The sequence below is a fragment of the Hydrobacter penzbergensis genome, assembly GCF_900106985.1.
GTDB lineage: Bacteria > Bacteroidota > Bacteroidia > Chitinophagales > Chitinophagaceae > Sediminibacterium > Sediminibacterium magnilacihabitans.
Genome location: NZ_FNNO01000021.1, coordinates 1 through 53,274, shown reverse-complemented (window position 1 = coordinate 53,274; position 53,274 = coordinate 1). Strand labels below are relative to the sequence as shown.

Below are 53,274 nucleotides of genomic sequence, written 5' to 3'. Positions count from 1 at the left end.
CAGGTACTTCTCAGAAAATCTAATCCCAGCTTTAAATGCCCGCTCTCCTCTCAAAATGAAAAGCCGCCTCAATTATTGTATTGAGACGGCCTCTTCATAAATATTAGCTCGTATTATCCGGTTAGAACGGCAGGTCATCGATCGGCTCGGTGATATCGCTGGCTGAAGGCGGCGCCGGTTGATTATAAGCTGGTGTATAAGCAGGCGCACCAGGCGATGCTCCTCCTTCATTTGAACGGCTGCCGAGTAACTGTACGCTCAACACACGCATGGTTAATGAAGCACCGTTGCGGCCATCCTGGGTAGTATAGGTTCTTACATCCGGTGTTCCTTCTACATATACCTGTGTTCCTTTTTTCAAATAGGGAGAGATACCGGTCCTGTCGGTCCAGTAAGCACAATCCACCCAGGTAGTCCTGTCTTTCTGATTACCCTGTGCATCTTTGAAACGTTCTGTATGCGCTACCGTAAAATTGATCACATTTTTCCCATTCACATTGTTCAGAACCGCATCCTTACCCAGGTTACCAATCACTTGAAGTTTTATCATAATAGATCTGTTTTAGTAAATATCGTGAAAAGGCGCCAACAACCCGTCAGGTAGATATCGCAAATCTTTTCCGCTATTCGAAACCCGCTGTGTATCAGCAGATAGCATCCTTAACACCCCTTTCGGTTTAGTTTTTTTAATTTTGCACGAAATTAATCAATTCATCATGAGCCGTAAAGGAAAGGTTTTAGTGGCAATGAGTGGCGGTATCGACAGTACCGTTACGGCTCTCATGTTGCATCATGAGGGATACGAAGTCGTGGGCATTACCATGAAAACATGGGATTATGCCAGCAGTGGCAGCAGTTCAAAAGAAACAGGCTGCTGTAATATCGATTCTTTTAACGACGCGCGACAGGCGGCCGTGCACCATGGTTTTCCGCATTTCATTTTAGATATCCGCGAAGAGTTCGGTGATTTCGTGATCGAAAATTTCGTGGAAGAATACCTGGCGGGCCGCACGCCCAACCCCTGTGTGATGTGCAACACCCATATCAAATGGCGGGCATTGCTGAAACGTGCCAATGCACTCGACTGCGATTTCATTGCAACCGGTCACTATGCAGAGATACGCAAGCATACCAATGATCGCTATGTGATCAGCAAAGGGAAAGACGATACCAAAGACCAGAGTTATGTGTTATGGGGGCTCGACCAGGAATTGCTGAGTCGCACCATCATGCCCCTGGGCAAATACCATAAAACAGAGATCCGCCAGATGGCCATGGATATGGGCTACCCGGAGCTCGCTAAAAAAAGCGAGAGCTACGAGATATGCTTTGTGCCGGATAACGATTACCGCGGTTTTTTGAAAAGACGGGTAGATGGACTGGAAGACCAGGTAGCAGGCGGATGGTTTGTGGACAAAGACGGAAAAAAATTAGGGCAACACAAAGGCTATCCTTTCTATACCATCGGACAACGCAAAGGATTGGATATTGCATTGGGAAAACCCATTTATGTAACGGCCATCCATCCCGACAGCAATACCGTAGTACTGGGCGACGAAGCCGACCTGGAACAAAACGATATGATCGTTGGCAAACTCAACTGGATCAAATACGATGGCATCACCGATGGCATGGAAGCCATGACGCGCATCCGTTACAAAGACAAAGGCACATTGAGCAATTTGTATAATGACGACAAAGGCATCCGTGCACGTTTTTATGAAAACGTAAAAAGCATTGCACCCGGACAAAGCGCCGTATTCTACGAAGGCAACGACGTAATTGGCGGTGGTATCATCCAGCGGGGTGAGCTCGTTTTTTAAACAGTGCCGTAAACAGTGAATCTGCTCTCCGGTCGTATCCTTTTAATAGTTCCATACTTAGCAACTCCAAAGGAAAATTTTGTTGAATGAAGGACACTTGTTCTTCATTCTCTTTTTTAAATACCGAGCAGGTAATGTACAAAAGGTATCCGTTTTCTTCCAGGTGATGTTGTGCTGTGCGAACGATCTTTTGTTGCAATGATGCATAATGATCGATCCGTTCCTGTTCAAAATAATACAATTGTTCAGGCGTTCTGCTCCAGGTACCGCTGCCACTACAAGGAACATCACAAATGATAAGACTGTATTTTTTTGCAGTTGCAACGGATTTGCCCGATGCCAGGTCTGCCACAAAAGCCTGGTACTCTTGAATCCCCGCACGTATGAATCGTTGTTTCAGGTTCTGCAGGATGGAAAGCCGGATATCGGATACGGTAAGATCGATCTTCTTCAATATATCTTTTGCCAGGATAGATTTGCCGCCGCTTGCCGCACAGCAATCCCATACAGTAGATACGTTTGCCGGAAGTTTTTCCCCCACCCTTTGTGAATTGTAATCCTGTACAACAGCTTCCTGGTCGATGGCAATAAGGGTATCGATCTTGCTGGCATTCGCAAGCCCGATGCAGTGTTCGTTCAAAGATTGAAACGCAATGGCTGCATCTTTGAGTTTTTGCGGAACAATCTTTTCATACCCGGGTCTTATTCGTAAAAAAAGAAGCGGTTGTATAAAATGAGAACACGCAAATCCATTTGCATCAATGGTCAGGCTCAATGCCTCCTGCCAGGGAAATACACTGCCTATCGAAAAAGAGGGTTCTACCGATTGCAGGTATTGGATACGGGCCGGTAATGCATCGCTCCAGTGCTCCAGCCACGGCGTTTCAAACAGATCGCTCCACACACCGGGTGAAGGTTCGCAAAGGAATAAAGCCATTTGTATCCGTTTACTTACCGGCAGGTGCAGGCTGGCATGCCCCATGCGGTAATAGCAATAACAAAGGTGACTGATGAATCTGCGATCACGGGAACCGAATTTTTTCTGAATGGCAAAATGCTGTTTCAGAAAAACAGCGAGTGGTACTGTACCATCATACAGACCAATGATCGTTTCGGCCGATCGCATATATTGATGCGCATATTTCATCCGGTTGTAAAAATAATGCCGCTGCGGGTAACAGCGGCATCAATACTGTAACAAAGCAGGGAAAATCCTATTTGTAATAATATTTGATGGAACTATTGCCTATCAACGAACTCACCACATCTCCCGATGCCGGTTTATTATTCGCATTATACTGATACGTAATCGTACTAACCTGGCTGGGATAAGAAGTTAATACAGCATTGGCATCAATAGCCATCCGGGTAATATTGTTCCTGCCGGTACTTTGTCCGTCTCCACCTTCTATCAATCCTTCATTACCCATTTGCAATGGGTTGATCTTATCATCGGCCGTGAAAGTAAATGTGAGCAAGGAGGTCATGGCACCCGAGCCCGAAGGGTCGGGCATATAGGTTTTCATTTGCGTGATGTTCCCATTGGTATCGTAACTGTAGGTTTTTTTGGCGGTGAGCACATTCATCACGCCATTCAATGATAAATAGGTGTCCATTTCAGTGATCCGGTCATTGGTATATGTGTAGGCACTGCTGTCGGCTGAAGTAACGCCTTGTACGCTAAGACTCGAAAAGGTATAATCGAACTGTGTACTGGTAGCCGAAGGATAATGCATGTAGATGATGGTACTGTCGGGGCCGTTCAAGGTAGTGCCGCTGCCCTGGCTTCCCCATTTAAAATTGGCTACTATTTTTACGATCCTGCCAAGGCTGTCGCGCACCATGCGTCGTACCTGCGTGCCGCCGTCGGGCTCTGCATTGTCGACCTTTATGTTGATGAGCCGGCCATTTGCATCGTAGTCATAATGCCGGGTAGTGATGCCCTTTCTTCCGGTAACGTCTACCTTCATCAGAGCACCGGTAGTATTTTGGTTTCCGGATGCGGAATCGGCGCCCTTGGCCATCTTCAGCTCAAATTGCTTTTCGCAGGAGCTGAGTATTGTGCACAGGAGCAAGCCGTAGGTGAGTAACGGTAGCTTCATAGAATAGGATTTATGTACTGCAATTTATATCGTTATTAATAAAATATTTGTAGGTGAATAACTACAACAAAAGGGGCTCCTTGCGGAGCCCCTTTCAAACTATCGTATTGATTATCTTATCCTTATACTTCCAGTAATGTCTTAACGGGGTCTTTGCCGAACAATAACAATTCAGGATTTTCCAGCAGTTCTTTTACGCGAACCAGGAAGCTAACGCTCTCACGTCCGTCAACGATGCGGTGGTCATAACTCAGCGCAATGTACATCATGGGACGTATCACTACCTGCCCGTTGATGGCCATGGGCCTGTCCTGTATCTTGTGCATGCCCAGGATGGCACTTTGTGGTATGTTGATGATGGGTGTGCTCATAAGGCTTCCGAATACACCGCCATTGGTAATGGTGAAAGTACCACCCTGCAAGTCCTCGGCAGTCAGTTTACTGTCTCTAGCTTTACCAGCAAGCTCTACCACTTTTCTTTCGATCTCTGCCATACCCAGGCTTTCCACGCTGCGGATCACAGGTACTGTTAATCCGCGCGGTGTACTTACTGCAATACTGATATCGGCATAATCATGGTAGATCAACTGATCACCATCGATATAAGCATTCACAGAAGGCCATTCACCCAACGCAATGGCACAGGCTTTGGCAAAGAAGCTCATGAAGCCCAGGTTCACACCATGCACTTCTTTGAACTTGTCTTTGTATTGTTTGCGCACTTCCATGACCCTGGCCATATCCACTTCATTGAAAGTGGTGAGCATTGCCGTCGTATTCTTGGCTTCCACCAGCCTGCGGCTGATGGTCTTGCGTAAATTGCTCATTTTCTCCTGGCGTACATTGCGGGAGAACAATGCATCGCCGTCGAATGATTTGCGGCCGGGATTGTTCAATGCTTCCAGCACATCGTGCTTCATGATCTTTCCGCCAACACCGGAGGGTGTAATGGCGGAAGGATTTACTTTTTTATCTGCTATGATCGCCGATGCTACCGGTGTAGCTTTCACTTCGGATGCTCTGGCTGCAGGAGCCGGTTCAGCGCTTACTGCTTTAGCAGGCGCAGCAGCAGGTTTCTCTGCAACGGGAGCAGCCGCTGTTGCAGGCTTGGCAGCTGTTTCGTCGATCTCAGCCAGCACATCCCCAATGTTCAGCGTTTCGCCTTCTTTCCATTTTGTAGTAAGCACACCCGCTTTCTCAGCATTCACTTCAAAAGTAGCTTTCTCACTTTCCAGTTCCGCGATCACTTCATCGCGCTCCACCCACTCACCGTCCTTCTTCGTCCACTTTAAAAGCGTCACTTCACTGATTGATTCTCCTACCGTTGGAACTTTTATTTCGATCATATATCTGTTTTATTATCTGTGGTTTGATGGTCTGCGGTTGATCTTATTATCAGATGCCGAATGCCGTATCGATGATCTCCGATTGCTCCTGGGCATGCACTTTAGCATATCCTGTTGCAGTGGCTGCGCTGGCATTGCGACTGATCACACCAAAATTGATGTTCTTCAGGTTCATCTGCAGGAAACTGGCGGCTCCCATATTCAGCGGTTCTTCCTGTACCCAGAACCAGGTGGCTTTGCTGTACTTCTTGTACAGCGCATCAATCTGGCGGTAAGGCAGCGGGTACAACTGTTCCAGTCTTACAATAGCGATATCGTTCCTGTTGTCTTTCTGTTGCTTGTCGGCCAGTTCAAAATAAAGTTTGCCGGAGCACAACAATACTTTCTTCACCTGTGTAGCATCTTTTACAAATGCATCATCGATCAGTTCCCTGAATCCGCCGGTGGTAAATTCGCTGACGGGACTATAAGTGCCCGGATTACGCAGGTTGGCTTTGGGTGAGAAATTGATCAGCGGCTTGCGGAATGGCCAGGTAAGCTGGCGCCTGAATGCATGGAAAAGATTGGAAGAGCTCGTGATATTGGTTACCACCAAATTCAGTTCGGCGCACATTTGCAGGAAACGTTCCATGCGCGCACTGCTGTGCTCAGGGCCTTGTCCTTCGTATCCATGCGGCAACAACATCACCACACCGTTCTGCCGCTGCCATTTTTGTTCGCCTGCTGCAATGAACTGGTCGATCAGGGTTTGTGCACCATTGCAAAAATCTCCGAACTGCGCTTCCCATATCACTAATGCATTGGGATTGGCCATGGCATAACCATATTCAAAACCCAATACCCCATATTCGCTCAGCAAAGAATTATAGATGCGGAATGCCGCCTGCTTTTCCTGGAGATGGTCGAGCCGGTTGTATTCAGCATTGGTGTTTTCATCGCGCAATACTGCATGCCGGTGACTGAAAGTGCCGCGCTTCACATCCTGTCCGCTCATGCGCACAATATTTCCTTCGCAGAGAATGGATCCATAAGCCATCAGTTCGGCCGTAGCCCAGTCGATCTTTTGTTCTGTTTCCAGCAGCTTGATCTTATCCTGCAATAATTTTTCTACTTTTTTCAATGGCTGAAAATCAGACGGCCATTTCATGAGGCCGTTGAAAAGCGAGCGCACTTCTTCTTCACTGATACTGGTAGCGGGTGAAGCAACAAAATCTTCTTCTGTTGCTTTGCGAAGGCTTTTCCATACCAGTTCGGGCTGTTGGTATTTGTAAGGCAGCGGATGCTGTTTCACTTCATCCAGTCTTTCCTGGAGATCGGCCCAGAATTTCTTTTCCATTTCCTTAGCCAGTTGCTGTGCATCGGCTTCGCCATTCTCCATGAGGTATTGCGTATAGATCTCCCGTGGGTTCGGGTGTTTGTCGATCAATGCATAGAGCTGTGGCTGCGTATATTTAGGGTCGTCTCCTTCGTTGTGTCCGTGTTTGCGATAGCAAACCATATCGATGAAAATATCGCTGTTGAATTCCTGGCGATAGCGTGTGGCGATCTCTGCACATTTAACAGCTGCTTCCGCATCATCGCCATTCACGTGCAATACCGGCGCCTGTATCATGGCCGCTGCAGAAGTACAATAATCGGCACTCCTTGCATCATCAAAATCTGTGGTGAAACCGATCTGGTTATTGATCACGAAGTGAATGGTACCGCCTGTATAATAACCGGCCAGGTTGCTCATCTGCAACACTTCGTACACAATGCCCTGTCCGGCTACAGATGCATCTCCATGCACCAGTATGGGTAATATCCTGTCGAAATCGCTTCCGTACAATACATCTGCTTTCGCCCTTGCAAAACCCACCACCACCGGATCTACGGCTTCGAGGTGCGAAGGGTTGGGCATCAGTTTGAGGTGAATATGTTTGTCATCTGCTGTTTGCACTTCACTGCCATACCCCATGTGGTATTTCACATCGCCGCTACCCATGGTCTGGTCGATATCAGCCGTTCCTTCAAATTCACTGAATATCTGCTCATAAGTTTTACCCATCACATTGGCCAATACGTTGAGGCGGCCGCGGTGTGCCATGCCAATGACCACTTCCTGCACATCATTGTTACCGGCTACATTGATGATGGCATCCAGTGCAGCAATGGTGGTTTCTCCTCCTTCCAGTGAAAAACGTTTCTGGCCAATGTATTTGGTGTGAAGGAATTTTTCGAACATCACACCCTGGTTTAGTTTTTCCAGTATGCGTTTCTTTTGTGTGATGGGAACGGGCGTATTGAATTTACGCTCCATCTCGTTGGTGAGCCAGTCGATCTTTTTCTGATCGCTGATGTATTTGAACTCAATACCTACTTTATCGGCATAACATTTCTGCAAATGATCGAGGATATTGCGCAGGCTGGTGGCGCCGAGGCCAATGAGATTGCCTGCCTGGTAAACCGTATCCAGATCGGCATCGGAAAGTCCGAAGAAAGACAGTTCCAGGTTGGCGCCGCGGTCTTTACGCGGACGTATGGGGTTGGTCTTGGCCAGCAGGTGGCCTTTATTGCGGTAGCCCAGGATCAGGCGGTATACCCTGATTTCCTTCATCCAGTCGATCGCCGCCGTTGCAGCAACAGCGGTTTGTCCGTTTACCGCTGCGCCCGCATGATTGGCAACAGCAAAATCAAACCCTTCAAAAAATTTACGCAGATCCTGATCAATCCCTGCCGGGTTCTTCACAAATTCCTGGTACAAACTTTCGATAAAGGCCGGATGGGAATTGGTGATATACGAAAAATCCTTCATTTGACTAGATTATTCAGCTTTTTGTTGAAATTGAGGGCAAATATCGGTCATTAGCCGCATAAAATACGGCTAATTTTCACCATTTTAGATGGCTTTTATGCCATCTCGGTGAAAATGGATTTTTCAGTTTTTTTGCCGAAAATTTCCCTGTTTGATTCCTATACCTTACCTTTGCCGTCCTGAAAAAAACAGAACATGGCAAATCATTCAGCTACCAAGAAAGATGTGAGACAAGCTGCTAAGCGTCGCGATCGTAACCGTTACTATGGCAAAACTACCCGTAATGCCATCCGCGGTCTGAAAGCGAACACCGACCAAAAGGCCTATACCGAGCAGTTGCCTGACGTTGTTTCTATGATCGACAAGTTGGCTAAGCGTGGTATCATCCACAAAAATAAAGCTGCCAACCTGAAGAGCAAACTGGCTAAAAAGGCAAATAAAGCTACAGCGTAAGCTTTATCTATAGCTTTCCGATAAATCATTGCAAGCCAACCGGTAGCCGGTTGGCTTTTATATTATGTAATGATGATCCTCCACTTTGGGTAAGCGCACGGTAAAACGGTTCGTATCATCGTACAGGGCCGTATAAGTGATGGTTCCATGATGCACGGTAAGGATACGTTGCACAATGGAAAGTCCCAATCCAAAACCCTTGGTCATCGCAGCATTCTCACCACGGAAAAACGGTCCCATGATCTTTTCTGCCTCTTCGGGCGAGAGGTGCACGCCCCTATTATCGAAATACACTTCCACATGACGATGGTGTATGTCGATGCCAATATTTATTTTTTTGTCGAATGAATAGTTGTAAGCATTCTTGAGCAGGTTAGCGAAAACCGATGTCAACAGGGAATCGTTACCCGCTACCAGGCAATCATGGTCCGATTCCGGTTGTTTCACAAAGAATACGGTTACCGCTATGTCGGGATATATTTTTTTCATGCTGCTGATGGATTCATACAGCAACTCATCTATGCGCAGCCAGGGCCAGTCGGACTGAAAATTCAGCTGCCCGTATTGTGAAAGCAATAAGAGTGAATTCGTCAACTCTATCAGGCATTGTTCGTCTTCTTTAAGCGAATACAGCACTTCCCTGTATTCTTCTTCCCCCAGGTTTTTCCTGAGGGCCAACTCTGTTTGAGCGAGCATGGAAGCCAAGGGAGTGCGTAATTCGTGAGAAGCCTGTTGTACAAAATTCTTCTGCACTGCAAATGCTTTGTGTAATCTTTCCAACATCTCATTGAAATTGCGGGCGATCTCGTTGATCTCTTCATACCTGCCATCTTCGGATACCCTTTCAGTCAGGTTCTGTTCGCTGATGAAAGCCATTTGGTTACTCAACATAGTGAGTGGCTTCACTGCTTCTCCTACATACGCGAAAGAAAAAACAGAAGTAAGTAACAAGGCCCCAATGCAAACCGATGCCAGTATGATCTTCAGGTTGTTCAACTTGCTCAGTCCCGGCAGATCATATCCCGATGACAAAACATAATAATGCGTCTCAGGTATATACAACCAAACCTTTTGCACATTTTCGTTTTCCTGCCTCCACTCTTTCAGGTTTTTTATGTTCTTCATCATGCCATTGTCCATCAATTCATGCACGGTATCCGGCAGTTTGTTCAATACACCACCCGTTGAATCATATATAACCAGTTTTTCATCATAGGAAGTATTGCTGTGCAATGCTTTCTTCAGCATCACAATGGCAGCTTCACCGGGCGCCTTGATCTCAGCAACTATATCATGGAACTCCAGGCCGTCTTTTTTTAATCGCTCAAAAAAATCTTCCCGCCGGTAGCCCGAATCCAAGATGAAAATGGCCGTAGATGTAATGATCAGAACGATGGCAACAAAAAAAGTGAGCAGCAGTGCAAACCGTAACTTGAGGTTCATGCTCCGGGTTTATTTGATGTAATATCCGAACCCTGGCTTGGTATAGATCAGTTTCTGTTCAAAAGGCTTGTCAATCTTATTCCGTAAAAAGCTGATGTAGACTTCAATGGTATTAGTACCGGTGTCAAAACTCATGTCCCATACTTTCGAAAGAATCTCCTGTTTGGAAATCACTTTTTCTTTATTAGATGCCAGCAAAACCAACAGAGTAAATTCTTTCGCCGTGAGGGAAATATCGGTGCCGTTTCTTTTCACCGATTTGTCCCAAAGGTCTATCACCAGGTCATGCACAACTATTTTTTCTGCTTTCCGGGGTTTTTCAGAACGTTTGAGAAATACTTTGATGCGTGCAAACAGTTCATCGAAATGAAAAGGCTTTACAATATAATCATCTGCACCCAATTCAAAAGCCGTTACCTTATCACTGATCTGACCTGCTGCAGTGAGCATCACAATCGGCACTTTCTGGTTGTGTTTCCTGAATTCCCTGCAAAGGGCAAATCCATCTTTATAGGGCAGGTTGATGTCGAGCAACACCAAAGAAAAAGCCTGTTTTTTAAACATTTTTTCAGCTTCTTTCCCATTGGTGGCCACCTCTACCTCATATCCCTGCCGAACTAGTTCATCCTGAATGGCTTTGCCTAATTTGATCTCATCCTCAACCAGTAAAATGCTGTGCACGTTTTCCATTACTTTCAGTGAATTTTCAACCTAAAATAATGAAAAAATAATGGTTTAGTCAATTTTATGTACGCTGCCCGTGCCAGAAATGCTTTGTGTAATAGAAGCTGCTCCTTTATAATATACCGATCCGATACCCGATACATGTATATCCAGGTCTTTATCGGCAAAAACCTTTGCATTGCCTGCTCCTGATATCCGCACTTTCACAGATTCAGCCTTCAGGTCTTCACCTTTGTAACTGCCGATGCCACTGATCCGGACCTGCTCATTCCTGGTTTCGCCCGACAAGGTAACAGAGCCACTGCCGCTGATCTCGGCTTCTACCTCGGGGGTATTCACGTCGAGGTTCATGTTGCCGATACCCGATACTTTCACTTTTAGTTTATCGGCCCCGGTGAACTTACCCTTTCCTGTAATATTGCCGCTTCCGGATAAACGCAGTTCTTCCAACCGGTCGGTAGTGATATATACCTTGATGCCCGCTGAGTGGCCAATATATATATGGTCTCTCAATTCCAAGAGCAGGAACCCATCTTCCATGCGGGTGACCACATAAGGCAGTATGTTATCGTCTGCCTCCACTTTTACAGAAGTAGTGGGACCTTTGGTGATTTCCACATCGAATATCGATCCCAGTCTTATTTTTTCTGCATGCTCAATGGGACGCGTTTCCGTTACCCTGTTCCCGCTTCCTTCGATGCGTTTGAAATGTATCCAGTTACAGGCGCTGAAACACAAGGCCGTCACCAACATCAATATAGGTATAATATATTTCATATTATTTGTTTGAAATTAAAGATAGCCAAAAGAAAAGACCCTGTCCTACCGTTCCTGTGCATTTGTGACCATTGATCAGTTAAGGCCCGTGAAATTTCAATACCTTCGCAGCCATGACGGAAAAGATACTCATCCTCGACTTCGGAAGTCAGTATACCCAGTTAATAGCCCGCGCGGTAAGAGAAGCCAATGTTTATTGTGAGATCATACCTTATCACCAGTCTTTTACATTTGAAGACGGGTTAAAAGGCATTATCCTCAGCGGCTCTCCTTTCAGTGTGAACGAAGAAAAAGCGCCTGCGGTAGATATTGCCGCTTTTATACAGCGCCTGCCGGTACTGGGTATTTGCTATGGCGCCCAGCTAACGGCGAAGTGTTTTGGCGGAAGGGTTGACAAATCGAACAAACGGGAATACGGCCGCGCCAGGCTGCAACGCCAGAAAGACGATGTGTTGCTGAAAGACATCAGCGACGGTTCCCAGGTATGGATGAGTCACAGCGATTCCATTGTAGCGCTTCCGGAAGGTTTTGAAATACTGGCTACAACGGAAAGCATTCCTGTTGCCGCTTTCCGCAAAACCGGCAACGATACCCATCCGCTCTACGGCATTCAGTTTCACCCCGAAGTATATCATTCCACAGAAGGCAAGAAGGTATTGAAGAATTTCCTGGTACAGATCTGCGGTTGTAAGCAGGATTGGACACCCGCTTCTTTCGTGACTGAAACCGTAGCCCATCTCAAACAACAGATCGGCGATCATCAGGTGATCATGGCGCTCAGCGGCGGGGTTGACAGTACCGTAGCTGCCACCCTGATACACAAAGCCATTGGCGACAGGTTGCACGGCATTTTCGTTGACAACGGTGTATTACGCAAAGATGAGTTTGAAAAAGTGCTGCATACTTATCGCCAGTTGGGTTTGAATGTAAAAGGCGTTGACGCCAAAGGATTGTTTTATGGCGAGTTGAAGGGTAAAACCGATCCCGAAGCCAAGCGCAAAGTGATCGGAAAATTGTTCATCGATGTATTCCAGGAAGAATCTCAACAGATAGCAGGGGTGAAATTCCTGGGGCAAGGCACTATTTATCCCGATGTTATTGAAAGTGTAAGTGTGCATGGCCCTTCGCAAACCATCAAATCGCACCACAATGTAGGAGGCTTACCTGATACCATGCACCTTGAACTGGTAGAGCCGTTGCGTTTCCTGTTCAAGGATGAGGTAAGGAAAGTGGGATTGGAACTGGGTATACCTGCCGATATGATCAACCGCCATCCTTTCCCCGGACCGGGTCTTGCAATCCGCATCCTGGGTGAAGTAACCGAAGAGAAAGTGCAACTTCTGCAAGCCGCAGATGATATTTATATACAGGAACTGAAAAAGCACAACCTTTATAGTACCGTATGGCAGGCCGGCACTATTTTATTACCTGTGAAAAGTGTGGGTGTGATGGGTGATGAAAGAACCTATGAATATACTGTTGCACTTCGCGCCGTTACTTCAGTGGATGGCATGACGGCCGACTGGGCACACCTCCCTTATGAATTCCTGGCCCATATTTCGAATGAGATCATCAACAATGTAAGGGGTATCAACCGGGTAGTATACGATATCAGCAGTAAGCCGCCGGCTACAATTGAATGGGAATAGTTTTTTTAGTACATTGAAGCAAATATGACGGTATGCACTATTGGAAAAAGTATGCTTGTCTGTTTACCTGTTACTGTTGTTTTCTTTTTTCGGCGATTGCCCAGGATACTGCTATACGGCAGCCTTTGAAGATTGCTGTGTTCGCCCCCGTGTACCTCGATTCTGCTTTCAAAGGCAACGACTACAAACTGAGCAATACCAACAGCCTCCCGCGCTATATGTTGCCAGGCCTCGATTTTTACAATGGTGTGTTATTGGCCATAGATTCCCTGCAAGCCGAACACGCGCAACTGGAAGTATTATTTTACGACAGCAAAAGCTTAACCCAACCGTTGCCACAAGTGCTGCTAAAACCGGAGCTGAACGGGGTATCGCTGCTCATCGCTTCTTTCAATACACGCAACGAGATCAAGCTCCTGGCCGATTTTGCGCTCAATAAAAACATCCCGCTTATTTCCGCCACCTATCCCAACGATGGTGGCATTACTGCCAATCCATTCTTTGTACTGGTAAATCCCACACTGCCTACACACTGTGCCGGCCTGTATCATTACCTGCAAAGAATATATCCTACCAACAGCATGGTCATGTTCAGGAGAAAGGGCCTGTTTGAAGACATGATCCAGTCCGAGTTCAACACTGCAAGCCAGCAAACAGCCGGTGTTCCGCTCAGGATCAAAACTGTTGAACTGCCCGATACTTTTAACGTGAAACAGGTGACGGGTTATCTCGACAGTACAAAGCAAAACATTGTGATCTGCGGTACCCTGAATGAAGCATTCGGTGTTAACCTGGTAAGGGCATTGGATGAATCGAAAAACTTCCCTTCTGTAGCCATCGGGATGCCTACCTGGGATGCATTAAAAGAATTGGACCGGATGAATACCGAGATCGTATACTCTACTCCTTTCACTTATAATTACCTGCGTAAGGACAAAACAGGACAGCAATTGGTTACCAAATACAGGGCGAGATTCCAGGCAAGGCCCAGCGATATGGCTTTCAAAGGCTTTGAAGCCCTTTATCATTTTGGTAAATTATTGCTCAGGCACAACAATGGTCTGATCAATCATCTTTCCGATAAAGATTTTCATTTATTCAACGACTTCGACTTTCAACCCATTCGTTTGAGCAAAGAACATCTGTTACCCGATTACCTGGAAAACAAGAAATTGTATTTTATCCGCAAGGCAGGCGGACAGCTAAAATCGTTGAACTGATCGATGTTGTACATTGCCTATGCTCCTTTGTATGCACATCCCTTACCTGAGGGGCATCGTTTTCCTATGCTTAAATACGAACTCATTCCCGCGCAATTATTGCATGAAGGAGTGATCGCAAAGGAAAACCTCTTCGAACCATTTGCCTGTAACGAAGACACCGTGTTGCTGACACACCAGAAAGCGTACTTGGAAAAACTGTTGCATCAAACACTCTCCGCTTCAGAGCAAAGAAAGATCGGCTTCCCTCAATCGCCTGCCCTTACGCAACGGGAGTTGATCATAGCACAGGGCACCATTGATTGTTGCCGTTATGCCAGGCAGTATGGTGTTGCATTGAATGTGGCCGGCGGAACGCACCACGCTTTCGCCGACCGGAGTGAAGGTTTTTGTTTACTGAATGATATGGCTATTGCTGCTAATTATTTGCTGCATCACCAACTGGCCAGTCAAATATTGATCATCGATCTCGATGTACACCAGGGTAATGGAACAGCTAAATTATTTGAGAAAGAACCTCGTGTATTTACTTTCAGCATGCATGGCCAGCACAATTATCCTTTCCACAAAGAACAATCAGACCTCGACATTCCTTTAAAAGACGGTACCGGTGAACAGGAATACCTGCAAATATTGTCTCATACCCTGCCTGTACTGCTGGAAAAAGTGCAACCCGATTTCGCTTTCTTTTTATCGGGCGTAGACATACTGGACACAGACAAATTCGGTAAACTGAAAGTAAGTATCGATGGCTGTAAGAAGCGGGACGAACTGGTATTCACCGAACTCAAAAAAAGAAATATCCCTGTAACCGTAGCCATGGGTGGTGGCTATTCCCCCGATATCAAAGCTATTGTAACAGCGCATTGCAATACTTTCAAAGCTGCAAAAGACATCTTCAATCTCTGAAGAATCTCCTCTGCATTAAGCCATTGCGTATTGAACCATCGAGCTATTCAATCAGTTGAGCTTTCGTTTGAGCGTACTCACCTGCTCCTGGAGATTATTAACCATACCGGCCAGTTGATTCACATCCCAACGCGGCGTGGTATTGGCTTTTTGCATGATGTACACCGCTTTCCAAACTTCCAGCACATCTTCCGTACTCACGTTGTAAGGTTCGTATTGCGGATTATCGCTGATGAGGGTAAGCTTGTTCCGGAGGCGGTTATTCTTCATGATGCGCTTATACACCACGCCATCATTTTTTGAAAGCACTACATAAGTATTACTGTTCTTCACTTCTTCCAGGTCATCCACCTTCTCTCCTACAATTACGCTACCACTGGGGGTGGGCAACATACTGTCTCCAATGATTTCAAAAGCACGATACTGTCCGGGAGCCAGCATAGGCAGGGTAAATGTATTCAGCTCATCTAAAAATTCCGGATCAGCATAACCGGTCATATAGCCCGCCGCCGCCTTCACCGGCACAAAGCTGATCTGGGTAACTTCTGAAACCATCTTAAGCTGCCTTCTCTTCTCCAAATAGCTGGCACCCTGCGGCTCGGCCAGGTCTTTGAATAAAAGGTCTTCCAAACCCAGCTTGAAAATATTGCAGACCACTTCCATTACTTCCAGGCGCGGCTCAGCACGTTCTTCTTCATAAGCGCCTACCAGCGATCTTTTGATCTTGAGTTTATTGGCAAACTCTTCCTGTGTCCAGCCACGCAGCTTGCGCAGGTAGCGTAAATTCTTTCCGGCGTTTGACATAGCTAACTGATTTAGTGCAAAATACTAATATTTTTAGCTTTGCCAAAATTTTCTGCGACTTTTTTTTAAAATTTAAAATGTGGACAGGCTGTTCCCCTACTTTCTTTTTTGCAGCGCCAACAGTTCTCATAAGGTAAGTAAAAGTGACCAGCAAATCTTTGGGTATACCAACCACAATGCTTCCATTATAAATGTAGTTGATATTGCTCTTGCTTATCTTTACAGCATGGTTAAAAAAACGCGTTCGAAGTCATCCCTTCCCATCATATTGGTTACCAACGACGATGGCATTGCGGCACCCGGTATCCGGGCATTGGTAGAATCTGTAGTAGGATTAGGTAAAGTAGTAGTAGTGGCTCCTGATAAGCCGCAGAGTGGTATGGGGCACGCCATCACCATTGGTCATCCGCTGCGCCTGCAGAAAGTGAACCAGTTCGGAGATATAGAAGCTTATAGTTGCAGCGGCACACCGGTTGACTGTGTAAAGCTGGCAGTTGATAAAATTATACACCGCAAACCCGATCTCTGTATCAGCGGCATCAACCACGGCGCCAATCATTCCATCAACGTGATCTATTCTGGTACCATGTCTGCCGCACTGGAAGCAGCCATTGAAAGCATCCCCAGTATTGGCTTCAGCCTGCTCGATTACAGCATCGAAGCCGATTTTTCGGCATCCCAGCGATACGCCCGTATGATCGTTGAAAAAGTATTGAACGGTAAACAGCACGATAAACACCTTTGCCTCAACGTTAATTTCCCCGCCGTTACTGAAAAACTGATCAAAGGAGTAAAAGTGTGCCGGCAGGCTTACGCCAAATACGAAGAGGAATTCGATGAGCGCAAAGACCCGCACGGTAAAAAATATTACTGGCTCACCGGTGAATTCCTCAACTTCGACAAAGGCAAAGACACCGATGTATGGGCGCTCAAGAATAATTATGTGAGTGTGGTTCCCGTACAGTTCGATCTCACCCACTATGAACTCAAAAAGAAACTGGAAACAAACTGGAAATTCTGATGCTCAAGAAAGACAACTTAAAATTAGGCCTGGCGCTCGGATTCATTGCTCCTGTTGCGGGACTTTTTGGTTATTACCTGGTGCGGTTCCGGCTTTTTTCTCTTAAAGATTTCTTTGAAGTATTAATGGCGCAGAAATCACTGCTCACGGCCATCATCAGCATTTCACTGATGGCAAACGCAGTGGTCTTTACATTCTATATCAACCGGCGGAAAGACAAAACAGCGAAAGGAGTGTTTGTTGCTACTTGCATTTACGCACTTATTTCGCTGTTTATTAAATGGTTCGCTTAATCGTCATCCTGAGCGAGCGAAGCGAGTCGAAGGACCTCATAAAATCTTTAGCAGATCCCTCGACTCGCTTCGCTCGCTCGGGATGACGAAGTGTTTTAATTGAAAGCTTCGCGTACCCTGTCAAAAAAACTTTTATCGCTCTTGCCGGGCTGCGGTTTGAAGTTCTCGCTCCTGCCGAGCTTCTCCAGCATTGCTTTTTCTTCATCGGTAAGTTGTTGCGGAGTCCATACATTTACTTGTATCAACTGATCACCGCGACTGTATCCCTGCACTTCCGGAAATCCTTTTCCTTTCAACCGGAATATTTTTCCGCTCTGTGTACCTGCCGGTATCTTTATTTTAGCCCTGCCGTCAATGGTAGGCACTTCCAACTGGGTACCAAATGCCGCATCCGAGAATGAAATATGCAGGTCGTATGCCACGTTGAGTCCGTCGCGCTGCAATTCCGGATGCGCTTCCTCTTCTATCTGTATGATCAGATCACCCGGTGCACCTCCACGCTCTCCTGCATTTCCTTTTCCACTCATGCTCAATTGCATGCCTTCCTGTACGCCCGCCGGTATGTCTATGCTGATGGTCTCTTCGCCGTATACCCTTCCCTCTCCTTTACAGGTACCGCATTTAGCGGTTACGGTAGTGCCTTCGCCATTACAAGTTGGACAAGTAGTTACCGTTTGCATCTGCCCCAGGAATGTGTTGGTTACTTTTCGTATCTGCCCGGTTCCGCCGCAGGTCTTACAGGTTTGCACACTGCTCTGGTCTTTGGCACCGCTGCCGCCACAGGTATTACAGGTAACATGCTTTTTCACTTTCACGTGCTTGGTAACCCCTTTGGCTATCTCTTCGTAAGTGAGTTTCATTTTGATGCGCAGGTTGGAACCCCTCACGCCTCTTGCCGAACGGCCTCCGCCTCCCCTGCTCCTGCCGGCACCTCCGAAGAAACTTCCGAACACATCCTCACTGAATACATCTCCGAACTGACTGAAAATGTCTTCCATATTCATGCCGCCGTAATGTGCGCCTCCACCGCCCGATCCGGGTGCAAATGCTGCATGTCCGAACCGGTCGTATTTTGCTTTCTTATCAGCATCACTCAACACTTCATAAGCTTCGGCTGCTTCTTTGAATTTCTCTTCTGCAGCTTTATCACCCGGGTTGCGGTCGGGATGAAATTGCATAGCCACCTTCCGATAAGCTTTCTTGATCTCATCGGCTGAAGCAGTTTTACCAACGCCCAGGATTTCGTAATAATCTCTTTTTGTCATTGCAATTCTATTTTCCTACCACCACTTTCGCAAAGCGGATGATCTTATCATTCATATAATAGCCTTTCATCACTTCATCGATCACTTTGCCTTTGAGCTCTTCAGCAGGCGCGGGGATTTCTGTAATGGCCTCGTGTTTTTCCACGTCGAAGTCCTGATGGATGCTTTCCATGGGTTTTACCCCTTTTGCCTGCAGGGTGCTGCGAAGTTTATTAAATACCAGCATAATACCCTCTTTTTGTGCAACGAGGTCTTCATTGGCCAGTAACTGTTTCTCAGCCCTGTCGCAATCGTCCAGCACATCCAGCAGGGACAATATCACGTCTTTTCCGGCAGTCTGGATCAGTTCCAACCGCTCTTTGGCTGTTCTTCTACGGAAATTGTCGAATTCGGCCATCAGGCGCAGGTATTTGTCTTTCTGCTCCTGCAGGGCGGTTTCCAGCTTCTCCGTTGCATTCTCGTCCTCTACCGGCTCATTCAGGTGTGAAGTGCCGGCTGCATTTTCGTCAGTATTGATATCCAATCTGTTGTCTTTTTCGGCAGATTCCGTTTTTTGCGTCATTTCTTGCTCTTCCATAGTATGATTACGTTATGCCGCAACTATTGTCAAAAATGTTGCCGGAGCAAAGAAAAGGAAAAAATGACAGGAATCCGGCGGCAATCATAACCCCTTCCCGGCCCTATCTTTGCGGCCATGGTAAAGGTTTATTTGAAGAAAAAAATCACTCCCCGCATTGCCGGCGGGCATCCCTGGATATTCCGCAACGAGGTAGACCGGGTGGCAGGTGAAGTAAAAGCGGGTGACATTGTGGAAGTTTCTTACAGTGACGGGAAATTCGCCGGCCGCGGCTATATCAATCCCCAGTCACAGATACTGGTACGCCTCCTGACGCGGAACCGGCAGGAAGTCATCGATGAGCAGTTTTTCCACGACAGGATAGCCCGTGCATGGTTGTACAGGCAAAAGTTGGGATATGTTGAAAACTGCCGGCTGGTATTTGGTGAGGCCGATGAACTGCCCGCCCTGGTGATCGATAAATTCAACGACTATTTTGTACTCCAGACCCTTTCTTTTGGGATGGAATGCTGGAAACCGGCCATTGTGCAGGCCCTGCAATCCATCTTCTCCCCCAAAGGCATTTATGAGCGGAATGATGTGCCCGTGCGGGAACTGGAGGGATTAAAACAACAAAAAGGATTTTTATCGGCCCCTTTCGACACCAGTATCATCATCAACGAAAACGGGCTGAAATTTCATGTAGACATTGAAAACGGGCAAAAGACCGGCTATTTCCTCGACCAGCAGGATAACCGCCGTGCCATCCAACATATTGTAAAAGGCGCTGATGTATTGGGTGCATTTACTTACACTGGCACTTTTGAGATACATGCCGCCCATTATGGGGCGAAGTCGGTACTCGGACTCGACATCTCTGAAAATGCCGTAGCGCAGGCCAACCGCAATGCCGCGCTGAACGGACTCGACAACATCTGCCGCTTCGAAGCCATGAATGCTTTCGATGTGCTGAAGCAATGGGGAAAGGAAGGCCGCCAGTACGATGTGGTCATGCTCGATCCGCCCGCGTTCACCAAGAGCCGCGAACAGATACAGAAAGCGATCACCGGTTATAAAGAGATCAACCTCAGGGGTATGAAGCTGGTCAAAAACGGCGGATTCCTGGTCACTTCCAGTTGTACCAACCTGGTGCAGCCCGACCTCTTCCTGCAAACCATTGAAATGGCGGCCAAAGACGCCCGTAAAAAGATAAGGCAGGTTACCTTTCAGGCCCAGGCCAGCGATCACCCAATTATATGGGGTGTGGAGAATACGAATTACCTGAAGTTTTTGATTGTGGAGGTTTCCTGAACGATCATCGGTTGGGTTGATTACTTATTCACCTGGAACTTACCCGATTCCACGATCCTGCTATTGGCATCCCGTAACTGGTAGATGTATAGACCGCGGAAATAGTTATCGTCGAGCGGGATGGTGATCTTACTCTCGTTAACCCTGATCTCGGTCATTTTCTTGCCAATGAAATTGTATATCTGTAATGAGTAGGATTTATCAACCGATTTGTCGAACTCAAAACTAATGACGGTAGTAGCCGGGTTGGGATAAAAGCGAATGATTTTCGCCTGAACATCAGTGAACTCAAAAGACGACTGTTCTTTGTCAGCAATGAAACTGCTGCCAAAGAACGCCATTACCAGTAAAACAACTGTGTTGAGTTTCTTCATGATCTGAGTCTATTACTAAAGTAGCAAAAACTATGCTAAAAACCATATTTAATTGATCAATGGCGTAATTTAAGTTGTTAGTTGACAACTCAATCCAGCTTCGCCAGCGCCTGTTGTATACCTTCAAAAGAAGGAAGATCTGAAGGCTTTGCACATACTTCGGCATACTGAACCGTACCTGTTTTGTCTATGAGGAAAGCGGCCCTTTTGCTAACGCCATGCATTTCAAATGCGGGGAAAGTTTCATAGAGTACTCCATAAGCGCTCGCGGCTTCTTTATTAAAATCGCTCAGTAACGGGAAGTTCAGGTTTTGCTCGGCTTTGAATTTACCCAATACAAAGAGTGAGTCAATCGATATACCCAATACCTGTGCATTTGAATTATTATAGAGTGCAATATTATCCCTGATATTACACAATTCTGCAGTGCAGGTGCTTGTGAAAGCCAGCGGGAAGAACAATACCAACACGTTCTTGTCTTTGAAATCCGATAACGATACTTTGTTCTTATCCGAATCGTACAATGCGAAATCCGGTGCTTTTTGTCCAACTTGTATATTCATAACATTGATTTGATATGCAAGTTAGCAAATCGGTCTGAACTATAACTTCATTTCAGGAACATGATCGGGTACTACTAAACGACCTGCAGTCTTCGAAACAATTTCTTCAACTGTTACACCCGGCGCTCTTTCTTTCAATAAAAATCCATCCGGGGTAATATCCAGCACGGCCAGTTCCGTTACTACTTTCTTTACACATTTTACACCGGTGAGCGGCAGTTGGCATTGTGGCAGCAACTTGCTTTCTCCTTTCGGGTTCGTATGCATCATGGCTACGATGATGTTTTGTGCACTGGCCACCAGGTCCATCGCACCGCCCATTCCTTTTACCATTTTACCGGGAATTTTCCAGTTGGCAATATCACCGCTGTCGCTCACTTCCATTGCACCCAATACAGTAAGGTCTATTTTACCTGCACGGATCATTCCAAAACTTTCGGCGCTGTCAAAAAATGCGCCGCCTGGTATTACTGTAACTGTTTCTTTGCCGGCGTTGATGAGATCGGCATCAATAGCTGCTTCTGAAGGATAAGGTCCCATGCCCAGGATACCGTTTTCACTTTGCAGGATCACGGTGATACCTTCGGGAATAAAATTAGAAACCAGTGTGGGTATGCCAATGCCCAGGTTCACATACATTCCGTCTTTCAACTCCTGTGCAATCCGTTTGGCAATATGGAATTTATCAAGCGCCATGCTCAATCGTTTTTGAATGTTGATTTTTCATCCTTGTATCTGAACCGTCTTGCGTTCTATTCTTTTTTCATAATGACTTCCCTGGAAAATGCGGTGCACATATACTCCCGCCACATGAATATGATCGGGATCCAGTTCGCCGGGCTGTACCAGCTCTTCTACTTCGGCAATAGTAATATCACCCGCTTTGGCCATTGAAGTAGAAAAATTCCTGGTTGCTTTCCTGAATACCAGGTTACCTTGCGCATCGCCTTTCCAGGCTTTGACAATGGCAAAAGACGCATGCAGTGCATGTTCCATCAGGTACATTTTGCCATTGAATTCCCTCACTTCTTTTCCTGCGGCTACTTCCGTGCCATAACCGGCAGGTGTATAAAACGCGGGGATGCCCATGCCGGCCATTTGTATGCGGGTAGCCAGGGTTCCCTGCGGAATCAGGTCCACTTCTAATTCTCCGCTGAGCAGTTGCCTTTCGAATTCTGCATTTTCGCCCACATAGCTACTCATCATTTTTTTGATCTGCTTTGTTTTCAACAGCAGGCCCAGACCAAAATCATCCACCCCTGCATTATTGGAAATACAGGTAAGTCCGGTTACTTTTTTTTTCACCAATGCTGCAATAGAATTTTCCGGGATCCCGTTCAGACCAAAACCGCCGAGCATAATGGTAGCTCCGTCGCGGATATCAAAAATGGCTTCGTCTGCATTTGCATAGACCTTGTTCATAGCGCAATCGTTAACAACCAAAGATACTGTTTAACCGCTATGGTATGGCACGCTTCTTCGACAGCTCTTGTTGTTCTTTTGTAGAAAGACTTTCTACCGAATCCAGTAATTCTTTGAGCTGCACCGGATGTGCTTCATAATAACGGTAGCTATGGTAAAATTGTTCGCGGGTGATATGGTGTATTGAGAATACCTGCTCGTACAAACGGATGTCTTCGCGGTTCTTTTGCATTGTTGAATCTTTCAAACGTTCCCTGGCAAACAACTCATCGGCTTTCATCATATCCCACACCACTTTTTTCATGGTGTTCACAGGTATCACTTTCGGTTTATTATCCGAACAGCCCGCCAGCAACAGCGCCAGGCATCCGATCAGTTGCATCACCCCGTATTTCTTCATTGCAATTCCTGTTTATAATGCGTGGCATTGACAATATCCAATGCACTCAACAATTCTATGGCTTTTGTTCTTTCTTCCGGCGTACCTTTTTTGAAAACGCCGATCAGTTCCAGGTATTTGCCCTGCAGGAAAAATTGCAGGATCATGGTATTGGGGTTTTCTTTATTGAAAGCATCCAGTTGTATCAACGACTGTAATATATTGGTTCTCGCTTCTTTTTCTTTGTCGTACAGGTTGTCGAACCCGGAACGGTAATAAGCATAGATCACATCGTGCATGATATTGTACCGGTTGTTGATGAGGTTTTCATTCAGCCAGTAACGGTTGCGAACCCCATCGAAAAGACGCCAGCCGCTGATGTTCTTGCCTTCAGGCGCATTGGTTACGATCTGTTGCGCTTTGCGGTAATACTGCTCTCCTCCTTTGGGAGAAAAAGAGTCGTAGTCGAGTCCCAGTATCGTATACGCATAATAAGCAAAGACAGCCGTGAGGTTGGCAATTGAAGCATCTGTTCCCTGCACCCTGTTCTCATTGAACTCCACCGGTTGAAATTCCACATATCGGAATGTTACTTCGGGGTCTATATAATTCACCAGCGCTGCCTGGTAAGTGGAATTATACACTGGCCTTGCCGCCTGCACCGTGAGTGTGGCTTTGTACACATTGGGCTCTGGTACATTTTCTATATTGAGGATGAAACTGCATTCTATTTTTTCAGTTTCCCTGAATACATCATTGGTCCACTTGCGGCTGTTGAGCAGTGTAGTGATCTGGTTTTGCAGGGTAGTGAATATTTTCCTGTCTACCGTAGAATTAACACGCGCCGCAATCACCGACACCCTTGCCTGTAATTCCTGTGCCGAAGCCTGCTGCAGGCACAACAGGCAAGCGAACATTATCATCCACCCTGTCTTATGGTTTCGCATGAACATGTGTTATGATGAAGGATACGATCTCTTCCGCCACTGCTTTTTTCGATTGCAGTCCGATCTTTTTTTCTTCGCCGGAGCGATGCAGGATGGTTACCTGGTTGGTATCCACTCCAAAGCCTGCCGCTTCATCGTTCAGCGAATTGAGCACGATCATATCGGCATTCTTTGTTTGCAGTTTGGCCAGTGCGTGTTCCCGTTCATTATTGGTTTCCAGTGCAAAGCCCGCAATGAATTGTCCCGCTTTTTTTTGCTTACCCAATGCCAGCAATATGTCTTCATTTTTGGTCAGCTTCAATTCCCAGTCCGCAGCATTCTTTTTGATCTTATTGCTGGCAACCGACACCGGCCTGTAATCGGCCACAGCCGCTGTCATTACGATCACCGCCGCATCGGGAGATGCAGCCATACAGGCATCATACATATCCCCGGCCGACACTACCGGTACTACATGGATACCGGCATAAGCTGTTTGCTGGTGTGTAGGTCCTGTAACAAGGGTTACCTCGGCACCCTGCATGTACAAAGCTTCTGCAATGGCAAATCCCATTTTACCGGATGAATGATTACCGATGAAACGTACCGGGTCAATCGCTTCGTAAGTGGGACCGGCAGATACCAGCGCTTTTTTGCCTTTCAATGTTTTACTGCGCAACAGGTGTTCTGCCAGGTATGCTACAATGGTCTCGGGCTCTGCCATCCTTCCATCGCCATACAACCCGCTGGCAAGCTCTCCTTTTTCCACATTGATAATGTGGTTGCCGTCTTTCACCAGCAATTCCATATTGCGCCGGGTAGCGGGATGGTGCCACATGTCTTCGTCCATGGCGGGGGCCAGTACAACAGGACAGGTAGCGGATAAATACACCGCCAACAAAGCATTGTCGCAAAGCCCCTGCGCCATCTTGGCCAGGGTATTGCAACTCAGCGGGGCCAATACGAACACATCGGCCCATCGGCCCAGCATCACGTGGTTAGACCAATCTTCACCTTCCACCAGTTCTGTTATAACATGGTTTTTGGAAAGCGTAGAAAGCACTACGGGTGATACAAATGTTTTGGCGGCAGGCGTCATCACCACTTTTACTTCCGCTCCTGCTTTTACCAGCAGGCGAACAAGTAATATGGCTTTGTAGGCTGCAATGCTGCCCGTAACGCCGATCAATATTTTTTTACCCTTGAGCATAGCTGCTATTGTACCTCAAAATAACAAAAAACGACAGTCATAATAACTGTCGTTCAATGCATTTCAGAAAGATTTATCTTATCTGAACAGGTCGTTATCGTTGTTTCTCCTGTAATACACTTTGTTCTCCATGAATTCCTGAGTAGCCAGTATGGCAGGATTGGGCATTTTTTCATACGCCCTGGATATTTCGATCTGTTCTTTGTTCTCGTGTATCTCTTCCAGGCTGTCTGTATGGCTGGCGAATTCTTCCAGTTTATTGTGCAGTTCTTCTCTCAGGGAGATATTGATCTGGTTAGCCCTCCTGGCAATGATGGCAATGGATTCATACAGGTTACCCGTTTTGGATTTGATCTCCACAAGGCTTTTGGTTTCTACAACACTGGCGGTATTAGCGCTCATTTGCCTTCTTAGCTTGCTCATTTTTGAGGTTGTTTAAAAAGTTATTTGAATGTGTTTTGTACTTGTTTACTTCTTCCGAGAATTTGCTATCGGTAAACCGATCAGTAAAATCTCTGCACTCCGATATCACTTTCTCGTAACGCTCTTTTTGTTTTTCTTCATAGCTCATCTGAGCGTATTTGTAGTACGACCGGATGGTCTGGTATTTATATTCATCTGCTTTTTTAGAATCGGGGAAATTATCCGATACATTGGCAAAAGCGATGGCTGCTGCTTTGTAATAACCGAGGTTATAATACAGTTGCGCTGCTTTGAAATCTTTTTCCTCCAGTTTAGCCCTGCACTTGTCTATGATCTCAGACGCATCTTTCACACGCGCAGAATTGGGGTGTGTATTGATGAAGACCTGCATCAGCTGCATGGTCTTGTTGGTATTGGTTTGATCCAGATCTGTTTTGGGCGATTGTTTAAAATAGCAATACGCGCGCATGTAATCACATTCTTCGCTCTTGTTGCTCGTAGGGAAATTCTCTACAAAGTTTTTGAAGAGGTTTTCTGCATTGAGGTAATCCTTATCGTAGTAATAAGAATACGCGTATTTATAATACATGTCCTCATAGCGGGCAGTTCCCTTTACATAAGGAAAAACATCTTCAAAGAGCTGCGTTGCATGACTATAGTCCTTATTGGCATAATACTGTTCCGCCATTTTGGATTTATACTCATAATCTTTGCTCTTAAAGATCTTGGAGAACTTATTGGAGCATGCGCTCAGCAACAATACAAATGCCAGTAACAGAGGGGTCCTATTCATACAAGTTGGCAAAATTAGTTATTTACGGGCAATTTATAAAGCCCCGTTCAGGTTTGGTGGCACGGGTCGTTAAGAATTAGCTAAAAAGCTGATTGCCAGGAGTCTGGCAGCAAAAAAGGTCCCGATAGGTATCGGAACCTTTTTTTCACTATTACAACGAAGACGGTTATTTGTTTTCGCCGCCTTCTCCTTCCTGCAATTTGGCTTTGATCTCTGCCAGGGCACCCAGGTCGCCCAGGGTGGCTTTTTCTACCTTGTTCTGGATAGTCTTCACAGCTTTCTTGGTCTTGTCAGACTCAACTCTGGCTTCTTTCTTAGCCGCTTCCTTCTCTTCTGCTATGTGCTGTTCCCAGATACGGGCATGGCTCAATACAATGCGTTTTTCGTTACGGTCGAACTCGATCACCATGAACTGGGCTGTTTCGTCGGCCTGCACTTGCTTGCCATCTTCTTTGTTCAGGTGGCGGTTAGGGGCAAAACCTTCCAGACCGTAGGGCAACTGTACCAGGGCTCCTTTTTCGTCCTTGCGGGTAACAGTTCCTTCATGGAGTGTGCCTACTGCGAAAGTATCTTCGAGGGCATTCCAGGGATCTTCTTCGAGTTGTTTATGTCCGAGCTGCAATTTGCGGTTCTCTTTATCGATGCTCAGGATGATCACGTCGATGGTCTCACCTACTTTGGTATAGTCTGTAGGATGAGCGAAACGCTTCAGCCAGCTGAGGTCGCTGATGTGGATCATACCGCCGATACCGGGCTCGAGTTCAACGAACACACCGTAAGGCGTGATGTTCTTCACCAGTCCTTTGTGTTTGCTTCCTTCGGGGAATTTGGTTTCGATGGTATTCCATGGATCCTGGCTCATTTGTTTGATGCTCAGGCTCATCTTGCGTGCATCTTTATCGAGGGTAACCACTTTGGCTTCGTATTCATCTCCCAACTTGAAGAATTCCTTCGCGTTGATAGGCGTATTCGCCCAGGTGATCTCAGATACGTGCACCAGGCCTTCTACGCCGGGCTGGATTTCCAGGAATGCACCGTAATCTTCGATGTTCACCACTTTACCTTTTACTACAGAACCTTCTGCCAGTCCTTCAGGCAGCACATCCCAAGGATGCGGAGTCAGTTGTTTCAGACCCAGGCTGATACGTTTTTTGTCGTCGTCGAAATCCAGTACCACCACCTGCAGTTTCTGGTCCATCTTCACCACTTCGCTCGGGTGAGAGATACGGCCCCATGAAATATCGGTGATGTAGAGCAGACCGTCGAGACCTCCGAGGTCCATGAACGCACCGAAATCGGTGATGTTCTTCACCACACCTTCCAGTACCTGGCCTTTTTCGAGTTTACTCATGATCTCTGCACGCTGTGCTTCGATATCGCTTTCGATCAGGGCTTTGTGAGATACTACGGCGTTCTTGATGGCTTCGTTGATCTTCACCACTTTGAACTCCATGGTCTTTCCTACAAACTGATCATAATCGGTAACAGGTTTAACGTCGATCTGTGAACCGGGCAGGAAGGTTTCCATGCCGAATACATCCACGATCAGACCACCTTTGGTTTTGCTGGTAACAGTACCGGTGATCACTTCACCGGTCTTATGTACTTCAACGATCCTCTCCCATGCGCGGAAGATACGTGCTGACTTGCGGCTCAGGTGCAGGTTACCGTTGCGGTCTTCTTTTTCAACCACCATCACTTCCACCTCATCGCCAATTTTCAGGCCCTGGATGTCGCGGAATTCGTTCAGTGATACCAGTCCGTCACTTTTAAAACCGATGTTGATCACAACATCTGTTTTAGTCAGGGCTACTACGCCACCTCTCACGATCTCACCATCTTCGATCTGAACAAAAGTGTTGTCGTACACTTTGTCGTACTTTACGCGGTCGGCTTCAGCATAATGACTCACATTGCGTTTGTCGATGCTCCAGTCGAAATCATCATGCGCTGTTTCTACAACAGGCGCTTCTACAGGTGCATTTGTTGTCGCAGTAGGAACTGCTGCCTCTGAGGCGGCTGCATTCTCCTGTGCATCTGCGTTTAATTGTTTGTTAATCAAGTTCATATCAAATATCCCGATGCTTTTATTCGGGGCGGCAAAGTTACATAAAAAAAAGCTGGAAATGGAAGTTTTTAGCTAACTCATTGACTACAGGATACTTGAGGCATTAAAATTTATGATTTTGAATGCTGCTTTTTTCCTTATCTTACTTAGCATTTTAAACCCTAATCTAAAATTAAAGCTACTATGAAAAAACTCCTCCTGGCCATGCTGGTTTTCGTTGGTATGGCATCTGTTGCTGTTGCCCAGACCAAAAAAGACGACAAGGCGAAAGAAAAAACTGCCGCTACTGCCAAAGCGCCTGGCCATACCAAGGCCGATGGCACACCCGATATGCGCTATAAAGAAAACAAAGGAAAAGAAGCAGCAGCTCCTGCACACACCAAAAAAGACGGTACTCCTGACATGCGCTATAAAGAAAACAAGGGAAAAGAAGTAGCTGCTCCCGGACATACCAAAAAGGACGGTACTCCCGACAAGCGTTTCAAAGAGAATAAAGAAGATAAGACTAAGAAAAAAGCAGCATAGCCCTCAGCGAAATTCTCCCCAAATAGAGAATGCCGCCTGTATCCCTGGCGGCATTTTTATTTTGCAATGGCTGTTGCCGCTATCCACCCGCTGGTCCAGGCATGCTGAAAATTAAAACCACCGGTAATACCATCTACATCCATCACTTCCCCGGCAAAGAACAGTCCAGGCCGCAGGCGGCTCTGCATGGTATTGGCATCGATCTCGGCCAGACGAACACCCCCGCAGGTCACGAATTCTTCTTTGAAAGTTGTTTTTCCCTGTACTTCGAATACATGTGCAGTCAGGTGCTTCATCAACTGGTTTTGTTCTTTTGCAGGTAGGTCCGACCAGCGCAGATCTGGTTGGATGCCACTCGCAGTAAGCAGGAAAAGCCATAGACGCCCGGGCAAGCCAAACGGATTTTTATTACCTATCCTCTGTGCAGCATGTTCGTTGCGGATGAAGGCCCATGCCTCCCGTAAGCTTTGCTCATGATATTCAGGCATCCAATTGACCAATAAAGTAAATCTGTAGTTGCGTTCGGCCAATTCGCGCGCGCCCCAGGCCGACAAGCGCAGGATGGCCGGGCCGCTCATGCCCCAATGCGTGATCAGCAACGGCCCCTCTTCTGCCAGCCGGGTACCGGTTATTTTTACGAGTGCTCTATCAACGCTCACCCCCATCAGCGCAGTAATGGGATTGCCCGGCATGTTGAAGGTAAAAAGTGAAGGAACCGGTTCTTCAATACTATGTCCGAGTGCACGCAACCATTGAAACATGGCAGATTTAGGATAGCCGCCCGTTGCCACACAAACAAAATCGGCCCCAAACTGTTCGCGGTTCGTATTAAGCAGGAAACCCTTTTCCAATGGATCCACCATTGTTACTTCTGTGTGCATGCGGATTTCCACTCCATAACGGTCCGCTTCGCGCAGCAGGCAGTCGATGATGGATTGTGATTGATCGGTTACCGGGAACATTCTTCCATCGGCTTCGGTCTTCAATGCCACACCCCGTTCGGCAAACCACTGAATGGTATCTTGTGTATAGAACCAGTGAAATGTTTTTTTTAGGAAGTTTTGCCCTCGAGGGTATTTCTTCACCAACCCCGGTATTTCAAAACAGGCATGCGTGGTATTGCATCGCCCGCCTCCGCTGACCTTTACTTTGGAAAGCAGTTTGTTGGTTTTTTCCAGCAGGGTTACTTTCAGCGCCGGATTCATGCGGGCCGCATTCACCGCGCAGAAAAAACCTGCGGCGCCTCCGCCTATGACTACTAAATGGGGTTTAATAATAGCTGGTATTCAGGTTGGGATTTGCTTTTTCAGCTGCTTCGATGATGCTGTAATCAGATAAGATCAGGGCTTTATCTCTCTTCACACAAACATCGTGTTCAAAATGAACCGAAGGTTTGCCGTCTTGTGTTTTTACCGTCCATCCGTCATCTTCTGTATATACATCTTTGGTGCCCATATTGATCATGGGCTCAATAGCAAGTACGAGGTTTTCTTTCATACGGGGACCGTTGCCACGCTTGCCGTAATTGGGCACTTGCGGGTCTTCGTGCAGGTCCTTGCCGAGACCGTGCCCTACGAGTTCGCGCACCACACCATATCCGTATTTTTTTTCGGTATGCTCCTGTATGGCATAAGCGATATCTCCTATACGGTTATTGGCAACGGCTTTTTCTATCCCTTTGTATAAAGATTCTTTGGTTACGCGCACGAGTTGCAGTACTTCTGCGCTCACTTCGCCCAGTATAAAAGTATAGGCATGATCTCCATGCCAGCCATTCAATATCACACCCATATCTACTGAAACAATATCGCCGTCTTTCAAAGGCGTGTTATTGGGAAAACCGTGTACCACTACATCGTTCACTGAAGTGCACACAGAATAAGGATACCCGCGGTAATTATAAAAAGAGGCGATGGCTTTATGGTCTTTCACGAAAGTAGCGCAGATCTCGTCGATCTGCAAGGTAGTCATACCCGGTTTCAGTACTTTGGCCACTTCCGTCAACGTTTTGCTGACCAGCGTAGCTGATTCTTTCATCAAAGCGACTTCTGCTTCTGTTTTATGGATCATCATGTTATTTCTTCTCGTCATTCAAAAAAAAGAACCTGCCAAATAAGGCAGGTTCGCAAAGTTCGCTATTATTTTCTTAAATCTTAAATAGTAGTGGTAGAAACTGTCTGCCTGCCCTGCACGCGACCGCCTTTCATGAGGCCGTCGTACTGGCGCATGAGCAAATGTGTTTCGATCTGCTGAAGCGTATCGAGGATCACACCTACCATGATAAGCAGTGAAGTACCTCCGAAGAAAGTGCTGAAGCCCTGTGTAACATGCAGCCTTTGTGCAAAGCCGGGCAGGATACCTACGAAAGCCAGGAAGATAGCGCCGGGCAGGGTGATCTTATCCATGATGGATCCGATATAATCTGCTGTGGGCTGTCCGGGTTTCACACCGGGTATGAATCCATTGTTCCTCTTCAGGTCTTCTGCGATCTGCTTGGGGTTAAAGATCAAAGCAGTGTACAGGAACGTGAATCCGATCACCATCACCGCATAAATAACCATGTACCATGCGTTGCTGTGGTCGTTGAATATTTTTACAATGCCTTGTGCCGAATCGATATTGGTGAATGAAACCAATGTAGGCAGGAACATGATGGCCTGTGCAAAGATGATGGGCATTACACCTGCACTGTTCACTTTTACCGGCAGGAACTGGCGGGCGCCACCGAACTGGCGGTTACCGATGATCTGCTTGGCATAATTTACAGGTATTTTGCGAACACCCTGTACGAGGATGATCAGTCCCATGATGATGGTAATGAGGATGGCGATCTCTATGAGGAACACCAGCAATCCGCCACCACCTCTTTCGCCTTTGGCGCTGAACTCCTGTATCACCGATTGGGGAAACCTCGAAAGGATACCCACCATGATAATGATGGAAGTACCATTACCCAATCCTTTGTCCTGGATCTTCTCACCCAGCCACATCACGAACAGGGTACCTGCTGTGAGGGTTACTACGGTAGAGAACCAGAAGAAAGGTTTATAAGCAGGCAGGATGGCTTCTGCGTATCCGGGGCTGTTCAGGTAAGCCACATAAGCGCCGGCCTGGAACAGGGTTACGATTACAGTAAGGTAGCGGGTCCATTGGTTGATCTTTTTACGGCCGCTCTCTCCTTCTTTCTGAACTTTCTGCAGTTGCGGAACCAGGATGGTCATCAACTGCATGAAGATAGAAGCGGAGATATAGGGCATGATACCCAATGCCAATATGGAGGCCTGGGAGAAACCACCACCGGCGAACATATCGAAGATACCCAGCAATCCTGTGCTTTTGGCCGCTTTTTGTGCAGCTTCGATCCCGTTCGGATCGAGGCCCGGCAATACGATGTGGTTGCCGAAACGGTAAGTGAGTACCAGTGCCAGGGTAACAACGATCTTGTTACGCAGGTCTTCAATGGCCCAGATATTCTTTAATGTCTGCAATAATTTTTTCACTTGAATCTGTTGAAAGCGTTAATACTTGAAAGCCAAAAGACGCACCTTCCGATGCGCCTGGCAAATTACGGTAAAATTACTTTACAATTTCAAGGCTTCCGCCTGCAGCTTCAATAGCAGATTTTGCTTTTTCGCTTGCAGCGTTTACTTTGAAACTGAGTTTTGCTTTCAGTTCACCATTGGCCAATACCTTTACTTTGTCGGTACGGCTGATCAAGCCATTGATATAGAGATTTTCCAGTGAGACTTCTGTAAAACCGTATTTTTCTGCCAGTTGCTCGATCTGACCCAGGTTGAATACTTTGAATTCAACGCGGTTGTTATTCTTGAATCCGCGTTTGGGGATACGGCGCTGGATAGGCATCTGACCACCTTCGTGTGCCATTTTGCTTTTATAACCTGCACGGCTTTGTCCACCTTTGTTACCTTTTGTTGAAGTACCACCTTTACCGGATGCTTCACCACGTCCTAAACGTTTTTCCCTGTGTGTTGCGCCTTCTGCGGGCTTGAGCGTGTGTAATTTCATTTTGTGTTGATTTTGAACTTTACGGGGAATCACCCCTCGCGATTTTATTTAATGCCTCAATTGCTCAATGGGCTTTTCTTATTCCCCATGTTGAAACATGGGGCTAAAAGGAATGAGCCATCGAGCAATTGTGTAATTGTTATTTTACTTCTTCTACTTTTACCAGGTGGTTAACTTTATTAACCATGCCCAGTATCTGCGGAGTAGCTTCCACTTCTTTTGAAGCGTTCAGCTTATTCAGGCCCAAAGCAACCAGTGTTTGTTTCTGGCGTTCCGATCTGTCGATGCCGCTTTTTACCTGTGTGATCTTAATCTTTTTCATATCCCAAAGAGGTTGATTTATCCGTTAAATACTTTGCTCAGCTTCACTGTGCGTTGCTTGGCCACTGCTACCGGCTCCCTTAACAGGCCCAGTGCTTTGATAGTAGCTTTTACCACGTTGTGCGGGTTTGCAGAACCCAGGCTCTTTGCCAGTACGTCTGTGATACCTGCACTTTCCAGTACGGCACGCATGCTGCCTCCTGCGATCACACCCGCACCATGAGCTGCCGGCTTGATCAATACCTTGGCTGCACCTTCTTTCGCCCACTGGTCGTGAGGAATGGTTCCGTGCATCACGGGTACTTTTACCAGGTTCTTCTTGGCATCTTCAATACCTTTTGTGATGGCTTCCTGCACTTCTTTGGCTTTACCCAGGCCTTGTCCAACGATTCCGTTTTCATTTCCTACCACCACCAGGGCTGAGAAGCTGAAAGTACGACCACCTTTGGTGGTTTTCACCACGCGGTTAATGGCAACTACTTTTTCTTTGAGTTCCATATCGCCACCGGCTTTCACCTTATTTACGTTTATTTTAGACATCTATCTAACGATTAATTGTTGTTAGCAAATTAGAATTGAAGACCTCCTTCCCTTGCACCGTCGGCAACGGATTTCACGCGGCCATGGTACAGGTTACCACCCCTGTCGAATACGCAGGATGTCAGTCCCAGCGCTGTTGCTTTTTTAGCAATAGCTGCTCCAACCAGTTTGGCTTTTTCGCTCTTGGTACCTTTCTGTGCAGCGATCTCTTTATCTTTTGAAGAAGCTGCCGCCAGTGTTACACCAGTCACGTCGTCGATCATTTGAGCATAGATCTCAGCATTGCTCCTGAATACGGCCAGGCGCGGACTCTGTGCAGTACCTGACACCTTTTTACGGATGCGGTATCTGATCTTCTGCCTTTTGATTAATTTACTCATCTTGTTTTATTTGCAACCCCCGATTCGGCCGGCGGTCAGTTAACAGTTTTATTTACCTGCTGCTTTACCAGCTTTTCTTCTCAGTACCTCATCAGTGTACTTAACACCTTTTCCTTTGTAAGGCTCAGGCTTACGTAAGCTGCGCAGTTTGGCAGCTACCTGTCCCAACAATTGTTTATCGGTACCCTCGATCGTGATCTTGGGGTTCTGTCCTTTTTCAGTTACAGTAGTCACTTTCAGTTCTTTGGGAACTTCGAAAATGATATTGTGTGAGTAACCCAGGGCCAGGTCGAGCAGGTTACCGGTGTTGGCGGCTTTATAACCCACACCCACCAGTTCCAGTTCTTTCTTGAATCCTTCGGTTACACCTTTCACCAGGTTGGCGATCAATGCGCGGTACAGACCGTGCATAGCGCGGTGACGGATCTGGTCGGTAGGGCGTGTGAAAGTTACCTGTCCGTCGTTCACTGTAACAGTGATATCGCGGTCGATGCTTTCTTTCAGTTCTCCTTTAGGTCCTTTTACGGTAACCACATTATCGCTACCTACAGTAACCGTAACCCCTGCGGGCAATTTAACCGGTTGTTTTCCAATACGTGACATAGTCGTTTAGCTTTTTATTGTTGTTCTGAATATTCCGGCCCGTGTTCTGCTCCGACTAAAAGCATAATTGTCAGACCGGACAATACCTTATTTAAGAAACGTAGCAAAGTACTTCGCCACCAACATTTTCAGCTTTCGCCTGTTTGTCGGTCAGTACACCCTTGGATGTGCTCAGGATAGCGATACCCAGTCCGTTGATCACGCGTTTGATCTCGGTAGGTTTTGCATACTGGCGCAAACCGGGACGGCTTACCCTTTCCAGGGAGCGGATAGCAGGTTGCTTGGTAGCAGGATCGTATTTCAATGCGATCTTGATCAGGCCCTGTTTGTTATCGTCCTCGAATTTGTACTTCAGGATATAACCCTGTTCGTACAGGATCTCTGTCATACGCTTCTTGAGGTTGGATGCAGGGATCTCTACCAGCCTGTGGCCAGCCATTTGGGCGTTACGAATCCTCGTTAAGAAGTCTGCTATAGGATCAGTTACCATGTTTATTTGAATTAAGTCTGTTCACAATTTTATTACTACAACCAGATTACCAGCTTGCTTTTTTCACACCTGGTATCTTGCCATTCAGTGCCATATCACGGAAGATCACCCTTGAAAGGCCAAAGTACCTCATGTAACCTTTGGGACGTCCGGTCAGTTGGCAACGGTTTTTCAAACGAACGGGTGATGCATTCTTAGGAAGCTTGTCCAGGGCTGCATAGTCACCTGCTGCTTTCAGGGCCGCACGCTTCTCAGCATACTGGGCCACCAATGCTTCACGCTTTCTTTGTCTGGCTTTTACTGATTCTTTTGCCATAGTTTTTGAAATTCTTGTGTTTATAAGCTAAAAACCAATTGTTTGAATATTAGTCTTCAGACTTTCAGTTTTTAATTATTGTCTTTTTTAGCTCCTTTAAAAGGCATACCCAGTTCTTTCAGCAACTCATATGCTTCTTCGTTGCTGTTGGCAGAGGTAACAAAAGTGATATCCAGTCCTGTGATCTTGTTCACCTTATCGATGTCAATCTCAGGGAAGATGATCTGCTCTGTTACGCCCAGGGTATAGTTACCACGGCCATCGAAAGCTTTATCGCTGATGCCTTTGAAGTCGCGTACGCGCGGCAGGGCAACAGATACCAGCCTGTCGAGGAATTCGTACATTTTCTCGCCTCTCAGTGTAACGCGTGCGCCGATGGGCATGCCTTTACGCAGTTTGAAGTTTGAAATGTCTTTTTTAGACACGGTAGGAACTGCTTTCTGACCAGTGATCATGTTCAGTTCTTCCACAGCGATATCAACCAGTTTCTTATCGGTCACTGCTCCGTTCACACCACGGTTGATACAAATTTTTTCCAGTTTAGGAGCCTGCATTACAGTTTTGTAAGCAAACTTCTTCATTAAAGCAGGTATCACTTCTTTTGTGTACTTGTCTGCTAATCTCGGAGTGTATTTTACAGTACTCATTACTTGATTACCTCCCCTGATTTTTTAGATATACGAACTAATTTACCATTCTCCCTGGTACGTTTTACTTTGGTAGCGGCGCCAGCTTTTGCATCCCATACCATTACATTACTGATGTTGATGGGGGCCTCTACTTTTACAATACCACCCTTTGTGTTCTGAGCAGAAGGCTTGGTATGTTTGGTTACGATATTCACGCCTTCCACTACTACACGGCCTTTGTCTACGATCACTTCCAACACCTTGCGGGGCTTTTTCAAGTCCTTGTCATCGCCGGTAATCACCACTACGGTATCACCTTTCTTGATGTTGAATTTGGGTTTAAATCTTGTACTCATTTTTTTGTGCTTAAAGCTTAATGCTAAACGCTAAACGCTTAGCTTAATTTTATTTATCTTATTACACTTCCAACTTCCTGCATTTTGCATTCAGCCTTCAGCGTTTTGCGTTCTTACAAAACTTCCGGAGCCAGTGAAATGATCTTCATATAACCTTTATCACGCAATTCTCTCGCTACTGGTCCGAATATACGCGTACCACGGGGCTCGTCTGAGTTGTTCAACAATACCACCGCATTGTCGTCGAAGCGGATATAAGATCCGTCTTTACGACGCAGTTTGTTTTTGGTACGTACGATTACCGCTTTGGAAACAGTACCTTTTTTGATACCGCCTGCGGGAATGGCATCTTTTACAGTCACCACAATCTTATCGCCTACTTTGGCATAATCCTGTCCGCTGTTGCCCAGCACCTTGATACAAAGTACTTCTTTGGCACCACTGTTATCAGCTACGTTGAGTCTGCTTTCTTGCTGAATCATTGTTTTTCTTTTTCTTTTTCTTTCCTCTTTGCCCCGGACTTAAGTCCGGGGCAAAGAGGAAAGAAAATTGATGAATTTATTTTTCAGAGGCTGGGACCGGAAGCGGTTTGCTTGCAGCCTGCAGCTTGAAGCCAATATTACTTGGCTTTTTCTACCACTTCTACCAGTCTCCAGCGCTTTGTTTTGCTCAGGGGACGAGTTTCCATGATCTTTACGGTGTCACCAATTCCGCACTCACTTTTTTCGTCGTGTGCATGGAATTTGGTGGTTTTCTTTACGAACTTACCATAGATGGGGTGCTTTACTTTTCTTTCCACCGCTACAGTAATGGTCTTATCCATTTTGTCGCTGGTTACTACCCCGATCCTTGTTTTACGTAAATTTCTTACTTCAGCCATTGTTTTAAATTTATGGTTAGATACCCATTTCTTTTTTCTTCAGTTCCGTTTTCAGGCGGGCGATATCCCTGCGCAGACCGCGGATGTTCATCGGATTTTCCAGGGGAGAGATCGCGTGGGCGAACTCCAATTTTTTCAGCCGCAGCTGGTCTTCCTGGATCCTTGCTTTCAGATCTGTTGCGTTCAGATCTTTCAGGCTCTTGTTGAATTCTTGTGTTTTCTTTGCCATCTTTTATTCAATTTATTATGCCTGGAAATCCCTTCTAACAACGAATTTGGTTTTGATGGGCAGCTTCTGTGCAGCCAGCTCCATCGCTTCTTTAGCAGTCTCAGGTGTTACACCATCGCATTCGAAGATGATACGTCCTGGTTCCACCACAGCAGCCCAGAATTCAGGGTTACCTTTACCTTTACCCATCCTTACCTCCAGGGGCTTACGGGTAATGATCTTATCAGGAAATACGCGGATCCACACATTACCCTCACGCTTCATGGCGCGGGTCATGGCCTGACGGGCTGATTCGATCTGACGGTTGGTCAGCCAGATGGGTTCCAGCGCCTTCAGTGCAAAAGAACCGAATGAAATGGAAGTGCCACGCTTGGCTACTTCGCGTATGCGTCCTTTCTGCTGTTTCCTATGTTTGCTTCTTTTAGGCTGTAACATTTGTTATAATTTGAAAATTTCTCAATTGCTCAATGGCGCAATTCATTTTTATTGAGCCATCGCGCCATTTGCACATTGCGCTATTAGTTTCTGCGATCTCTTCCTCCGCCACGGTTATCTCTCCTGTCTCCACCACCTCTGCGATCACCGCCTCTATCTCCACCACCTCTCCTGTCATCACGCCTGTCGTGTCCATGATGGCCGCCATCCCTTCTCTCACTCATATCGTTCTTACCGCCAACGAAGTTGGGGTTCAGTTCGCGCTGTCCGAGTACTTCTCCTTTGCAGATCCATACTTTGATACCGATCTTACCGTATACGGTTTGTGCAAACACGTTGGCATAGTCGATATCCATACGGAATGTGTGCAGGGGAACACGTCCTTGTTTGAACTCTTCGGTACGTGCGATCTCAGCACCGCCCAAACGTCCGGCTACCTTCACTTTGATACCTTCTGCACCCATGCGGAGTGTAGAGGCGATGGCCATTTTGATGGCGCGTTTGAAGTTGATACGGTTTTCGATCTGCTTGGCGATGGTATCACCAACGATGTTGGCGTCCAGCTCGGGGCGGCGGATCTCCAGGATGTTGATCTGCACATCATCCTTACCTGTCAGCTTTTTCAACTCTTCTTTGATACGGTCTACCTCATTACCACCTTTACCGATAATGATACCGGGCTTGGAGGTATGGATGGTAACGATCAGCTTACCCAAGGTACGCTCGATGACAATTTTGGCAATACCGCCCTTGTTGATACGGGCGTTGAGGTAAGTACGGATCTTATGATCCTCGATCAACTTGGATGCGTAGTCTTTCTTGCTACCATACCAGTTGCTCTCCCATCCGCGGATGATACCTAACCTGTTACCAATTGGATTTGCTTTCTGACCCATATAATGGTTTCAATTAATTTTTAGAATCTACGATTAATGTTACATGATTGCTGCGCTTACGAACACGGTAGCCACGGCCCTGAGGTGCCGGACGCATGCGTTTCAAAACACGGCCGCCATCTACGAAAACGGTTTTTACTACCAGTCCGCTGTCTGCCGCACTGGCACCATTGTTCTTCTGCTCCCAGTTGCTGATGGCGCTCTTCAGCAGTTTCGCCAACGGCACTGCATTGTGCTGCGGGTGATGCTCCAGGATAGCCAATGCCTTCTCCACTTCCATTCCACGGATCACATCGGCCAGCAAACGCATCTTGCGCGGCCCTGTTGGATAATTGTTCAGTTTAGCTACTGCTTCCATTTCTTAAATTTGATAATTTGACAATCAGACAATTTGATAATGAAATTTATAAGTGTCAAATTGCCGAATTTACTTATTGACTAATTATTTCTTAGTTCCTGCGTGTCCTTTGAAGTTACGGGTAGGGGCGAATTCACCTAATTTGTGTCCCACCATAAATTCTGTTACATACACCGGGATGAACTTGTTTCCATTGTGCACAGCGAATGTGTGCCCAACGAAATCAGGTGAAATGGTGCTGCGACGGCTCCAGGTTTTGATTACACCTTTCTTGGATTTGCCATCATTCATAGCTACCACTTTGCCTTCCAGGCTGGCGGCTATATAAGGACCTTTTTTAATCGAACGACCCATAATTGTTTTTGTTTACTGGTCTATTAGTTTATTGATTGATCAGCTTCGTAATTACTTAGCTAATTTTTTCCCGTCTCTGCGCTGGATGATCAGCTTATCGCTGCCTTTTCCTTTGGTGCGCGTTTTCTCTCCTTTTGCATACTTACCTGTTCTGCTGCGCGGGTGACCTCCGGAAGCCCTTCCTTCACCACCACCCATTGGGTGATCTACAGGGTTCATGGCTACACCACGTACACGCGGACGAACACCTTTCCAACGGTTCTTACCCGCTTTACCGGCTGTTTCCAGGTTATGGTCGCTGTTAGAAACTACCCCTACGGTAGCATAACAGTTGATCAATACTTTTCTCAACTCACCCGAAGGCATTTTCAATACAGCGTATTTTTCTTCCTTGTTCGCCAGTTGTGCTGAAGAACCTGCGCTTCTTACCAGCTTTCCACCCTGACCCGGCTGCAACTCAATGTTGTGGATCATGGTACCCAGCGGCATGTTTTTCATCAGCAGTGCGTTACCGATCTCGGGAGCTGCTTCGTCGCCGGAGATCACGGTAGTACCTACCTGCAAGCCCTGGGGAGCGATGATATACCTTTTCTCGCCATCTGCATATTGCAGCAAAGCGATGAATGCAGTACGGTTTGGATCGTATTCAATGGTTGCTACGGTAGCAGCAACATCTTTTTTATCCCTTTTGAAATCAACGATACGGTAGTGATGTTTGTGTCCACCACCTTTGTAACGCATGGAACGACGGCCTTGCACATTGCGACCGGCAGTGCTTTTCTGAGGCTCCAACAGGCTCTTTTCGGGCTTGTCGGTAGTGAGTTCAGCATAGGCATTACCAATTCTCCAGCGTGTTCCGGCGGTCATTGGTTTGTACTTCTTCAGTGCCATTTTTCTTCTTTTTTAATGCGGATTTTTCAGCTCCGCTGCTATAATTTAAATGTTTGCGTACAGGTCTATTGTCTCTCCTTCTGCTACAGTTACCAGCGCTTTCTTATAAGCCTGTTTCATCCCCTGGATAAAACCTGCTTTTGTATAGCGGGTTTTGTTTTTACCAGGCACTACTGCAGTGTTCACGTCTATCACCGTTACACCATAAAACGATTCGATCGCTTTTTTGATCTCCAGTTTGTTGGCCTTGCGATTCACTTTGAAAGCATACCTTCTCAGTTTTTCCTGCTGGGCATTGGCTTTCTCGGTCAGGATCGGCTTGATTAAAATTTCATTCTGTTTCATATATCTTAAGTTGAAACGTTCTTAAATTAAGCTACGGTCTCGGTTTCGTTCTCAGCAAATATCTTGGCAGTGTTTTCTGTGAGTACCAGTACATCTGCATTCATGATCTCGTAAGTGTTGATGTCTGACAACAGGGTGCTGTCGAGATTGGGCACGTTACGGGTGCTGAGATACAGGTTGTCGTTGTACTCGGGTAATATCACCAGCGTTTTCTTATCAGCCACCTTCAGGTTCTTCATCACTTCTACCACTTGCTTGGTCCTGGGTGCATCGAGCTGGATATCTTCCACAATTACAATCGCATTTTCTTTTGCCTTATGGCTCAGTGCAGAGATCTTGGCCAGGTCTTTCACCTTACGGTTCAGTTTGAAATCGTAAGCATGCGGCTTGGGTCCGAAGATGGTACCACCACCCTTGTATAAAGGGTTGCGGATATTACCCTTACGGGAGCCACCGGTACCTTTTTGCTTGTGCAGCTTGCGGCTGGCACCCTGCACTTCGGCACGGGTCTTCACTTTGTGTGTACCCTGACGGCCTGCAGCCAGGTATTGTTTTACAGCCAGGTAGATCACATGATCGTTTGGCTCGATACCGAAAATCTCAGCCGGTAATTCTACCGTTCTGCCGGTCTTCTGTCCTTTTATATTTAATACATCTACTTGCATGATCATTCTTGTTAAAGTGTGATTACTTCTGGATTAAAACGATGGAACCGTTATGGCCAGGAACCGATCCGCTGATCAGGATATAATTCTTTTCAGGGAATATCTTTACCACTTTCAGGCCTTTCATTTTCACCCTGTCGCCACCCATGCGGCCGGCCATCCTCATTCCCTTGAATACGCGGGAAGGATAAGATGATCCACCCACAGATCCGGGAGCGCGCTGGCGGTCGTGCTGACCGTGAGATGCTTCACCCACACCAGAGAATCCATGGCGTTTCACAACACCCTGGAAACCTTTACCCTTGGTGGTGCCTACCACTTCAACAGTTTCGCCTTCGGCAAAAATGTCTACGGTGATGGCTTCACCCAATGCTTTTTCTATGGAATAATTGCGGAATTCTTTTACGAACTTCTTAGGAGCGGTCTGAGCTTTAGAGAAGTGATTGATCTCAGCCTGGTTGGAATGTTTCTCCTTTTTGTCGCCAAATGCCAGCTGTAATGCTGTGTAGCCGTCAGACTCTGAAGTCTTGACTTGTGTTACGGTACATGGACCAGCTTCGATGATGGTGCAGGCTGTCTGCTTTCCATCAGCGGCAAAGATGCTGGTCATCCCGATCTTTTTACCAATAATACCTTTCATCGTTTTGCGGTTTATGCCCCGCAAGGTTATGAGGACATCCCACCGATGAAGCGGGATTCAATCCTTGTTTCTGCCGACCTTTTCCATTGTTTTCCCAAACCTGGTTCGGGAAGAGGAAGTACCGGAAGCAAACAAACCTCGAAGGGCCTGTTTATATGTAATTTATTTTGATCAGAGCTGCTTTCTCCCGTTGAACAGGATTGGCAGATGATTATGTTTAAGAACTTACGCCTTGATCTCTACCTCAACACCAGAAGGCAGGTCCAGTTTGCTCAGCGCATCTACAGTCCTGGAAGAGGAAGTGTAGATATCCAGTAAACGCTTGTGTGTAGCCAGTTGGAACTGCTCACGGCTCTTCTTGTTTACGTGGGGTGAACGGAGAACAGTGAAAATCCTTTTGTGTGTGGGCAAAGGAATTGGACCTGTTACTACGGCACCTGTGCTGCGTACTGTTTTTACGATCTTCTCGGCAGATTTATCTACCAGGTTGTGATCGTAAGACTGCAATTTGATTCTGATTCGTTGAGACATAGTCGAAACCCAATTTTCGTATTGGGGTTGCAAAGGTATGGAGTTGATACTGAATGGGCAAGAAATTTCAAAAGAATTTTTATCATATACAGGCTAAATCCTTCTATGGCCGTATTTCAATGCCCAGGTATCCTTCAATGTTTCAAAAATAATCTGACTATCAAACAGTTAGATGTAATACCATGAAAAATATTAATTTCACGTCAATTTGATAATATGGCTACTCAAAACCATACCATGCGCTCTCATACTGCCCCCCCAGTATCAACCCCCCTCCCTTTCAAAGAAATACGCGATGGCGGTCTTCTGCTTCTATGCTGTGTTCTTTATATGGCTGTACACTTTATTCCTAATCTTGGCGGGTACGATGTCATGGGTAGTCAATGGTTTTACCTGGCATTGCTGGACTTTGTAGCCGCCATTTTCATCCTGCTTAATAAAAGCGATTACAAGGCTGGCGCCCGGCGTATTTTCAGCGACCGTTTCACGCATTTATACATGGCATTGGTGTTACTGGCAGGTTTGTCAATCTTTGCCGCGATCAACAAAACAGAAATGCTGGTTTGCTACGTACGCCTGGTCACTACAGTCGTTGCTTTTCTTAACCTGTCTGTTCTGCTCAACAACCGTGTTCATTTATTCGGTCTGATTGCCCAGGTGGTTTCGATGGTGTTGCTGTTGGAGTCCTTATATGCTCTCTATACATTCTTTCAAGGGATCAGCAGCGTGAAACTGGATACGCTGATCCTTAGCCTGAAAAGCAATACCGGCAACAAAAATATTTTTGCGGCCAGCCTGGTAGTAAAGGTTCCTTTTGCGCTTTATTGTATTTATACACAGAAAATATCCGGGAGGATTCTCAACCTGGCTGCCCTTTTCCTGGGAATACTGTCTATTTTCATCGTAAATGCACGTTCTTCTTATGTTGGCCTGTTGTTGGTAGCCGGTATTTATATCGCATTTTGCCTGCTTAGTTTTCGGAAAGACAAAAGAAAAGAGTTGCTGCTCTACCGTGCCGCTTATTTACTGCTCCCATTACTCATTGCCCTCTTTTGTGCAAACATGATCCTTACAAGCGCCCAAAGTTTCCAGGATGAAAAAGGCGGATATGGCACTGTAACCGAACGACTCGGCACGATTGGCCTTACCAATGATGCATCCAATTATCGTTTTGCTCTTTGGAGACATGCTATCGACTACAGCAAGCACCACCCGTTGATGGGATGCGGGTTCGGCAACTGGAAGCTGGCTTCCATACCTTACGAAAAGGAATACATCGACGACCTGAACGTTCCCGCACATTCGCATAATGATTTTCTTGAAACAACAGCTGAACTGGGACTAGCGGGAGGCATGCTATTGCTTGCCTTGTTCGTAGTGCTTATTGTATATACTGTCCGGACCTTACGCAGCAATGCCGATAATCATGTGAAGCTGGCGGCTGTATTCTCGTTGCTTGCACTGGCGGGCTATTTTGTAGACGCTGCATTGAATTTCCCTGGCGAGCGTCCCGTAATGCAGGTGTTTTTTGCGCTGATTACGGCGTTGAATGTAACGGCTTTTAACAAAAGCCGGGAATCTGCTGCTTCCGGCCAGGCACAGGCTGTAGAGACTTCCCAGGATACCAACGCAATACCCCCCAGTACTTCGTATGCGCTCTTTACCATGCTTGCCATGCTTCCTGTGATCAATCTAACTTTTCTCACCTATCAATCTTTGCGTGCCCAATTGGTTGTTTTACCCGATCTGGATAATGAGGCGTTGACATTACCTCTGAACCAGGTCAGTCATATTTTCCCTTCTATTCCCAATCTGACCTCTACTGGCCAACCCATTGATGCCATAGTGGGAAGGTATTTTTATGAGAACAAGCAATACGAGCAGGCCATTCAATTGTTCGATAAAGGGTCCAAAGCCAATCCTTATATTTTTTACAGCGACTTCATGAAAGCCGATGTTTATTATGTAAGGAATCAGGTAGACAGTGCTTACAAATACGCAACCATTGCCTATTACAACAGGCCTCGGGCAAAAACTTATTATCAGACATTGATTGCAGTCTGCGCCAAAAAGAAAGATACCGCTGCTATCAATAAAGCATTCTTTACCTATACCCGGTATCGGCGACTTCAGCCTTTTGGCTGGAATATGTACTTGATGGGTACTTTGAATGTTTTGCAAAAAGGCACTAAAGAGTTGCTGTCAATGGCTGATAGCGCTCTTCGTCTTTTCCCGCAGGATCCGGATTTACTTGTAAGGCGACAGGAAATCATCAATAGCATGGGCATTCCTACCAATGGGTTCCAGGTTCCCCCCAATTTACAGTCTACTTATCAGCAATTACAGGCTGCTGGCAAAGATGCATTCGGAAGGAACGATTTCAATAATGCTGCCCTCTATTTCGTTAAGGCTGCCAGTATTTCTTCAGAAGATTACAGTAATAATGAAAATGCCGCTATCAGTTACTTCAATATGAAAGAGTATGCCAAATCCATTGTGTATTTCGATAAAGTAATCGAATCGAAAAAGGCATCCGACGGCAAATCAGAATTCTTCAAAGGTGCTGCATTGATCAATTTGGGTAAAAAAGCAGAAGGTTGTGCCCTGTTACAGGCCGCAAAGGCTAAAGGTTATCAGGCAGCGGAAGCCATCATCCGCAGTAATTGTGGTTAATAGCCATTCTTCATTGTTTAAATAAAACTAATAAGGCTGCCTCTTGATGAGGCAACCTTATTATATACTCGAAAAGATAACGCTTAGTCTTCGATCTTCACTTTACCCTTGCTCTTCGCGATCACTTCTTCAGCGATGTTGTTCGGAGCAGGTGAATAGTGGCTGAACTCCATGGTAGAGGTAGCGCGGCCAGATGACAGTGAACGCAGTTGGGTTACATAACCGAACATTTCGCTCAGGGGCACTTTAGCCTTGATTACCTGCAGGTTGGCACGGCTGTCCATACCTTCCAGCATACCACGGCGGCGGTTCAGGTCACCTGTTACATCTCCCATGTACTGATCGGGTGTCAATACTTCTACTTTCATGATAGGCTCGAGCAGTGTGGGCTTGGCTTTACGGCCGGCTTCACGGAAACCTGCACGGGCACACAATTCGAAGCTCATCGCATCAGAGTCCACATCGTGGTAACTTCCGTCAAATACCCTCACTTTCATGTTGTTTACAGGGTAGCCTGCCAGTACACCGGTTGTCATGGCTGTTTCAAAGCCCTTGGTGATGGCCGGAACGAATTCTTTGGGGATAGATCCGCCGAAGAGGTCGTTTACGAACTGGAAATGCTTGCCTTCGTTTTCTTTCATCCACTCTTCATCGGCTGGTCCGATTGAGAACTGGATATCGGCGAACTTACCACGTCCACCCGACTGCTTCTTCAGCACTTCACGGTGTTCGATAGTGGTTCCGAATGCTTCTTTATAAGCCACCTGGGGTGCACCCTGGTTCACTTCTACTTTGAATTCACGGCGCATACGGTCGATGATGATCTCCAGGTGCAGCTCTCCCATTCCACGGAGGATGGTCTGACCGGTATCTTCATCGGTATTCACACGCAGGGTGGGATCTTCTTCCACCAGTTTGGCAATGGCCATACCCATTTTGTCTACGTCGGCCTGGGTCTTGGGTTCAACCGCGATGGCGATTACCGGCTCGGGGATGAACATATTTTCCAGGGTGATGGGATGGTCTTCATCGCAAAGGGTATCTCCGGTTTTGATCTCTTTGAAACCTACTGCCGCAGCGATATCTCCCGCTTCGATAAAATCGATGGGGTTTTGCTTGTTAGCAAACATTTTCATGATACGGCTGATACGCTCTTTCTTTCCGCTGCGCACGTTCAATACATAAGAACCTGCATCGAGGTGTCCGCTGTAACAACGGAAGAAGGCCAGACGTCCTACGAAAGGATCGGTCATGATCTTGAAAGCGAGGGCCGCGAAAGGTTCTTTCGGATCGGCTTTACGGGTGATGTGTTCGCCTGTATCGGGGTCGGTACCTACGGTATCTTCGATATCTACAGGTGAAGGCAGGTAGCGGCAAACCGCATCCAGCGCTGTTTGTACGCCTTTATTTTTGAAAGAAGAACCGCACATCATAGGAACGATGCTCAGGTCGATCGTTGCTTTACGGATCGCTTCGTGCATTTCCTCTTCGGTGATGCTGTTGGGGTCTTCGAAAAATTTCTCCATCAGTCCTTCATCGTATTCTGCTACTGCTTCTACGAGGTTCTGCCTCCATTCATTGGCTTCTTCGATCATATCTGCAGGAACAGGGATCTCATCGAAAGTCATGCCTTCTGTTTCCATGTGCCAGATGATCCCTTTCATTTTGATCAGGTCTACCACGCCTTTGAAATCGTCTTCAGCACCGATGGGAAGTTGCAAAGGCACGGCTTTGGCGCCCAGCATTTCCTTCACCTGTTTTACCACGTTGAGGAAGTCGGCACCGGAACGGTCCATTTTGTTTACGAAACCAATACGGGGAACTTTGTAACGGTTGGCCTGGCGCCACACGGTTTCTGACTGGGGCTCAACGCCATCCACAGCAGAGAACAGGGCGATCAGACCGTCCAGTACGCGCATGGAACGCTCTACCTCTACGGTAAAGTCCACGTGGCCCGGAGTATCGATGATATTGAAATAATATTTTTTGGTTTCTGGAGTGGCTTTACCCAGTACGGTGGGGAAGTTCCACTGGCAGCTTACGGCCGCAGAAGTAATGGTGATACCTCTTTCTTTTTCCTGCTCCATCCAGTCGGTGGTAGCGGCGCCATCGTGCACCTCACCGATCTTGTGGATCATACCGGTGTAGCGCAGGATACGCTCTGTGGTGGTGGTTTTACCGGCATCGATGTGCGCGGCAATACCGAAGTTGCGTTGAAATTTCAAGTCAGCCATAAAGTGTTTAGTTATTTTTTCGAGCGGCAAAGGTAATCATTCTGGTGATTTCACAATAGTGTGCCGATTAAATTATAGTGTCCCGTCACTTATTTCCCGGCTGGTCGCTACCCAGGGCCAATTCGTCTGCTATTCATGCCTGATCCGGCTCCTATCCGACCATAGTTCGATGTTAGTTGGGCTTATCCACATTTTATAGGGTGGCTTTTTTGCTGACTGCCAACAGTTCCACTTCCAAAATCAAAGCACTGTTAGGGGGGATGAGGGTGGTTCCTTTATCGCCATAAGCCAGGATTGCAGGAATGAATAATTGCCATTTGGATCCTTCGCGCATCATTTGTAAAGCATCATTCAAACCCGTGAAAAAACTGGTTGTTGTTGCGGCAAACGGCTTATGGGCATGATAGGTGTCTTCCACTACTGTTCCGTTGAGCAGTTTGGCATTCAAATGTATTAAAATGGAATCTGTATCAACTGGATGTGGTCCTTTCCCGGCCTTCAGGATCACATAGCTCACTCCATTGGGTAATTTGCCTACTCCGGGTCTGTCGCGCAGGATGGCAAATAACTGCTGCTCCTGTTTAACAGACCGTTCTTTTTGCAGGGTTCTTTGATAAGCAGCAACAGCAGGACCGATGATTGAATCTGGTACTGCGCGGGGATGATTTTGAAACATATCATTCATCCCTTTCGAGAACAAGGCTGGATTATTGATCACAAATCCATTGCCATTTACCCATTGTGCTATGAATGCTCCCAATATGTATTGCATCGAATCAGAAGCAGAGTTCAGTTTTATCCTGACAGATGGAGCTGGTTCCTTTCCTGGATGCTTTTGTGTAAAGCCATTCAGAAAAAAGAGCAGCCCCATCATGGTTATCGTCAACTTTTTTATCAAACTGATCGTTTTAACTACTCAATTTACATCTTAATTTGCAGGCAGCACATACATTACATCTTGTGAATTATTAAGACCTGCACTTAGTAACAACTGATCGTTTCCAAGCCGGCAGTAATTGATGTAACCTGACAATATACTGTTCTGGTTACAGGTCCCAGATATCCGGCGGAATTTGCAATAGTAACACCAGTACCTGGTAACAATGTAATGGTTCCAGTTCCGTTATAGGAAACAACAAATCTAAACACATCCCCGACAACCGCAGAAGGCAAAGCCTGCACCAATCCCGTTGCTCCTTGTGCAGTAGGCATAGTAAGTGTTTCATTAAGATTACTAGTTATAAGAAATATGCCTGCATCCAGGATTTGCGTAACGGTAGGTGTAATGCTAGTTATTGCTGTAACTGCCAATATGGACTCGGCATTGAGTATCCGGCTGCTTCCGAAACGGATGCCATTTCCGTTATTTGTTCCCGATGCACCGATTGATATGATATTGGTACCCAAGCCTGTGGGGGCTGTTGTTCCGATATTGATGGTATTTCCACCCGCCACAGTGGCTGTGCCTGTTCCTATATTGATCTGGTTAACTACTGATATACCTCCACCGGCGATGTTCACGGTAGCTGCCCCGGTACCAGCTGCAATATTGATCGTTTGCGCAGCGGAGGAAGATCCCACTGTAATGGCGCCCGTTCCGGCAGATGCACCGATTACAATAGTGCCAGTAGTTTGGGGAGTCAATGTGATAGCTCCTGTTCCATTACCGCCCTGAATAATGGTTGTGTTGACCAGGTTGGTATTGCTGCCAATCGTAACAGCCATTGCTCCGGCAGTATTCACTCCCGAGCCGATATTAATAGTGTTATTAGCGGCACTCGCGCCTGCTCCGATATTGATGGTTTGAGCAACTGTATTGGCACCATTCCCTATGGAAATCGTATTGCCATTCGTGCCATTGGCAATATTCACAGTAGAAGCCCCACCTCCAGTGCCCAGGTTCAGTGTCTGGCTTCCAGACGAAGAGCCTAATGTAATTGCTCCCGTTTGTGCAGTACCTCCTATTGTAATGGTTCCTGTTGTGGTTGAAGCTCCCATTGTATATATTGAAGAAGTCACACCATCGAGTGAATAATTACCCGTACCCACTGCCATCATAATGGAGTTGGCACCTGTAGCTGTTCCGATTGATGCGGAACCGGTTACGGTAAGACTATTCAATGTACCTACACTCGTGATGTTCGGCTGAGCTGCTGTGGTCAGTGTACCGCTAATGTTTGTTGCTGTCAATGTACCCACCCCGCTTAAGTTCGTGATACTTGCATTGGTCGCCGTCAAATTACCCAGTGTACCCACACTCGTGATATTCGGCTGAGTAGCTGTGGTCAATGTACCGCTGATATTGGTAGCTGTCAATGTACCCACTCCGCTTAAGTTCGTGATATTGGCGGTAGTAATCGTGGCATTCGTCGCTGTCAGATTACCCAGTGTACCCACACTGGTGATGTTGGGCTGAGCAGCTGTGGTCAGTGTACCACTGATGTTTGTTGCTGTCAACGTATTTAATCCACTCAGATTCGTAATGATCGCATTCGTCGCTGTCAGATTACCCAAGGTACCCACACTGGTAATATTCGGTTGGGCAGCTGTCGTCAGTGTACCACTAATATTCGTTGCTGTCAATGTACCCACTCCACTTAAGTTCGTGATATTGGCCGTAGTGATCGTCGCATTCGTCGCTGTCAGATTATCCAGTATTCCCACACTGGTGATGTTCGGTTGAGCAGCTGTAGTCAGTGTACCACTGATATTGGTAGCTGTTAACGTACCCACTCCACTTAAGTTCGTGATATTGGCAGTAGTGATCGTGGCATTCGTCGCTGTCAGATTACCCAGTGTACCTACACTGGTAATATTCGGTTGGGCGGCTGTCGTTAGTGTACCACTAATGTTTGTTGCTGTAAGGGTGCTCAGACCACTCAGGTTTGTGATGCTTGCGTTCGTCGCTGTCAGATTACCCAGTGTTCCCACACTGGTGATATTCGGTTGAGCAGCTGTAGTCAATGTACCACTGATATTGGTGGCTGTTAACGTACCCACTCCACTTAAGTTCGTGATATTGGCAGTAGTGATCGTGGCATTCGTCGCTGTCAGATTACCCAGTGTTCCCACACTGGTGATATTGGGCTGAGCAGCTGTAGTCAATGTACCACTGATGTTGGTGGCTGTCAATGTACCCACTCCGCTTAAGTTCGTGATATTGGCCGTAGTGATCGTGGCATTCGTCGCTGTCAGATTACCCAAGGTACCCACACTGGTGATATTGGGCTGAGCAGCTGTCGTTAGTGTACCACTAATGTTTGTTGCTGTTAACGTATTTAATCCGCTCAGGTTCGTGATACTTGCATTCGTCGCTGTCAGATTACCCAGTGTACCTACACTGGTGATATTGGGCTGAGCAACTGTAGTCAGTGTACCACTGATGTTCGTTGCTGTTAACGTATTTAATCCACTCAGATTCGTAATGCTCGCATTCGTCGCTGTTAGATTACCCAAGGTACCCACACTGGTAATATTGGGTTGAGCGGCTGTAGTCAATGTACCACTGATATTTGTTGCAGTAAGCGTATTTAATCCACTTAGGTTCGTGATATTGGCAGTAGTAATCGTCGCATTGGTTGCTGTCAGATTACCCAGTGTACCTACACTGGTAATGTTCGGTTGAGCAGCTGTAGTCAATGTACCACTGATGTTGGTGGCTGTCAATGTATTTAATCCGCTCAGATTCGTAATGCTCGCATTCGTCGCTGTCAGATTACCCAGTGTTCCCACACTGGTGATATTGGGCTGAGCGGCTGTAATCAATGTACCACTAATGTTTGTTGCTGTTAACGTATTTAATCCACTCAGATTCGTAATGCTTGCGTTCGTCGCTGTCAGATTACCCAGTATTCCCACACTGGTGATGCTCGGTTGAGCGGCTGTAGTCAATGTACCACTGATGTTGGTGGCTGTCAATGTACCCACCCCGCTTAAGTTCGTGATATTGGCCGTAGTGATCGTCGCATTCGTCGCTGTCAGATTACCCAAGGTACCCACACTGGTAATATTGGGTTGAGCGGCTGTGGTCAATGTACCACTGATGTTGGTAGCTGTCAATGTATTTAATCCACTCAGGTTCGTGATACTTGCATTGGTCGCTGTCAGATTACCCAGTGTTCCCACACTGGTGATGTTCGGTTGGGCGGCTGTGGTCAGTGTACCACTGATATTGGTGGCTGTCAATGTACCCACTCCGCTTAAGTTCGTGATATTGGCCGTAGTGATCGTCGCTTTCGTCGCTGTCAGATTACCCAGTGTACCCACACTGGTGATATTGGGTTGAGCAGCTGTAGTCAATGTACCACTGATGTTGGTGGCTGTCAATGTATTTAATCCACTCAGGTTCGTAATGCTCGCATTGGTCGCTGTCAGATTACCCAAGGTACCCACACTGGTGATGTTCGGTTGAGCGGCTGTGGTCAATGTACCACTGATATTGGTGGCTGTCAATGTACCCACTCCACTTAAGTTCGTGATATTGGCCGTAGTAATCGTCGCATTGGTTGCTGTCAGATTACCCAGTGTTCCTACACTGGTAATATTGGGTTGAGCGGCTGTAGTCAATGTACCACTTATATTCGTTGCAGTAAGCGTATTTAATCCACTCAGGTTCGTGATACTTGCATTGGTCGCCGTCAGATTACCCAAGGTACCCACACTGGTGATGTTCGGTTGGGCAGCTGTAGTCAATGTACCACTAATGTTTGTTGCTGTCAATGTACCCACTCCGCTTAAGTTCGTGATATTGGCCGTAGTGATCGTCGCATTGGTCGCTGTCAGATTACCCAGTGTACCTACACTGGTAATATTGGGTTGAGCAGCTGTAGTCAATGTACCACTGATGTTGGTGGCTGTCAATGTACCCACTCCGCTTAAGTTCGTGATATTGGCCGTAGTGATCGTCGCTTTCGTCGCTGTCAGATTACCCAGTGTACCCACACTGGTGATGTTCGGTTGAGCGGCTGTGGTCAATGTACCGCTGATATTGGTGGCTGTCAATGTACTTAATCCACTCAGGTTCGTAATGCTCGCTTTCGTCGCTGTCAGATTACCCAGTGTACCCACACTGGTAATGTTCGGTTGAGCAGCTGTCGTTAGTGTACCGCTAATGTTTGTTGCTGTCAATGTACCCACTCCGCTTAAGTTCGTGATATTGGCGGTAGTGATCGTGGCATTCGTCGCTGTCAGATTACCCAGTGTTCCCACACTGGTAATGTTCGGTTGAGCAGCTGTCGTTAGTGTACCGCTGATATTGGTGGCTGTCAATGTACCCACTCCGCTTAAGTTCGTGATATTGGCCGTAGTGATCGTCGCTTTCGTCGCTGTCAGATTACCCAGTGTACCCAC

The 53,274-nt window shown here is 46.6% G+C and carries 58 protein-coding genes; 10 read left to right on the top strand and 48 right to left on the bottom strand.

The window, feature by feature from the left end; all coding sequences use genetic code 11:
- Nucleotides 1-121: 121 nt before the first annotated feature.
- Complete coding sequence (locus tag BLU98_RS16540; RefSeq protein ID WP_092726916.1) at nt 122-550, bottom strand: single-stranded DNA-binding protein; 429 nt, start codon at nt 548-550, stop codon at nt 122-124.
- A 166-nt stretch (nt 551-716) separates the two neighbouring features.
- Between BLU98_RS16540 and mnmA the strand changes: the two genes are divergently transcribed.
- Nucleotides 717-1,823 (top strand): tRNA 2-thiouridine(34) synthase MnmA, encoded by a 1,107-nt coding sequence (gene mnmA, locus BLU98_RS16535; RefSeq protein WP_092726915.1) that lies wholly within the window; start codon nt 717-719, stop codon nt 1,821-1,823.
- On the opposite strand, the gene BLU98_RS16530 is transcribed toward mnmA, so the two are convergent.
- From BLU98_RS16530 to BLU98_RS16515, 4 genes are all read right to left on the bottom strand, one after another.
- Nucleotides 1,795-2,949, bottom strand: a complete 1,155-nt coding sequence (locus BLU98_RS16530; protein ID WP_257575072.1) for an RsmB/NOP family class I SAM-dependent RNA methyltransferase — start codon at nt 2,947-2,949, stop codon at nt 1,795-1,797. The genes mnmA and BLU98_RS16530 overlap by 29 nt on opposite strands.
- Before the next feature lie 88 nt (nt 2,950-3,037).
- The gene (locus BLU98_RS16525) at nt 3,038-3,925 is read right to left on the bottom strand and encodes a hypothetical protein (protein WP_139173992.1); all 888 of its coding nucleotides are present in this window, start codon (nt 3,923-3,925) and stop codon (nt 3,038-3,040) included.
- Between the two features lie 122 nt (nt 3,926-4,047).
- A complete protein-coding gene (gene odhB, locus BLU98_RS16520; protein ID WP_092726912.1) occupies nt 4,048-5,271 on the bottom strand; it encodes a 2-oxoglutarate dehydrogenase complex dihydrolipoyllysine-residue succinyltransferase in 1,224 nt (407 codons plus the stop codon).
- A gap of 49 nt (nt 5,272-5,320) precedes the next feature.
- Nucleotides 5,321-8,065 (bottom strand): 2-oxoglutarate dehydrogenase E1 component, encoded by a 2,745-nt coding sequence (locus BLU98_RS16515; protein WP_092726911.1) that lies wholly within the window; start codon nt 8,063-8,065, stop codon nt 5,321-5,323.
- Between the two features lie 195 nt (nt 8,066-8,260).
- Here BLU98_RS16515 and rpsT point away from each other — a divergent pair, with 195 nt between their 5' ends.
- Complete coding sequence (gene rpsT / locus BLU98_RS16510) at nt 8,261-8,518, top strand: 30S ribosomal protein S20 (RefSeq protein WP_026770674.1); 258 nt, start codon at nt 8,261-8,263, stop codon at nt 8,516-8,518.
- Nucleotides 8,519-8,575: 57 nt separating this feature from the next.
- Here rpsT and BLU98_RS16505 read toward each other — a convergent pair whose 3' ends face one another.
- From BLU98_RS16505 to BLU98_RS16495, 3 genes are read right to left on the bottom strand one after another with little or no spacing between them, the layout of a single operon-like run.
- Complete coding sequence (locus BLU98_RS16505) at nt 8,576-9,961, bottom strand: HAMP domain-containing sensor histidine kinase (protein WP_092726910.1); 1,386 nt, start codon at nt 9,959-9,961, stop codon at nt 8,576-8,578.
- Nucleotides 9,962-9,970: 9 nt separating this feature from the next.
- A complete protein-coding gene (locus BLU98_RS16500; protein WP_026773458.1) occupies nt 9,971-10,651 on the bottom strand; it encodes a response regulator transcription factor in 681 nt (226 codons plus the stop codon).
- Nucleotides 10,652-10,696: 45 nt separating this feature from the next.
- Nucleotides 10,697-11,422: a head GIN domain-containing protein gene (locus BLU98_RS16495; protein ID WP_092726909.1), complete on the bottom strand. Its 726-nt coding sequence runs from the start codon at nt 11,420-11,422 to the stop codon at nt 10,697-10,699.
- Nucleotides 11,423-11,535: 113 nt separating this feature from the next.
- Here BLU98_RS16495 and guaA point away from each other — a divergent pair, with 113 nt between their 5' ends.
- Genes guaA through BLU98_RS16480 form a run of 3 tightly spaced genes read left to right on the top strand, consistent with a single transcriptional unit; the run spans nt 11,536 to nt 15,200 of the window.
- Nucleotides 11,536-13,071, top strand: coding sequence for a glutamine-hydrolyzing GMP synthase (gene guaA, locus BLU98_RS16490; RefSeq protein WP_092726908.1), 1,536 nt, complete (start codon nt 11,536-11,538; stop codon nt 13,069-13,071).
- 32 nt (nt 13,072-13,103) lie between these two features.
- Nucleotides 13,104-14,291, top strand: a complete 1,188-nt coding sequence (locus BLU98_RS16485) for a hypothetical protein (protein WP_092726907.1) — start codon at nt 13,104-13,106, stop codon at nt 14,289-14,291.
- Between the two features lie 3 nt (nt 14,292-14,294).
- Nucleotides 14,295-15,200 (top strand): histone deacetylase family protein, encoded by a 906-nt coding sequence (locus BLU98_RS16480; protein ID WP_092726906.1) that lies wholly within the window; start codon nt 14,295-14,297, stop codon nt 15,198-15,200.
- A 51-nt stretch (nt 15,201-15,251) separates the two neighbouring features.
- Here the strand turns inward: BLU98_RS16480 and BLU98_RS16475 are convergent, their stop codons facing one another.
- Complete coding sequence (locus BLU98_RS16475; RefSeq protein ID WP_092726905.1) at nt 15,252-16,004, bottom strand: LexA family transcriptional regulator; 753 nt, start codon at nt 16,002-16,004, stop codon at nt 15,252-15,254.
- Between the two features lie 79 nt (nt 16,005-16,083).
- On the opposite strand from BLU98_RS16475, the gene surE reads away from it, so the two are divergent.
- Both surE and BLU98_RS16465 read left to right on the top strand, forming a co-directional pair.
- Nucleotides 16,084-17,025, top strand: coding sequence for a 5'/3'-nucleotidase SurE (gene surE, locus BLU98_RS16470; RefSeq protein WP_257575071.1), 942 nt, complete (start codon nt 16,084-16,086; stop codon nt 17,023-17,025).
- Nucleotides 17,025-17,318 (top strand): hypothetical protein, encoded by a 294-nt coding sequence (locus tag BLU98_RS16465; protein ID WP_092726904.1) that lies wholly within the window; start codon nt 17,025-17,027, stop codon nt 17,316-17,318. Before surE ends, BLU98_RS16465 begins: the two co-directional genes overlap by 1 nt.
- A gap of 95 nt (nt 17,319-17,413) precedes the next feature.
- On the opposite strand, the gene dnaJ is transcribed toward BLU98_RS16465, so the two are convergent.
- A complete protein-coding gene (gene dnaJ / locus BLU98_RS16460; protein WP_092726903.1) occupies nt 17,414-18,583 on the bottom strand; it encodes a molecular chaperone DnaJ in 1,170 nt (389 codons plus the stop codon).
- Nucleotides 18,584-18,590: 7 nt separating this feature from the next.
- Nucleotides 18,591-19,160: a nucleotide exchange factor GrpE gene (locus BLU98_RS16455; RefSeq protein ID WP_257575070.1), complete on the bottom strand. Its 570-nt coding sequence runs from the start codon at nt 19,158-19,160 to the stop codon at nt 18,591-18,593.
- A gap of 117 nt (nt 19,161-19,277) precedes the next feature.
- Here BLU98_RS16455 and BLU98_RS16450 point away from each other — a divergent pair, with 117 nt between their 5' ends.
- Nucleotides 19,278-20,450, top strand: a complete 1,173-nt coding sequence (locus BLU98_RS16450) for a class I SAM-dependent rRNA methyltransferase (RefSeq protein WP_092726902.1) — start codon at nt 19,278-19,280, stop codon at nt 20,448-20,450.
- Nucleotides 20,451-20,470: 20 nt separating this feature from the next.
- Here BLU98_RS16450 and BLU98_RS16445 read toward each other — a convergent pair whose 3' ends face one another.
- The 10 genes from BLU98_RS16445 to rpsA form a co-directional block, all read right to left on the bottom strand.
- On the bottom strand, nt 20,471-20,824 hold the full coding sequence (locus BLU98_RS16445; protein WP_092726901.1) for a T9SS type A sorting domain-containing protein: 354 nt from the start codon (nt 20,822-20,824) through the stop codon (nt 20,471-20,473).
- Nucleotides 20,825-20,913: 89 nt separating this feature from the next.
- Nucleotides 20,914-21,387: a redoxin domain-containing protein gene (locus tag BLU98_RS16440; protein ID WP_092726900.1), complete on the bottom strand. Its 474-nt coding sequence runs from the start codon at nt 21,385-21,387 to the stop codon at nt 20,914-20,916.
- A gap of 39 nt (nt 21,388-21,426) precedes the next feature.
- Nucleotides 21,427-22,083, bottom strand: a complete 657-nt coding sequence (locus BLU98_RS16435) for a 3-oxoacid CoA-transferase subunit B (RefSeq protein WP_092726899.1) — start codon at nt 22,081-22,083, stop codon at nt 21,427-21,429.
- A 27-nt stretch (nt 22,084-22,110) separates the two neighbouring features.
- The gene (locus BLU98_RS16430; protein WP_026770689.1) at nt 22,111-22,809 is read right to left on the bottom strand and encodes a CoA transferase subunit A; all 699 of its coding nucleotides are present in this window, start codon (nt 22,807-22,809) and stop codon (nt 22,111-22,113) included.
- Nucleotides 22,810-22,846: 37 nt separating this feature from the next.
- Nucleotides 22,847-23,209, bottom strand: coding sequence for a DUF4296 domain-containing protein (locus BLU98_RS16425; protein ID WP_092726897.1), 363 nt, complete (start codon nt 23,207-23,209; stop codon nt 22,847-22,849).
- The gene (gene porD, locus BLU98_RS16420; protein WP_257575069.1) at nt 23,206-24,135 is read right to left on the bottom strand and encodes a type IX secretion system protein PorD; all 930 of its coding nucleotides are present in this window, start codon (nt 24,133-24,135) and stop codon (nt 23,206-23,208) included. Before porD ends, BLU98_RS16425 begins: the two co-directional genes overlap by 4 nt.
- A complete protein-coding gene (gene coaBC / locus BLU98_RS16415) occupies nt 24,122-25,324 on the bottom strand; it encodes a bifunctional phosphopantothenoylcysteine decarboxylase/phosphopantothenate--cysteine ligase CoaBC (RefSeq protein ID WP_092726890.1) in 1,203 nt (400 codons plus the stop codon). The genes porD and coaBC overlap by 14 nt, the downstream gene beginning before the upstream one ends.
- A gap of 78 nt (nt 25,325-25,402) precedes the next feature.
- Nucleotides 25,403-25,747: a DNA-directed RNA polymerase subunit omega gene (locus tag BLU98_RS16410; RefSeq protein ID WP_037326783.1), complete on the bottom strand. Its 345-nt coding sequence runs from the start codon at nt 25,745-25,747 to the stop codon at nt 25,403-25,405.
- Entirely contained in the window at nt 25,716-26,540 is an 825-nt protein-coding gene (locus BLU98_RS16405; protein WP_092726888.1) for an outer membrane protein assembly factor BamD, read from the bottom strand. The genes BLU98_RS16410 and BLU98_RS16405 overlap by 32 nt, the downstream gene beginning before the upstream one ends.
- A gap of 166 nt (nt 26,541-26,706) precedes the next feature.
- Nucleotides 26,707-28,608, bottom strand: a complete 1,902-nt coding sequence (rpsA, locus tag BLU98_RS16400; RefSeq protein WP_092726884.1) for a 30S ribosomal protein S1 — start codon at nt 28,606-28,608, stop codon at nt 26,707-26,709.
- A 183-nt stretch (nt 28,609-28,791) separates the two neighbouring features.
- Here rpsA and BLU98_RS16395 point away from each other — a divergent pair, with 183 nt between their 5' ends.
- Nucleotides 28,792-29,133 carry a hypothetical protein gene (locus BLU98_RS16395; protein WP_092726881.1) on the top strand — a complete coding sequence of 114 codons (342 nt, stop codon included), beginning with the start codon at nt 28,792-28,794 and terminating at the stop codon, nt 29,131-29,133.
- Between the two features lie 56 nt (nt 29,134-29,189).
- On the opposite strand, the gene BLU98_RS16390 is transcribed toward BLU98_RS16395, so the two are convergent.
- The 24 genes from BLU98_RS16390 to rpsJ form a co-directional block, all read right to left on the bottom strand.
- Entirely contained in the window at nt 29,190-30,338 is a 1,149-nt protein-coding gene (locus BLU98_RS16390) for a BaiN/RdsA family NAD(P)/FAD-dependent oxidoreductase (RefSeq protein WP_371937964.1), read from the bottom strand.
- Between the two features lie 64 nt (nt 30,339-30,402).
- Entirely contained in the window at nt 30,403-31,224 is an 822-nt protein-coding gene (map, locus tag BLU98_RS16385; RefSeq protein ID WP_257575068.1) for a type I methionyl aminopeptidase, read from the bottom strand.
- 62 nt (nt 31,225-31,286) lie between these two features.
- Nucleotides 31,287-32,633, bottom strand: coding sequence for a preprotein translocase subunit SecY (gene secY / locus BLU98_RS16380; protein ID WP_092726876.1), 1,347 nt, complete (start codon nt 32,631-32,633; stop codon nt 31,287-31,289).
- A gap of 76 nt (nt 32,634-32,709) precedes the next feature.
- Complete coding sequence (gene rplO, locus BLU98_RS16375) at nt 32,710-33,159, bottom strand: 50S ribosomal protein L15 (RefSeq protein WP_092726874.1); 450 nt, start codon at nt 33,157-33,159, stop codon at nt 32,710-32,712.
- A 139-nt stretch (nt 33,160-33,298) separates the two neighbouring features.
- Nucleotides 33,299-33,481 carry a 50S ribosomal protein L30 gene (gene rpmD, locus BLU98_RS16370; protein WP_026773476.1) on the bottom strand — a complete coding sequence of 61 codons (183 nt, stop codon included), beginning with the start codon at nt 33,479-33,481 and terminating at the stop codon, nt 33,299-33,301.
- 17 nt (nt 33,482-33,498) lie between these two features.
- A complete protein-coding gene (rpsE, locus tag BLU98_RS16365) occupies nt 33,499-34,020 on the bottom strand; it encodes a 30S ribosomal protein S5 (protein ID WP_026770702.1) in 522 nt (173 codons plus the stop codon).
- 29 nt (nt 34,021-34,049) lie between these two features.
- On the bottom strand, nt 34,050-34,400 hold the full coding sequence (rplR, locus tag BLU98_RS16360) for a 50S ribosomal protein L18 (RefSeq protein WP_092726870.1): 351 nt from the start codon (nt 34,398-34,400) through the stop codon (nt 34,050-34,052).
- Nucleotides 34,401-34,448: 48 nt separating this feature from the next.
- A complete protein-coding gene (rplF, locus tag BLU98_RS16355) occupies nt 34,449-35,003 on the bottom strand; it encodes a 50S ribosomal protein L6 (RefSeq protein ID WP_092726866.1) in 555 nt (184 codons plus the stop codon).
- A 91-nt stretch (nt 35,004-35,094) separates the two neighbouring features.
- Complete coding sequence (gene rpsH / locus BLU98_RS16350) at nt 35,095-35,493, bottom strand: 30S ribosomal protein S8 (RefSeq protein WP_026770705.1); 399 nt, start codon at nt 35,491-35,493, stop codon at nt 35,095-35,097.
- 46 nt (nt 35,494-35,539) lie between these two features.
- Nucleotides 35,540-35,809 (bottom strand): 30S ribosomal protein S14, encoded by a 270-nt coding sequence (gene rpsN / locus BLU98_RS16345; RefSeq protein ID WP_026770706.1) that lies wholly within the window; start codon nt 35,807-35,809, stop codon nt 35,540-35,542.
- Between the two features lie 71 nt (nt 35,810-35,880).
- Nucleotides 35,881-36,456 carry a 50S ribosomal protein L5 gene (gene rplE / locus BLU98_RS16340; protein ID WP_092726863.1) on the bottom strand — a complete coding sequence of 192 codons (576 nt, stop codon included), beginning with the start codon at nt 36,454-36,456 and terminating at the stop codon, nt 35,881-35,883.
- Complete coding sequence (rplX, locus tag BLU98_RS16335; protein WP_026770708.1) at nt 36,456-36,794, bottom strand: 50S ribosomal protein L24; 339 nt, start codon at nt 36,792-36,794, stop codon at nt 36,456-36,458. Before rplX ends, rplE begins: the two co-directional genes overlap by 1 nt.
- 113 nt (nt 36,795-36,907) lie before the next feature.
- Nucleotides 36,908-37,276: a 50S ribosomal protein L14 gene (gene rplN, locus BLU98_RS16330; RefSeq protein ID WP_026770709.1), complete on the bottom strand. Its 369-nt coding sequence runs from the start codon at nt 37,274-37,276 to the stop codon at nt 36,908-36,910.
- 137 nt (nt 37,277-37,413) lie between these two features.
- Nucleotides 37,414-37,674, bottom strand: coding sequence for a 30S ribosomal protein S17 (rpsQ, locus tag BLU98_RS16325; protein ID WP_026770710.1), 261 nt, complete (start codon nt 37,672-37,674; stop codon nt 37,414-37,416).
- Nucleotides 37,675-37,690: 16 nt separating this feature from the next.
- Complete coding sequence (gene rpmC / locus BLU98_RS16320; protein ID WP_026770711.1) at nt 37,691-37,903, bottom strand: 50S ribosomal protein L29; 213 nt, start codon at nt 37,901-37,903, stop codon at nt 37,691-37,693.
- Nucleotides 37,904-37,918: 15 nt separating this feature from the next.
- Nucleotides 37,919-38,338, bottom strand: a complete 420-nt coding sequence (gene rplP, locus BLU98_RS16315) for a 50S ribosomal protein L16 (RefSeq protein ID WP_026770712.1) — start codon at nt 38,336-38,338, stop codon at nt 37,919-37,921.
- An 83-nt stretch (nt 38,339-38,421) separates the two neighbouring features.
- The gene (gene rpsC / locus BLU98_RS16310; protein ID WP_092726858.1) at nt 38,422-39,234 is read right to left on the bottom strand and encodes a 30S ribosomal protein S3; all 813 of its coding nucleotides are present in this window, start codon (nt 39,232-39,234) and stop codon (nt 38,422-38,424) included.
- Between the two features lie 13 nt (nt 39,235-39,247).
- On the bottom strand, nt 39,248-39,592 hold the full coding sequence (gene rplV, locus BLU98_RS16305; protein WP_026770714.1) for a 50S ribosomal protein L22: 345 nt from the start codon (nt 39,590-39,592) through the stop codon (nt 39,248-39,250).
- Between the two features lie 84 nt (nt 39,593-39,676).
- Nucleotides 39,677-39,946: a 30S ribosomal protein S19 gene (rpsS, locus tag BLU98_RS16300; protein ID WP_092726854.1), complete on the bottom strand. Its 270-nt coding sequence runs from the start codon at nt 39,944-39,946 to the stop codon at nt 39,677-39,679.
- Nucleotides 39,947-39,997: 51 nt separating this feature from the next.
- Nucleotides 39,998-40,837 (bottom strand): 50S ribosomal protein L2, encoded by an 840-nt coding sequence (gene rplB / locus BLU98_RS16295; protein ID WP_026773480.1) that lies wholly within the window; start codon nt 40,835-40,837, stop codon nt 39,998-40,000.
- A 45-nt stretch (nt 40,838-40,882) separates the two neighbouring features.
- Nucleotides 40,883-41,182, bottom strand: coding sequence for a 50S ribosomal protein L23 (gene rplW / locus BLU98_RS16290; protein WP_026770717.1), 300 nt, complete (start codon nt 41,180-41,182; stop codon nt 40,883-40,885).
- A gap of 26 nt (nt 41,183-41,208) precedes the next feature.
- Nucleotides 41,209-41,847: a 50S ribosomal protein L4 gene (gene rplD, locus BLU98_RS16285; protein WP_092726917.1), complete on the bottom strand. Its 639-nt coding sequence runs from the start codon at nt 41,845-41,847 to the stop codon at nt 41,209-41,211.
- Nucleotides 41,848-41,869: 22 nt separating this feature from the next.
- Complete coding sequence (gene rplC, locus BLU98_RS16280) at nt 41,870-42,487, bottom strand: 50S ribosomal protein L3 (RefSeq protein ID WP_026773482.1); 618 nt, start codon at nt 42,485-42,487, stop codon at nt 41,870-41,872.
- 225 nt (nt 42,488-42,712) lie between these two features.
- On the bottom strand, nt 42,713-43,018 hold the full coding sequence (gene rpsJ / locus BLU98_RS16275; RefSeq protein ID WP_026770720.1) for a 30S ribosomal protein S10: 306 nt from the start codon (nt 43,016-43,018) through the stop codon (nt 42,713-42,715).
- Between the two features lie 330 nt (nt 43,019-43,348).
- On the opposite strand from rpsJ, the gene BLU98_RS16270 reads away from it, so the two are divergent.
- A complete protein-coding gene (locus BLU98_RS16270) occupies nt 43,349-45,691 on the top strand; it encodes an O-antigen ligase family protein (RefSeq protein ID WP_257575065.1) in 2,343 nt (780 codons plus the stop codon).
- A gap of 83 nt (nt 45,692-45,774) precedes the next feature.
- Here the strand turns inward: BLU98_RS16270 and fusA are convergent, their stop codons facing one another.
- The 3 genes from fusA to BLU98_RS17930 form a co-directional block, all read right to left on the bottom strand.
- Complete coding sequence (gene fusA, locus BLU98_RS16265) at nt 45,775-47,925, bottom strand: elongation factor G (protein WP_092726848.1); 2,151 nt, start codon at nt 47,923-47,925, stop codon at nt 45,775-45,777.
- Nucleotides 47,926-48,118: 193 nt separating this feature from the next.
- Nucleotides 48,119-48,823, bottom strand: a complete 705-nt coding sequence (locus tag BLU98_RS16260; protein ID WP_139173990.1) for an FKBP-type peptidyl-prolyl cis-trans isomerase — start codon at nt 48,821-48,823, stop codon at nt 48,119-48,121.
- Between the two features lie 83 nt (nt 48,824-48,906).
- A partial coding sequence (locus BLU98_RS17930; protein ID WP_257575064.1) for a beta strand repeat-containing protein occupies nt 48,907-53,274 on the bottom strand: 4,368 nt, incomplete at its 5' end.

Coding starts and splice junctions, on each gene's coding strand:
- BLU98_RS16540 (WP_092726916.1), bottom strand. CDS start 550: ATGATAAAACTTCAAGTGATTGGTAACCTGGGTAAGGATGCGGTTCTG.
- mnmA (WP_092726915.1), top strand. CDS start 717: ATGAGCCGTAAAGGAAAGGTTTTAGTGGCAATGAGTGGCGGTATCGAC.
- BLU98_RS16530 (WP_257575072.1), bottom strand. CDS start 2,949: ATGCGATCGGCCGAAACGATCATTGGTCTGTATGATGGTACAGTACCA.
- BLU98_RS16525 (WP_139173992.1), bottom strand. CDS start 3,925: ATGAAGCTACCGTTACTCACCTACGGCTTGCTCCTGTGCACAATACTC.
- odhB (WP_092726912.1), bottom strand. CDS start 5,271: ATGATCGAAATAAAAGTTCCAACGGTAGGAGAATCAATCAGTGAAGTG.
- BLU98_RS16515 (WP_092726911.1), bottom strand. CDS start 8,065: ATGAAGGATTTTTCGTATATCACCAATTCCCATCCGGCCTTTATCGAA.
- rpsT (WP_026770674.1), top strand. CDS start 8,261: ATGGCAAATCATTCAGCTACCAAGAAAGATGTGAGACAAGCTGCTAAG.
- BLU98_RS16505 (WP_092726910.1), bottom strand. CDS start 9,961: ATGAACCTCAAGTTACGGTTTGCACTGCTGCTCACTTTTTTTGTTGCC.
- BLU98_RS16500 (WP_026773458.1), bottom strand. CDS start 10,651: ATGGAAAACGTGCACAGCATTTTACTGGTTGAGGATGAGATCAAATTA.
- BLU98_RS16495 (WP_092726909.1), bottom strand. CDS start 11,422: ATGAAATATATTATACCTATATTGATGTTGGTGACGGCCTTGTGTTTC.
- guaA (WP_092726908.1), top strand. CDS start 11,536: ATGACGGAAAAGATACTCATCCTCGACTTCGGAAGTCAGTATACCCAG.
- BLU98_RS16485 (WP_092726907.1), top strand. CDS start 13,104: ATGCACTATTGGAAAAAGTATGCTTGTCTGTTTACCTGTTACTGTTGT.
- BLU98_RS16480 (WP_092726906.1), top strand. CDS start 14,295: ATGTTGTACATTGCCTATGCTCCTTTGTATGCACATCCCTTACCTGAG.
- BLU98_RS16475 (WP_092726905.1), bottom strand. CDS start 16,004: ATGTCAAACGCCGGAAAGAATTTACGCTACCTGCGCAAGCTGCGTGGC.
- BLU98_RS16465 (WP_092726904.1), top strand. CDS start 17,025: ATGCTCAAGAAAGACAACTTAAAATTAGGCCTGGCGCTCGGATTCATT.
- dnaJ (WP_092726903.1), bottom strand. CDS start 18,583: ATGACAAAAAGAGATTATTACGAAATCCTGGGCGTTGGTAAAACTGCT.
- BLU98_RS16455 (WP_257575070.1), bottom strand. CDS start 19,160: ATGGAAGAGCAAGAAATGACGCAAAAAACGGAATCTGCCGAAAAAGAC.
- BLU98_RS16450 (WP_092726902.1), top strand. CDS start 19,278: ATGGTAAAGGTTTATTTGAAGAAAAAAATCACTCCCCGCATTGCCGGC.
- BLU98_RS16445 (WP_092726901.1), bottom strand. CDS start 20,824: ATGAAGAAACTCAACACAGTTGTTTTACTGGTAATGGCGTTCTTTGGC.
- BLU98_RS16440 (WP_092726900.1), bottom strand. CDS start 21,387: ATGAATATACAAGTTGGACAAAAAGCACCGGATTTCGCATTGTACGAT.
- BLU98_RS16435 (WP_092726899.1), bottom strand. CDS start 22,083: ATGGCGCTTGATAAATTCCATATTGCCAAACGGATTGCACAGGAGTTG.
- BLU98_RS16430 (WP_026770689.1), bottom strand. CDS start 22,809: ATGAACAAGGTCTATGCAAATGCAGACGAAGCCATTTTTGATATCCGC.
- BLU98_RS16425 (WP_092726897.1), bottom strand. CDS start 23,209: ATGAAGAAATACGGGGTGATGCAACTGATCGGATGCCTGGCGCTGTTG.
- porD (WP_257575069.1), bottom strand. CDS start 24,135: ATGCGAAACCATAAGACAGGGTGGATGATAATGTTCGCTTGCCTGTTG.
- coaBC (WP_092726890.1), bottom strand. CDS start 25,324: ATGCTCAAGGGTAAAAAAATATTGATCGGCGTTACGGGCAGCATTGCA.
- BLU98_RS16410 (WP_037326783.1), bottom strand. CDS start 25,747: ATGAGCAAGCTAAGAAGGCAAATGAGCGCTAATACCGCCAGTGTTGTA.
- BLU98_RS16405 (WP_092726888.1), bottom strand. CDS start 26,540: ATGAATAGGACCCCTCTGTTACTGGCATTTGTATTGTTGCTGAGCGCA.
- rpsA (WP_092726884.1), bottom strand. CDS start 28,608: ATGAACTTGATTAACAAACAATTAAACGCAGATGCACAGGAGAATGCA.
- BLU98_RS16395 (WP_092726881.1), top strand. CDS start 28,792: ATGAAAAAACTCCTCCTGGCCATGCTGGTTTTCGTTGGTATGGCATCT.
- BLU98_RS16390 (WP_371937964.1), bottom strand. CDS start 30,338: ATGAATCCGGCGCTGAAAGTAACCCTGCTGGAAAAAACCAACAAACTG.
- map (WP_257575068.1), bottom strand. CDS start 31,224: ATGACGAGAAGAAATAACATGATGATCCATAAAACAGAAGCAGAAGTC.
- rplO (WP_092726874.1), bottom strand. CDS start 33,159: ATGAAATTACACACGCTCAAGCCCGCAGAAGGCGCAACACACAGGGAA.
- rpmD (WP_026773476.1), bottom strand. CDS start 33,481: ATGAAAAAGATTAAGATCACACAGGTAAAAAGCGGCATCGACAGATCG.
- rpsE (WP_026770702.1), bottom strand. CDS start 34,020: ATGTCTAAAATAAACGTAAATAAGGTGAAAGCCGGTGGCGATATGGAA.
- rplR (WP_092726870.1), bottom strand. CDS start 34,400: ATGAGTAAATTAATCAAAAGGCAGAAGATCAGATACCGCATCCGTAAA.
- rplF (WP_092726866.1), bottom strand. CDS start 35,003: ATGTCACGTATTGGAAAACAACCGGTTAAATTGCCCGCAGGGGTTACG.
- rpsH (WP_026770705.1), bottom strand. CDS start 35,493: ATGGTAACTGATCCTATAGCAGACTTCTTAACGAGGATTCGTAACGCC.
- rpsN (WP_026770706.1), bottom strand. CDS start 35,809: ATGGCAAAAGAATCAGTAAAAGCCAGACAAAGAAAGCGTGAAGCATTG.
- rplE (WP_092726863.1), bottom strand. CDS start 36,456: ATGAGTACTGTAAAATACACTCCGAGATTAGCAGACAAGTACACAAAA.
- rplX (WP_026770708.1), bottom strand. CDS start 36,794: ATGAGTACAAGATTTAAACCCAAATTCAACATCAAGAAAGGTGATACC.
- rplN (WP_026770709.1), bottom strand. CDS start 37,276: ATGATTCAGCAAGAAAGCAGACTCAACGTAGCTGATAACAGTGGTGCC.
- rpsQ (WP_026770710.1), bottom strand. CDS start 37,674: ATGGCTGAAGTAAGAAATTTACGTAAAACAAGGATCGGGGTAGTAACC.
- rpmC (WP_026770711.1), bottom strand. CDS start 37,903: ATGGCAAAGAAAACACAAGAATTCAACAAGAGCCTGAAAGATCTGAAC.
- rplP (WP_026770712.1), bottom strand. CDS start 38,338: ATGTTACAGCCTAAAAGAAGCAAACATAGGAAACAGCAGAAAGGACGC.
- rpsC (WP_092726858.1), bottom strand. CDS start 39,234: ATGGGTCAGAAAGCAAATCCAATTGGTAACAGGTTAGGTATCATCCGC.
- rplV (WP_026770714.1), bottom strand. CDS start 39,592: ATGGAAGCAGTAGCTAAACTGAACAATTATCCAACAGGGCCGCGCAAG.
- rpsS (WP_092726854.1), bottom strand. CDS start 39,946: ATGGGTCGTTCGATTAAAAAAGGTCCTTATATAGCCGCCAGCCTGGAA.
- rplB (WP_026773480.1), bottom strand. CDS start 40,837: ATGGCACTGAAGAAGTACAAACCAATGACCGCCGGAACACGCTGGAGA.
- rplW (WP_026770717.1), bottom strand. CDS start 41,182: ATGAAACAGAATGAAATTTTAATCAAGCCGATCCTGACCGAGAAAGCC.
- rplD (WP_092726917.1), bottom strand. CDS start 41,847: ATGCAAGTAGATGTATTAAATATAAAAGGACAGAAGACCGGCAGAACG.
- rplC (WP_026773482.1), bottom strand. CDS start 42,487: ATGAAAGGTATTATTGGTAAAAAGATCGGGATGACCAGCATCTTTGCC.
- rpsJ (WP_026770720.1), bottom strand. CDS start 43,018: ATGTCTCAACGAATCAGAATCAAATTGCAGTCTTACGATCACAACCTG.
- BLU98_RS16270 (WP_257575065.1), top strand. CDS start 43,349: ATGGCTGTACACTTTATTCCTAATCTTGGCGGGTACGATGTCATGGGT.
- fusA (WP_092726848.1), bottom strand. CDS start 47,925: ATGGCTGACTTGAAATTTCAACGCAACTTCGGTATTGCCGCGCACATC.